Origin of the sequence: Paenibacillus paridis, from assembly GCF_006345825.1 — a bacterium.
Classification (GTDB): domain Bacteria; phylum Bacillota; class Bacilli; order Paenibacillales; family Paenibacillaceae; genus Pristimantibacillus; species Pristimantibacillus paridis.
Genome location: NZ_VCIX01000092.1, coordinates 1 through 57,671 on the forward strand (window position 1 = coordinate 1; position 57,671 = coordinate 57,671).

General features: G+C 48.8%; 51 protein-coding genes. 40 read left to right on the forward strand and 11 right to left on the reverse strand.

The window, feature by feature from the left end; all coding sequences use genetic code 11:
- The coding region (locus FJQ58_RS33030) for a hypothetical protein (RefSeq protein WP_238404263.1) at positions 1–290 on the forward strand (290 nt) is incomplete at its 5' end.
- Between the two features lie 5 nt (positions 291–295).
- Here the strand turns inward: FJQ58_RS33030 and FJQ58_RS22330 are convergent.
- Together FJQ58_RS22330 and ytvI are read right to left on the reverse strand one after the other, a co-directional pair.
- Positions 296–616 carry an antibiotic biosynthesis monooxygenase family protein gene (locus FJQ58_RS22330; RefSeq protein WP_139997038.1) on the reverse strand — a complete coding sequence of 107 codons (321 nt, stop codon included), beginning with the start codon at positions 614–616 and terminating at the stop codon, positions 296–298.
- 103 nt (positions 617–719) lie between these two features.
- Positions 720–1,883 (reverse strand): sporulation integral membrane protein YtvI, encoded by a 1,164-nt coding sequence (gene ytvI, locus FJQ58_RS22335; RefSeq protein ID WP_139997039.1) that lies wholly within the window; start codon positions 1,881–1,883, stop codon positions 720–722.
- Between the two features lie 166 nt (positions 1,884–2,049).
- Between ytvI and FJQ58_RS22340 the strand changes: the two genes are divergently transcribed.
- The 3 genes from FJQ58_RS22340 (at position 2,050) to FJQ58_RS22350 (ending at position 5,070) form a co-directional block, all read left to right on the forward strand.
- A complete protein-coding gene (locus FJQ58_RS22340) occupies positions 2,050–3,453 on the forward strand; it encodes a polysaccharide deacetylase family protein (protein WP_139997040.1) in 1,404 nt (467 codons plus the stop codon).
- Between the two features lie 157 nt (positions 3,454–3,610).
- Entirely contained in the window at positions 3,611–4,189 is a 579-nt protein-coding gene (locus FJQ58_RS22345; protein ID WP_139997041.1) for an RNA polymerase sigma factor, read from the forward strand.
- Positions 4,186–5,070, forward strand: coding sequence for an anti-sigma factor domain-containing protein (locus FJQ58_RS22350; RefSeq protein WP_162341913.1), 885 nt, complete (start codon positions 4,186–4,188; stop codon positions 5,068–5,070). Before FJQ58_RS22345 ends, FJQ58_RS22350 begins: the two co-directional genes overlap by 4 nt.
- Positions 5,071–5,161: 91 nt before the next feature.
- On the opposite strand, the gene ilvD is transcribed toward FJQ58_RS22350, so the two are convergent.
- Positions 5,162–6,847, reverse strand: coding sequence for a dihydroxy-acid dehydratase (gene ilvD / locus FJQ58_RS22355; RefSeq protein WP_139997043.1), 1,686 nt, complete (start codon positions 6,845–6,847; stop codon positions 5,162–5,164).
- A 241-nt stretch (positions 6,848–7,088) separates the two neighbouring features.
- Between ilvD and FJQ58_RS22360 the strand changes: the two genes are divergently transcribed.
- The 18 genes from FJQ58_RS22360 to melA all read left to right on the forward strand — a co-directional run bounded on the left by FJQ58_RS22360 (position 7,089) and on the right by melA (position 24,540).
- A complete protein-coding gene (locus FJQ58_RS22360; protein WP_139997044.1) occupies positions 7,089–7,793 on the forward strand; it encodes a response regulator transcription factor in 705 nt (234 codons plus the stop codon).
- Positions 7,783–8,877: a sensor histidine kinase gene (locus FJQ58_RS22365; RefSeq protein WP_238404268.1), complete on the forward strand. Its 1,095-nt coding sequence runs from the start codon at positions 7,783–7,785 to the stop codon at positions 8,875–8,877. Before FJQ58_RS22360 ends, FJQ58_RS22365 begins: the two co-directional genes overlap by 11 nt.
- A 95-nt stretch (positions 8,878–8,972) precedes the next feature.
- A complete protein-coding gene (locus FJQ58_RS22370) occupies positions 8,973–9,941 on the forward strand; it encodes a D-alanyl-D-alanine carboxypeptidase family protein (RefSeq protein WP_139997045.1) in 969 nt (322 codons plus the stop codon).
- Between the two features lie 314 nt (positions 9,942–10,255).
- On the forward strand, positions 10,256–10,561 hold the full coding sequence (locus FJQ58_RS22375; RefSeq protein ID WP_139997046.1) for an urease subunit gamma: 306 nt from the start codon (positions 10,256–10,258) through the stop codon (positions 10,559–10,561).
- A gap of 69 nt (positions 10,562–10,630) precedes the next feature.
- Positions 10,631–10,999 carry an urease subunit beta gene (locus FJQ58_RS22380; protein ID WP_139997047.1) on the forward strand — a complete coding sequence of 123 codons (369 nt, stop codon included), beginning with the start codon at positions 10,631–10,633 and terminating at the stop codon, positions 10,997–10,999.
- Entirely contained in the window at positions 10,996–12,711 is a 1,716-nt protein-coding gene (gene ureC, locus FJQ58_RS22385) for an urease subunit alpha (protein WP_139997048.1), read from the forward strand. The genes FJQ58_RS22380 and ureC overlap by 4 nt, the downstream gene beginning before the upstream one ends.
- A 38-nt stretch (positions 12,712–12,749) precedes the next feature.
- Positions 12,750–13,442: an urease accessory protein UreF gene (locus FJQ58_RS22390; protein ID WP_238404269.1), complete on the forward strand. Its 693-nt coding sequence runs from the start codon at positions 12,750–12,752 to the stop codon at positions 13,440–13,442.
- A 33-nt stretch (positions 13,443–13,475) separates the two neighbouring features.
- Complete coding sequence (ureG, locus tag FJQ58_RS22395) at positions 13,476–14,204, forward strand: urease accessory protein UreG (protein ID WP_139997049.1); 729 nt, start codon at positions 13,476–13,478, stop codon at positions 14,202–14,204.
- A gap of 20 nt (positions 14,205–14,224) precedes the next feature.
- Positions 14,225–15,085 (forward strand): urease accessory protein UreD, encoded by an 861-nt coding sequence (locus FJQ58_RS22400; protein ID WP_238404270.1) that lies wholly within the window; start codon positions 14,225–14,227, stop codon positions 15,083–15,085.
- Between the two features lie 178 nt (positions 15,086–15,263).
- Positions 15,264–15,722 carry a MarR family winged helix-turn-helix transcriptional regulator gene (locus FJQ58_RS22405; RefSeq protein ID WP_238404271.1) on the forward strand — a complete coding sequence of 153 codons (459 nt, stop codon included), beginning with the start codon at positions 15,264–15,266 and terminating at the stop codon, positions 15,720–15,722.
- 145 nt (positions 15,723–15,867) lie between these two features.
- A complete protein-coding gene (locus FJQ58_RS22410; RefSeq protein ID WP_139997050.1) occupies positions 15,868–16,920 on the forward strand; it encodes a BMP family lipoprotein in 1,053 nt (350 codons plus the stop codon).
- 118 nt (positions 16,921–17,038) lie between these two features.
- On the forward strand, positions 17,039–18,538 hold the full coding sequence (locus FJQ58_RS22415; protein ID WP_139997051.1) for an ABC transporter ATP-binding protein: 1,500 nt from the start codon (positions 17,039–17,041) through the stop codon (positions 18,536–18,538).
- Positions 18,531–19,580: an ABC transporter permease gene (locus FJQ58_RS22420; protein ID WP_139997052.1), complete on the forward strand. Its 1,050-nt coding sequence runs from the start codon at positions 18,531–18,533 to the stop codon at positions 19,578–19,580. The genes FJQ58_RS22415 and FJQ58_RS22420 overlap by 8 nt, the downstream gene beginning before the upstream one ends.
- A 1-nt stretch (position 19,581) precedes the next feature.
- Positions 19,582–20,505: an ABC transporter permease gene (locus tag FJQ58_RS22425; RefSeq protein WP_139997053.1), complete on the forward strand. Its 924-nt coding sequence runs from the start codon at positions 19,582–19,584 to the stop codon at positions 20,503–20,505.
- 57 nt (positions 20,506–20,562) lie between these two features.
- Positions 20,563–21,237: a sulfite oxidase-like oxidoreductase gene (locus FJQ58_RS22430; protein WP_139997054.1), complete on the forward strand. Its 675-nt coding sequence runs from the start codon at positions 20,563–20,565 to the stop codon at positions 21,235–21,237.
- A gap of 4 nt (positions 21,238–21,241) precedes the next feature.
- Positions 21,242–21,964 carry a nucleoside phosphorylase gene (locus FJQ58_RS22435; RefSeq protein ID WP_139997055.1) on the forward strand — a complete coding sequence of 241 codons (723 nt, stop codon included), beginning with the start codon at positions 21,242–21,244 and terminating at the stop codon, positions 21,962–21,964.
- A gap of 35 nt (positions 21,965–21,999) precedes the next feature.
- Positions 22,000–22,914, forward strand: a complete 915-nt coding sequence (locus tag FJQ58_RS22440; protein WP_139997056.1) for an AraC family transcriptional regulator — start codon at positions 22,000–22,002, stop codon at positions 22,912–22,914.
- A 129-nt stretch (positions 22,915–23,043) separates the two neighbouring features.
- A complete protein-coding gene (gene melA / locus FJQ58_RS22445; RefSeq protein ID WP_139997057.1) occupies positions 23,044–24,540 on the forward strand; it encodes an alpha-glucosidase/alpha-galactosidase in 1,497 nt (498 codons plus the stop codon).
- Here the strand turns inward: melA and FJQ58_RS22450 are convergent.
- Positions 24,537–25,151 carry a 3'-5' exonuclease gene (locus FJQ58_RS22450; RefSeq protein WP_139997058.1) on the reverse strand — a complete coding sequence of 205 codons (615 nt, stop codon included), beginning with the start codon at positions 25,149–25,151 and terminating at the stop codon, positions 24,537–24,539. The genes melA and FJQ58_RS22450 overlap by 4 nt on opposite strands.
- A 389-nt stretch (positions 25,152–25,540) precedes the next feature.
- Between FJQ58_RS22450 and FJQ58_RS22455 the strand changes: the two genes are divergently transcribed.
- Positions 25,541–26,794 carry an MFS transporter gene (locus FJQ58_RS22455; protein WP_238404272.1) on the forward strand — a complete coding sequence of 418 codons (1,254 nt, stop codon included), beginning with the start codon at positions 25,541–25,543 and terminating at the stop codon, positions 26,792–26,794.
- 63 nt (positions 26,795–26,857) lie between these two features.
- On the opposite strand, the gene FJQ58_RS22460 is transcribed toward FJQ58_RS22455, so the two are convergent.
- Positions 26,858–27,115, reverse strand: coding sequence for a hypothetical protein (locus FJQ58_RS22460; RefSeq protein ID WP_139997059.1), 258 nt, complete (start codon positions 27,113–27,115; stop codon positions 26,858–26,860).
- A 267-nt stretch (positions 27,116–27,382) separates the two neighbouring features.
- Between FJQ58_RS22460 and FJQ58_RS22465 the strand changes: the two genes are divergently transcribed.
- Both FJQ58_RS22465 and FJQ58_RS22470 read left to right on the forward strand, forming a co-directional pair.
- Positions 27,383–28,198, forward strand: coding sequence for an ABC transporter ATP-binding protein (locus FJQ58_RS22465; protein WP_139997060.1), 816 nt, complete (start codon positions 27,383–27,385; stop codon positions 28,196–28,198).
- Positions 28,199–28,213: 15 nt separating this feature from the next.
- Positions 28,214–30,031 (forward strand): FtsX-like permease family protein, encoded by a 1,818-nt coding sequence (locus FJQ58_RS22470; RefSeq protein WP_139997061.1) that lies wholly within the window; start codon positions 28,214–28,216, stop codon positions 30,029–30,031.
- A 533-nt stretch (positions 30,032–30,564) separates the two neighbouring features.
- On the opposite strand, the gene FJQ58_RS22475 is transcribed toward FJQ58_RS22470, so the two are convergent.
- Positions 30,565–31,809: a serpin family protein gene (locus FJQ58_RS22475; protein ID WP_162341687.1), complete on the reverse strand. Its 1,245-nt coding sequence runs from the start codon at positions 31,807–31,809 to the stop codon at positions 30,565–30,567.
- A gap of 350 nt (positions 31,810–32,159) precedes the next feature.
- Here FJQ58_RS22475 and FJQ58_RS22480 point away from each other — a divergent pair, with 350 nt between their 5' ends.
- The 6 genes from FJQ58_RS22480 to FJQ58_RS22505 all read left to right on the forward strand — a co-directional run bounded on the left by FJQ58_RS22480 (position 32,160) and on the right by FJQ58_RS22505 (position 41,043).
- Positions 32,160–33,113: an ABC transporter permease gene (locus FJQ58_RS22480; RefSeq protein ID WP_139997063.1), complete on the forward strand. Its 954-nt coding sequence runs from the start codon at positions 32,160–32,162 to the stop codon at positions 33,111–33,113.
- Positions 33,114–33,131: 18 nt separating this feature from the next.
- Positions 33,132–34,037, forward strand: a complete 906-nt coding sequence (locus FJQ58_RS22485; protein WP_139997064.1) for a carbohydrate ABC transporter permease — start codon at positions 33,132–33,134, stop codon at positions 34,035–34,037.
- A 154-nt stretch (positions 34,038–34,191) separates the two neighbouring features.
- Positions 34,192–35,985 (forward strand): type 2 periplasmic-binding domain-containing protein, encoded by a 1,794-nt coding sequence (locus tag FJQ58_RS22490; protein WP_139997065.1) that lies wholly within the window; start codon positions 34,192–34,194, stop codon positions 35,983–35,985.
- 172 nt (positions 35,986–36,157) lie between these two features.
- Positions 36,158–37,909, forward strand: a complete 1,752-nt coding sequence (locus tag FJQ58_RS22495; protein ID WP_139997066.1) for a sensor histidine kinase — start codon at positions 36,158–36,160, stop codon at positions 37,907–37,909.
- Positions 37,902–39,317: a response regulator transcription factor gene (locus FJQ58_RS22500; RefSeq protein WP_139997067.1), complete on the forward strand. Its 1,416-nt coding sequence runs from the start codon at positions 37,902–37,904 to the stop codon at positions 39,315–39,317. Before FJQ58_RS22495 ends, FJQ58_RS22500 begins: the two co-directional genes overlap by 8 nt.
- Positions 39,318–39,351: 34 nt before the next feature.
- Entirely contained in the window at positions 39,352–41,043 is a 1,692-nt protein-coding gene (locus FJQ58_RS22505) for an extracellular solute-binding protein (RefSeq protein ID WP_139997068.1), read from the forward strand.
- A 407-nt stretch (positions 41,044–41,450) separates the two neighbouring features.
- Here FJQ58_RS22505 and FJQ58_RS33245 read toward each other — a convergent pair whose 3' ends face one another.
- From FJQ58_RS33245 to FJQ58_RS22520, 3 genes are read right to left on the reverse strand one after another with little or no spacing between them, the layout of a single operon-like run.
- Positions 41,451–43,490, reverse strand: a complete 2,040-nt coding sequence (locus FJQ58_RS33245) for a CotH kinase family protein (protein ID WP_139997069.1) — start codon at positions 43,488–43,490, stop codon at positions 41,451–41,453.
- A gap of 18 nt (positions 43,491–43,508) precedes the next feature.
- Positions 43,509–44,225: a DUF4956 domain-containing protein gene (locus FJQ58_RS22515; RefSeq protein WP_139997070.1), complete on the reverse strand. Its 717-nt coding sequence runs from the start codon at positions 44,223–44,225 to the stop codon at positions 43,509–43,511.
- A gap of 2 nt (positions 44,226–44,227) precedes the next feature.
- Positions 44,228–44,941 (reverse strand): polyphosphate polymerase domain-containing protein, encoded by a 714-nt coding sequence (locus tag FJQ58_RS22520; protein WP_139997071.1) that lies wholly within the window; start codon positions 44,939–44,941, stop codon positions 44,228–44,230.
- A gap of 150 nt (positions 44,942–45,091) precedes the next feature.
- On the opposite strand from FJQ58_RS22520, the gene FJQ58_RS22525 reads away from it, so the two are divergent.
- The 9 genes from FJQ58_RS22525 to FJQ58_RS22565 all read left to right on the forward strand — a co-directional run bounded on the left by FJQ58_RS22525 (position 45,092) and on the right by FJQ58_RS22565 (position 55,207).
- Positions 45,092–46,366 carry a purple acid phosphatase family protein gene (locus FJQ58_RS22525; RefSeq protein ID WP_420799858.1) on the forward strand — a complete coding sequence of 425 codons (1,275 nt, stop codon included), beginning with the start codon at positions 45,092–45,094 and terminating at the stop codon, positions 46,364–46,366.
- 135 nt (positions 46,367–46,501) lie between these two features.
- Positions 46,502–46,930, forward strand: a complete 429-nt coding sequence (locus FJQ58_RS22530) for a MarR family winged helix-turn-helix transcriptional regulator (protein ID WP_139997072.1) — start codon at positions 46,502–46,504, stop codon at positions 46,928–46,930.
- Positions 46,931–47,005: 75 nt separating this feature from the next.
- Complete coding sequence (locus FJQ58_RS22535; RefSeq protein ID WP_238404277.1) at positions 47,006–48,091, forward strand: YhgE/Pip domain-containing protein; 1,086 nt, start codon at positions 47,006–47,008, stop codon at positions 48,089–48,091.
- Between the two features lie 139 nt (positions 48,092–48,230).
- On the forward strand, positions 48,231–50,000 hold the full coding sequence (locus tag FJQ58_RS22540; RefSeq protein WP_162341689.1) for a cache domain-containing sensor histidine kinase: 1,770 nt from the start codon (positions 48,231–48,233) through the stop codon (positions 49,998–50,000).
- A complete protein-coding gene (locus FJQ58_RS22545; RefSeq protein WP_162341691.1) occupies positions 49,969–50,739 on the forward strand; it encodes a response regulator in 771 nt (256 codons plus the stop codon). Before FJQ58_RS22540 ends, FJQ58_RS22545 begins: the two co-directional genes overlap by 32 nt.
- Positions 50,660–51,979 (forward strand): ABC transporter substrate-binding protein, encoded by a 1,320-nt coding sequence (locus FJQ58_RS22550; protein WP_162341693.1) that lies wholly within the window; start codon positions 50,660–50,662, stop codon positions 51,977–51,979. Before FJQ58_RS22545 ends, FJQ58_RS22550 begins: the two co-directional genes overlap by 80 nt.
- A gap of 18 nt (positions 51,980–51,997) precedes the next feature.
- The gene (locus tag FJQ58_RS22555) at positions 51,998–53,344 is read left to right on the forward strand and encodes an ABC transporter substrate-binding protein (protein WP_139997076.1); all 1,347 of its coding nucleotides are present in this window, start codon (positions 51,998–52,000) and stop codon (positions 53,342–53,344) included.
- Between the two features lie 97 nt (positions 53,345–53,441).
- Positions 53,442–54,362 carry a carbohydrate ABC transporter permease gene (locus FJQ58_RS22560; protein WP_238404278.1) on the forward strand — a complete coding sequence of 307 codons (921 nt, stop codon included), beginning with the start codon at positions 53,442–53,444 and terminating at the stop codon, positions 54,360–54,362.
- Positions 54,359–55,207, forward strand: coding sequence for a carbohydrate ABC transporter permease (locus FJQ58_RS22565; protein WP_139997077.1), 849 nt, complete (start codon positions 54,359–54,361; stop codon positions 55,205–55,207). Before FJQ58_RS22560 ends, FJQ58_RS22565 begins: the two co-directional genes overlap by 4 nt.
- Before the next feature lie 71 nt (positions 55,208–55,278).
- Here FJQ58_RS22565 and FJQ58_RS22570 read toward each other — a convergent pair whose 3' ends face one another.
- Both FJQ58_RS22570 and FJQ58_RS22575 read right to left on the reverse strand, forming a co-directional pair.
- Positions 55,279–56,832, reverse strand: coding sequence for a sensor histidine kinase (locus FJQ58_RS22570; RefSeq protein WP_139997078.1), 1,554 nt, complete (start codon positions 56,830–56,832; stop codon positions 55,279–55,281).
- A complete protein-coding gene (locus FJQ58_RS22575; protein ID WP_139997079.1) occupies positions 56,829–57,515 on the reverse strand; it encodes a response regulator transcription factor in 687 nt (228 codons plus the stop codon). The genes FJQ58_RS22570 and FJQ58_RS22575 overlap by 4 nt, the downstream gene beginning before the upstream one ends.
- Between the last annotated feature and the right edge of the window lie 156 nt (positions 57,516–57,671).

A 57,671-nucleotide genomic window follows, 5' to 3' on the forward strand; every position in this document is an offset into this window, starting at 1 on the left:
AATATTGCTTTTCATACGCTTCATTCCCCCTCATCAATATTGTACCTTATTGCATATTGATGACTCCAATCCAATTAGGGGGCTTAAGAGAAACAGAGAAAATAGGTCTAGAAAATAGATCTATTCTAGCTTTGATGCTCCAAATGGGCTGGATATGGTTCAGTTTTAGAGAAATAGATATGGCATCCTTCTTTCAGAATCTCATTGAGCCTAAACAATGCTTTGCTCCATTAGCGATCAAAACACTGGATTCCACCTTAACGTTTTCATTTTCAATAGCCCCTAAATAACCGCCTTAGAAAAAATAATCCCGCTCGACCTTGCTAATTCTTAGGGCAAAGCTCTCGTACCATTCCGATTTGCCGCGCTCTTGCGCAACTTGATGAGCGGCATTTTCTTTCCAGTTTTTTATGGCTTCGAGGGAAGCCCAATAGGAAACGGTAATGCCTAATTGCTCGTCGCGGGCAGATTCAATGCCAAGGTAGCCCGCCTGACGGGACGCCAGCTCGACCATTTTGTCGGCCATTTGACCATAGCCTCGGTCTCCCTCGGTACGTTGTGAAGCAAAAATAACCGCATAGTAGGGGGGCTTGGGAGTATTTGCAATTCCGCTCATGCTGTATAGCGCCTCCAATGATTAAGATAATTTCATCAAACAATCGGGGCAAGCTTCAGCTGGAATACATTGCTGCTAGCTCGCCCCGATTGTTTGTTTATTATTATACCTTCTTATCCTCGCGAATCTCTTCATCCAGAGGAGGAATGTTTGCTGACGAGCCTCCGCCTGACGGAGTGTCGAACTCTCCCAGCGGGGCATGAATCCAGCGATGGAAATAGCCTTGATCGTACAGCGCCTTGATTAGGATCATGAGAATAGGCGAGAGAATGACGCCGGCCACGCCGAACAACGATAGCGAGACAATCATGAAGGCGAGCATCGTAAAGGCGGATACGCCAAGCGAATCGCCCGTGATTTTGGGTTCAAGTATTTGACGCGTCAGCACAACGACCAGAAATAACACGGAGAGCCAGATGGCGAGCGATACCTTGCCAACAATGATCAAATAAATAATCCAAGGAATGAAGATGGTGCCTACGCCAAGCAGCGGCAAAATATCAAAAATGGCGGATGCCACCGCGATGACGAAGGCATTCTCTACCTGAAGCAGCAGCAAAGAGATCAAGATAACGACGAAGGTGATACTGATCATTTTGGCCTGCGCCTTAATGTAGAGAGCAATGCCCTTGAACACGTTGTTGCGCAGGAAGAAGAACGCGGCTTTGAACGTATTCGGCGTTTTGTCCTCCGCCGTTTTCTTCCAGGTCGTAATTTCTATACTTAAGAAATAAGCTAATATAATCCCGACGACAAAGTTAAAGATAAAGGTTGAGAATGAAGAGACATAACCTACGATATTGTGCAGCACGGTTTGTCCAAACTTGACGAGCGTAGAGGAGGCTCCTTCAATGAGATCCTTAGACCGTTGAACGAGATCCAAATCAGCTGGCGTCGTTCCGAAGCGCTGTTGAACTTCTTCCGTGATATTGGCAATCTGCAAGGCAAGTAATTTCTGATATTTTGGGAAATTATTATAAAGCTCTGTCCCTTGTTTCGTTAGCAGGTAAGCAGCGCCGGAGAAGGCGGCAAGAATGAGCAGCGTGAACAAAAGAACAGATATGCCGGATGCGATCGATTTTTTCATTCCAAGCTTGTTCAACCGTTTTGCGAGCGGCTCGATGCACAAGAAAATAAGAAAGGAAAAAAATATAGGCGTTGCAATTCGGTACAAATAGCTGAAGGAAAACATAATTAAATAGACAGTTAATGCGATGAGGGCGATGTCAAAAGCAGTTCGCCAGTACTTTTTATAAAACGGCAGCATAGTCTTTCCCCTTCTTTTTCCATAATCATAATTCCATAAAGATTGTACTATAGTTTTTAAAAAGATGCCTATTTTTTATTGCGTTATGCTACAATTAAAGCTACTGTTGTTGTTTTGTACCGCTATCCATTCGTCGACTAAATCATATAACGGTGGGGAAAACAAAATGGAGAATTTACTCTTATGGGGATTATACGTGGCATCCTTCTATGCGTTTCTTCCAGGTCTCATCAGCCGTACATTTGGGTTTCGGGTATTTAAGAAGGGGCGCGTGGAGAAGGAGATCTCCCTTACCTTCGATGATGGTCCCGATCCTGTCTATACGCCCAAGCTGCTTGACCTGCTGGCCCGCTACAATGCGAAGGCAACGTTTTTTATCGTTGGCTCGCACGCAGAGGGTCAGGAAGAATTGCTGCGGAGGATGAAGGATGAAGGCCATAATCTTGGCATTCATAATTACGTTCATAAATCGAATTGGCTGATGCGCCCTCGAACGGTGAAACGTCAAATCGAGCGTACAGTTGCTATTATTGAACAAGCGACAGGCATACGGTCGACTTATTATCGGCCTCCCTGGGGAATCATAAACGTTTTTGATTACGGAAACCTAGGTTATTTGCAAATTGTATTATGGTCTGCGATGTTCGGAGATTGGCGAATTCGATTGGGCTCGGAACGCTTGAAGAAGCGGATGCTTAAGAAGCTCAGACCAGGTGAAGTCATGCTGCTGCATGATTGCGGAATGACCTTCGGGGCAGACAAGGATGCGCCGCAAAATATGCTGATTGCACTCGAAGCATATCTGGAAGAAGGAACGAAACGAGGTTTCCGGTTTGTCGGCATTGAGGAGATGATGAAGCTGACCGAAGCCGCCCGTGCCGCGCATTCCCCTTATTGGAAGAAAGCAATGGTAACGCTTTGGCTGCTATGGGAAAAAGCCTTTCACGCCATGTTCCGTTTGAAAACGGTAGGTGATGTCAAGGATGCCGCATTCCATTATCGCGTAACAACCTACAACGGAGAAAATGTTGAATTCGCAAAGGGCGGACGAGTGGAAAAAGGCGACCGCGTTGCGGAGCTGCATTTTGACAACAAAAAATTGTCTTCGATTGCAGCCACTTCCAAATCCCCAGTTGCTACTGGCATACGCATGCTTCGTGAAGTAGAACAGGCGCTTCCGCTGCTTGCGAACCAGCTTGCTGCAGATCATGAAGCAAATGATATAAAAGCGGTATACGGCGTCACGATGATTCATCGCGGTGCTGATCGGCTGGGCTTTGAAATTTTTCAATTGCCTGAAGGATGGTTTGCTAGATCCACGCGTATTTATTTGCGCATTTTAATTCGAGTGCTGACGAACACGAAGCAGAATGCTAAGGGAAAGAAAAAAAGAGATACGATCTCGCCTCGTATGCTGCTCATGCCCGTCAATACGATTAGGCAATATGCGACGGTTCAGCTGAGCAAGGTGCAAGAGGAAGCAGAAAGATTAACCGATGCTGTAGAACGAACAATAAGCGCAGCAGCCGACGAAGCTGCGCAGCTAGGTACGAAAACAACAGCCATATGATGAGGTTTGATTTAACAGCTGTTCAAGACCAGTTCTTGAATAGCTGTTTTGTTTTGATTAGAGTAACGGAACCTGAGTAGTTGCGATGAAAAGGTTTTCCTTTTTGGCGTGAAAAAGTTATGATGATGACACCATGCTTGCGAGGAGGAAACTCATAATGGGAGAGCCAGCAACAGACGAGCTGCTCATCCGGAAAATTGCAAACCGCGATTCCGCTGCCTTAGAGCAGCTATATGACCGCTATGAGCGCCAAATTTACTCCTTTGTCTATCGGATCGTGAAGGACGCCATGGCGGCCGAAGAGGTCGTGCAGGAATTGTTCATTCGGGTATGGAATTCGGCAGAGCGCCTGGATACAGGCGAAGCAGCCGGGAAAATCAGCAGCTGGATGTTTACGATTGCGCGCAATTTATCTGTCGATTGGATAAGAAAACAAGGAAGAAAGCCTTTGGAAGCTTCTGAGGATGGTGTGCTGGAGAGAGTGGCCGCATCCAAGTCCACAGAGCAAGAGGTTGAACATAAAATGCTCGGCGAGCAAATGCAGGAAGCGCTTTGCGAGCTGAACGAGGAGCAGAAGCAGGTCGTTGACCTGATTTATTTTAAGGGATACACGCAGCAGGAAGTAAGCTTAAATCAGGACATACCGCTAGGAACCGTCAAGAGCAGGGTGCGGCTTGCTTTAAAACAGCTCCGAAAGCGATTTGAAACGACAAGGAAGGAGGGGGTATGGCCATGAGTCATTCGCGTAAAGGGATTTGTGAAGATGTTGAAATCTATATGCTGGGCGGCTTGGACCAAGAGGACAAGCTGGAATTTGAAGCGCATTTGCCAGAATGCGAAGAGTGCAGGCACATGCTGGAGGAGCTGTCCTCCGTGATCAATGTGCTGCCGTTAACGGTTGAGCCGGTACAGCCCCCTTCGGGAATGAAAGCAAGAATTCTTGCAGCAGTCGCGGAAGCCGACCGGGAGAAGCGTTCGGAGCAAAATGCTCGAAAAGTGAGTGCTTTGCCAGCTGACGGCTCAAAGGAAACTCCGCTTGAGCGTAAGCCAGCCGAGTTTGATTATTCCGACAGCCGATCCGGCAAACGAACGGATAACAAGCCGCAAGGGAAAAGATGGATAACGCCGACGATTGCCGCAGCGGCAGCCGTTCTGCTTCTCGTCTCTGGCGGATTGTATCAGAGGGTGAATCATTTGAATGGGGAAGCGGATACGCTGGCAGCGCAAGTGCAGGAGCTTCAGAGCCAGCTTGCTGCTATCGATCAGCCTCCTACGGGGACACAAGTCAATCATGTTGTAGCCTTATCTCCGACCATACCCGATATTGTCGCTCAAGGACTTGCAACCATCGTCATTGATGATAAAGGGATGCATTTGATCGTACAGGCAGAAAACCTGCCAAAGTTAACAAACGATGAGGCTTTTCAGGTGTGGCTGCTGAAGGAAGGAAAGCCGGTGAATGCCGGAACATTCCTGACGCAAGAGGGAACAGGTGCGCTGTATTATACGTTCGCGCCAGATGAATATGATCAAATTGCGATTACCCATGAGCCGGATGCTAAGGGGTTACAGCCACGTGGGGAGATCGTGCTTGCGGGCAGCTTGCTGCCCGCGTAGTTCAGTTTTAAGCTTTCAATTTCTGCAAAAAAAAAACGGCTTGCCCCCTCATACAGAGGAAGGCAAGCCGTTTTTGTTGCATACATACAAATTACATTTTCATAACGCCGCCAGTGCTGGCGGAAGTTACAAGATGTGCATAACGCGCGAGGTAGCCGCGTTTGATTTTAAGCTCGAAGCCTTTCCATTCGGAACGGCGTTTTGCGAACTCTTCCTCGCTGATCAGTAGATCCATCGTCCGGTTGTTCATGTCAATCTCAACGATATCGCCATCTTGTACGAACGCAATTGGTCCGCCTTCAGCTGCTTCTGGAGAAGCATGGCCGATGCTGATGCCGCGGGATGCGCCCGAGAAGCGTCCGTCGGTAACAAGTGCAACCTTGGCGCCAAGACCCATACCAACGATTTGAGAAGTTGGAGCGAGCATTTCCGGCATACCCGGGCCACCGCGTGGTCCTTCGTAACGGATGATGACAACATGGCCTTCTTTGATCTTGCCGTTCGCGATGCCGTGAAGCGCTTCGTCCTGGGAATCAAAGCAGATCGCTGGGCCTTTGTGATAGCCGCCAACTGACTTGTCTACTGCACCAGTCTTGATGATGGCGCCGTTAGGAGCAAGATTGCCGAACAATACAGCCAGACCGCCGCGCGCGGTGTGCGGATTGTCGATCGTGCGAATGATATCGGTATCTTGAATTTCGCAGCCTACCACATTTTCGCGAAGCGTTTTGCCGGTAACCGTAATGCAATCGCCGTGCAAAGCGCCTTCCTTCTTGAACAGCTCGTTCAGAACAGCGCTAACGCCGCCTGCATTGTGGACATCCTCGATATGGTAATCAGATGCAGGAGCGATTTTCGCAAGATGCGGTACGCGCTCAGCCACTTCGTTGATACGCTCAATTGGGTACTCGATGCCAGCTTCATGCGCGATTGCAAGCGTATGAAGAACCGTATTGGTAGAACCGCCCATCGCCATATCAAGCGCAAACGCGTTATCGATCGTATCTTTGGTTACGATATCGCGCGGTTTAATGCCAAGGTCGATGATTTTCATAAGCTGACGCGCTGCGTCTTTAACGAACTCTTTGCGTTCCGGAGATACGGCAAGGATTGTACCGTTACCAGGCATAGCTAGACCCATGCCTTCAGCCAAGCAGTTCATGGAGTTAGCCGTAAACATACCCGAACAAGATCCGCATGTCGGACAACCGAATTGTTCAAGCTCCATCAGTTGATCGTCATTAATTTTGCCGGCTTGGTGAGCGCCTACGCCTTCAAATACGCTGGAAAGCGAGATGGAACGGCCGTCAGATGTTTTGCCGGCCTTCATTGGGCCGCCGCTGACAAGCATGGTTGGGATGTTGACGCGAAGTGCGCCCATAATCATGCCCGGTGTAATTTTGTCGCAGTTTGGAATACAAACCATACCGTCGAACCAGTGTGCATTCACGACAGTCTCAATGGAATCCGCGATAATCTCGCGGCTTGCCAGTGAGTAGCGCATGCCGATATGTCCCATTGCGATCCCATCGTCAACGCCGATGGTATTGAATTCAAACGGCACGCCGCCTGCTTCGCGAATCGCTTCCTTAACGAGCTTGCCGAACTCCTGGAGATGAACGTGACCAGGTATAATATCAATATAAGAGTTACAAACCGCGATAAACGGCTTGTCGAAATCTTCCTCTTTCACGCCTGCGGCACGCAGCAAGCTGCGATGCGGTGCGCGGTCGAATCCTTTTTTGATCATGTCTGAACGCATTCTTTTGGCCGCCATGTAAGTGCCCCCTATGTGCATAATAAAATATAATACTCTCGATTTTAGCACAACGGACAAGCGTTGGCTATAACGTGAGGCCGTGGGACTTGTTCCAGCAATGGTTAAAAAAACATTAAGAATTACTTAAACATTATGATTTTACATGAAACGGCAGGACATGCCCTTGGATATTCATGTATAGTATGCTCAACGGACACAATGAAAAGAGCTGGTTAGGGACCAAGGAGGCCGATTTTTAATGGAAAGACGGGTATTAATTGTAGATGACGAGCGGGAGATCGCAGATCTGATTGAAATATATTTGAAAAACGAGGGGTTCATTACCGAAAAAGCTTATGACGGTATGGAAGCACTGCAGGCCTATGAGAAAAATCCTTTTGATTTGGTCATATTGGATATTATGATGCCGAACATGGACGGGCTAGAAGTGACGAGGCGGCTGAGAAAGGATCAATCCGTTCCGATCTTGATGCTTAGCGCCAAGGCGGAGGATATGGACAAAATTATGGGGCTGATGACCGGCGCTGACGATTACATGATCAAGCCGTTCAATCCGCTGGAGCTTATTGCCCGAATTCGTTCCTTGCTGCGCCGTTCTTATCAATACAGTGCGCAAGCAGAAAGCGGCGGCACCGCTAGGTCGGATAAAGAGCTGCGCCTTGGACCGCTGCGGATCGATAAGCTCAGCCATACGGCGGAGGTTGATGGCAAACCGCTGCATCTGACTTCGACGGAATTCGGTATTCTCCATTTGCTGGCTGGACAGCCGGGACGAGTCTTCAGCGCAGAAGATATTTTCCAGCAAGTATGGAAAGAAAAATATTTTGATTCCAATAATACGGTCATGGTCCATATTAGCAAGCTCAGGGACAAGCTGGAGAAGGAGCTCGGCGATAAAATGATCGTGACCGTGTGGGGGGTTGGCTATAAAATTGAAGGATAATTTGACGCGAAAGCTTGTTGTTCGATCGCTTGTTTATTTTTTTCTTAGCATCGTGCTTGCCATTGCTTCGTCGAGCGTGCTGCTGACGGCTGCTTTGTGGATCGTTAACCAGGTTGGAATGCTGAGAAACATCGTATATTCTGTTTTCTCCGGATATCATCAGGAAGCTGCCGTCGGATTTGGCATTATGCTGTTTATGGTTTATTTTACCGTGTTTCAGTGGAGCATCTTTCATTCCTTTGGAAAAATTAATACGACCATTGGCCAAATTGCCAATGGATCCTTGGCATTAAACCATAAAATCATCATGCGCAGCAGCAACCCGCTCAGCTCGATGGCTGCGAATGTCAATAATCTGGCTGGCCGTCTCGATGCTGCACTCGAAGAGGAGCGGAAGGCAGAGCAAACCAAAAACGAGCTGATTACGAATGTATCGCATGACCTGCGAACGCCGCTTACCTCCGTGCTTGGTTATTTGGGCCTGATCGAACAGGACCGTTACCGCGATGAGGTGGAGCTGCGGCATTATGTTCAGATTGCTTACGATAAATCACAGCGCTTGAATGTGCTGATTAACGATCTTTTTGAATACACCAGAATGCGCCACGATACGGCTGCTTTAAAGGTAACGAGCTTTAATCTTGTTGAAATGCTGGGCCAACTGCTCGTACAGTTTCGGCTGCCGCTGGAAGAAGCGGGCATGCACAGCAAGATGGTAACAAAGGAAACGTCTATTATGGTCAAGGCCGATTCAGCGAAGCTGGTTCGCGTATTTGAGAACCTTATCGCCAATGCGATGAATTATGGCAAGGACGGCAAACAGGTGATTGTAACCGTACAGCGCGAGCCAAATGCGGCTATTGTAGAGGTCATCAACTTCGGTGAGCCCATTCCAAGCACCGATTTGCCTTACATCTTTGACCGGTTTTATCGGGTGGACAAATCTCGTACACAGTGGTCGGGCGGGTCGGGCCTAGGACTTGCTATTGCAAAAAGCATGATTGAGAAGCATGGCGGCACGATTTCGGTATCGAGCGATATGGATCAAACGTCATTTCGGGTTTCTGTACCTATTATTCAGTAATAATTAAGACTTTCTTATGGTTTGGTTACGGTCTCCTTAAACTGCTGCTTCTATACTTGGTTGTATAGAAGAGAAGTGAGAGGGGACCGTTTCTTATGATGGAGAAAACATATGCGAGAAAAGCACCGCAGGCCTTGAAGTTTTTGTTGATTGCGGCAGGAGCCATAGCGGTTATCTTTTATCTGATTTCATTAAAAGGCAAGCCTGCGGTAACGGAATTGCAGCTGGATTCAAGCTCGGCTATTCTGATCGATTTGGAAACGGGCAGCGTGCTCTATGAGAAAAATGCGAACGAAGCGCTGCCGCCTGCAAGCATGTCGAAGCTGATGACAGAGCTGATTATTTTAGATATGGAAAGCTCTGGTCAAATTAACTGGAGAGATCCGGTGGTGACAAGCGCTTACGCCGCTGATGTACCGGGCTCGCAGATTGGATTTATGAAGGGTGAGACCTTTAGCGTCAAAGAACTATTCGAAGCAATGGCCGTACATTCCGCCAATGATGCCGCAGTGGCGCTCGCTGAGTATGTTGGCGGGAGTGAGGAGGATTTCGTCGTTATGATGAATCAGCGGGCGCAGAAGCTCGGTTTGACTGGCCAGACGATATTTGGCAATGCTACGGGGCTCAGCAAATCCGATTTGCAGCCGTTTGAATCTGCGGCAGCGGAGCGGGATACAATGATGACGGCCAAGGATACGGCTTCTTTAGCCGCCTATCTACTGAAGAAATATCCGGAAGTTCTTGATGTTTCCCGTCGCAGCAGCGTAAAGCTGGCTAACAGGCCTGAGAGGCTTCCTTCCACAAATCTGATGCTTAGCGGTATGCCATTTGCGTTTCCGGGCAATGATGGCTTGAAGACGGGCTATACGACGCAAGCGGGATATTGCTTTACCGGGACGGCTAAGCAGGAGGGACGGAGGCTGGTTACCGTTGTTATGGGAGCCGATACGCCGGAGAAGCGTTTTACGGAGACGGATAAATTGTTCCAGTATGGCTTCCAAACGGATGGTTTGCAAAGCTTTATCGGACATATTCAAAGCAAGCTAGGAATTCAAGTCGGATAGCATTTGGAAAAATAGGACAAAATAATTAGAGTGACGTCGAATTATGTCGATTAAACCCACCTATTTAATAGTGTTAGAAATATGTGAAATCTAGCATGATCCTCAAAAGATTATGCTAGATTTTTTGTTTTAAAATATAAGAATTAGCCAGGTTGTTAGCTTATAAAGGCTTATATTTCAACGTAAAAGCTACATCAACGTCTAAAGGACGCCGAGGCGTTTATAATTGATGTCATAAAATATAACGCGAACCGATTTACTTACGATAATTAGCTGTCTATAATGAAGATATGACAGATCAATGAGGTGAAGACATGCAGTTAACTGAACGTGAAAAAGAAAAGCTGCTGATTACGATCGCCGCAGATTTAGCTAGGCGGCGAATGAATCGCGGTGTGAAGCTCAATTATCCGGAAAGCGTTGCGCTGATTACCTCTGAAATTATGGAAGGCGCGCGAGATGGAATGACCGTAGCGCAGCTGATGGAATTCGGGACCCAAATTTTAAAGGCGGGACAGGTCATGCCTGGCATCCCTCAAATGATTCACGAGGTTCAAGTGGAAGCCACTTTTCCGGATGGGACGAAGCTGGTTACGATTCACGATCCGATTACAAGCTGACAAAAGGCAGCAAGACATAGACTAGCTTTAGCAGACAGGTCCTTACATAAGAGAGGAGCGCCATTTCGAATGATTCCAGGCGAATATCGAACAGTTGAAGGAGAGATTGAGTTAAACGCCGGACGCCAGACGCAGCAGCTTATCGTCGTTAATACTGGCGACCGTCCTGTGCAGGTAGGCTCTCATTTTCATTTTTTTGAAGTAAATCGGGCATTGAAATTCGATCGCGAGGCCGCTTATGGCATGCGGTTGCATATTGCAGCCGGAACGGCTGTCCGTTTTGAGCCGGGCGAGGAGAAGCCGGTGACGCTTGTTGAGCTTGGCGGAGCGAAGCTCTCCTATGGCTTGAACAATCTTAGCCAAGGAAAGGCAATAGCCGGGGCGATGCCGGAAGAGGTGAGAGCGCGCCTTAAAGCATGGGAGGGAGGCACGCAATGACGAGGATGGACAGGCGGAGTTATGCTGCGATGTTCGGCCCAACCACCGGCGATGCGGTTCGGCTGGCGGATACGGAGCTTTGGGCTCAGATCGAGCATGATTATACCGTATATGGCGATGAGTGCAAGTTTGGCGGGGGCAAAGTCATACGCGACGGAATGGGGCAATCAAGCGGTGCCCTTCGGGATGAGGGCGTGCTGGACACGCTCATTACGAATGCGGTCATCATTGACCACTCCGGTATTGTTAAGGCTGACATCGGCATTAAGGATGGGTTTATTGTCGGCATTGGCAAAGCGGGCAACCCGGACATCATGGACGGCGTTCATCCGAATATGATTGTAGGCGCAAGTACCGAGGTTATTGCGGGAGAAGGCAAAATCGTAACTGCAGGGGCGATCGACTCACATATTCATTTTATTTGTCCCCAGCAGATCGAGACGGCATTGTCTTCCGGCGTAACGACCATGATCGGCGGCGGTACGGGACCGGCTACGGGGACCAATGCAACGACAGTTACGCCAGGCGCATGGCATATGCGGCGGATGCTGGAGGCGGCAGAGCATTTTCCGATGAACATTGGTTATACGGGCAAGGGCAACGCTTCTTTCACTGCTCCGCTTATTGAGCAGATTGAAGCGGGGGCAATCGGGCTGAAGCTTCATGAGGATTGGGGAACGACGCCGGCTGCCATCGACGCGTGCTTGCAGGCGGCGGACCAATACGATGTTCAGGTAGCGATCCACAGCGATACGTTAAATGAAGCGGGCTTTGTGGAGGACACGCTTGCAGCCATTGGCGGACGCACGATTCATACGTATCACACGGAAGGGGCGGGCGGCGGCCACGCGCCTGATATTATTGTTGCTGCAGGCGAGCTGAACGTACTGCCGTCATCGACGAATCCTACGCGGCCATTCACGATTAATACGATAGAGGAGCATCTCGATATGCTGATGGTCTGCCATCATTTGGACAGCAGCATACCAGAGGATGTCGCCTTCGCTGATTCTCGAATCAGGCCGGAGACGATCGCTGCCGAAGATATTTTGCATGATATGGGCGTATTCAGCATGATCAGCTCGGATTCGCAGGCGATGGGCCGGGTGGGCGAGGTCATTATCCGGACCTGGCAGACCGCTGACAAAATGAAGAAGCAGCGTGGTCCGCTGCAGCCTGACAACGAGGAGAATGACAATTTCCGCATTAAGCGCTACATCGCGAAATACACAATTAATCCGGCAATAACCCATGGCGTATCGCATTTGGTAGGGTCGCTGGAGCCTGGCAAGTTTGCAGATCTCGTCATTTGGAGCCCGATGTTCTTTGGCGTGAAGCCGGACTTGGTCTTAAAGGGCGGCAGTATTGCCTTTGCGCAAATGGGTGACCCGAATGCATCGATTCCTACGCCGCAGCCGGTATTTGGCAGGCCCATGTTCGCTTCCTTCGGGAAACTGGTATTCAACAGCTCCATTACGTTCGTGTCCCAGGCGGCTTACGATCGAGGAATTGCGAAGGAGCTTGGGCTTCAGAAGCGAATTGAACCGGTCAAAGGCTGCCGGACCGTTACGAAAAAAGACATGATTCATAACGATGCAACGCCAAAGCTTGAGGTCGACGCAGAAACCTACCATGTGCTGGTGGACGGCGAGCATGTAACGTGCGAGCCTGCGGAGGTGCTGCCGATGGCGCAGCGTTATTTCTTGTTTTGACAACAGATCCTGCCTAAGCAGACAGGAGGTCACAGAGGATGAAGGAACAAATGAGATGGCTGGCGATGCAGCAGCTGCTTGATTCTGCTCTGCCGATCGGCGGCTTCTCCCACTCGTTCGGTTTGGAGACGCTGGTGCAGGACGGCAGGATGAACCGCTCCAGCCAGCTATATGCTTATGTGTCTGCCATGCTTCTGCAAAGCTGGGCAAGCTCGGATGCGATGGTCATCAAGGCCGTTTACCGAGATGCGCCCGCAGAAGACTGGGAGAGGCTATGGGCTGTCGAGCGATTGGTGCACGTACAGCGTACCGCTTCGGAAACGAGGAGCGGCGTGGAGAAGATGGGTAAGCGCCTGCTGCAGCTGGCATCTGCGATTCATCCCCAGTTGGACTGGGTGCCGCTTACGGAAGCGCATCGCAGCGGGAAATGCTTCGCCTCCCATCCGCTCGCCCATGGTTATGCTTGCTGGCAGCTCGGCGTATCGGAAGAACAGGCGATTCAGGGGTATTTTTACACTTGCATCGTGACCTGCATCAACAGCGCGCTGCGCCTGATGTCGATGGGACAGACAGAGGGGCAGTCGTTAATTGCGAGGCTGACCCCCCTAACGGAACAGGCGCTAGCGGTAGCAGCGGAGCTTGAGCCTGAGGAGGCCTATGCCAACATGCCGATGGCGGAGCTTGCCATGATGCGGCACGAGCGATTGTACTCGCGTTTATTTATGTCTTAACGATATAAAAACAATTAAATGGAGGAATGACAAATGTGCCAAGGACAAGGACATACGCATCAAGAATGGGAAAGCCCGGCAATCGATAGCTCAAGGCCAATTCGAATCGGGATTGGCGGACCGGTCGGTTCTGGAAAAACAGCGCTTGTCGAAAGATTGACGCGCGAGCTTCATGAGAAATTCAGCGTTGCGGTTATTACAAATGATATTTATACGAAGGAAGATGCGCGGATTTTGTTCAATACAGGCGTGCTGCCGGAAGAGCGCATTATTGGCGTAGAGACTGGCGGCTGCCCGCATACCGCGATTCGTGAGGATGCATCGATGAATTTCGAGGCGATAGAAGAGCTTGAGAGCCGTTTTGACCACTTGGACTTGATCTTCATCGAGAGTGGCGGCGATAATTTGGCTGCTGCATTTAGCCCGGAGCTGGTTGACCGGTTTATCTATATCATTGATGTTGCCCAAGGCGAGAAAATACCGCGAAAAGGCGGTCCTGGCATTATGCGCTCGGATTTGCTCGTTATAAACAAAATCGATCTTGCTCCGTATGTAGGCGCGAGCCTGGAGGTTATGGAGGCTGATACGTTGAAAATGCGCGGCGACCGGCCGTTTGTCTTTTCTAATTTGTTCGGCGGCGAAGGCGTAGATAAGATCGTAAGCTGGCTGACGCATGAAGTTGCGCATGCCCGGGGTACGGAGCACTCTCACGTGGTCCAGTTCACGAGTGTCACAGCTGATAACCGTCACACCGCTTCTTAATGGAACGCGTGCAGGCAGCAGTGAAGGCAGGCGCGGAGTACGGAGATAGGCGAAGCAGAAGTTCCGTGCTTCGTGCTTCCTTCGCGAGCCAGCAAGGACAGACCTTCGTCAGCCATAAATTTCATACCGCGCCTATCAAGATCGCCAAGGCTTTTCCGCTGAGCGGCCAGCTTGGCATTATCGTTATGGACGTGTCGCCAGGCTTGCTTGATGGAGATCGTTACGAGCTGGACTGGGTAGCGGAGCCATCATCTCATGTGATGATTACGAATCAGTCGTATACGAAGGTTCACCCGAGTACACCTGGCAGAGGTTCTTCCATGCGACAGACCTTTATTCTTGAAGAAGCTGCCGTAATCGAGCATATGCCTGAACCAATCATGTTATATAAGGACGCCGCGCTGCATAATGACACCTTAGTTCGCTTGCAGGCAGGCTCTGTGTGGCTGCAAGCCGATGTGTTGTGTCCCGGCAGGACTTTGCGAGGAGAGCGGTTCGATTACCGCTGCTATCGCAATTCACTCTCCGTGCATTATGGCGAAGAACTGATCTTCTCGCAGAGGCAGCGGATTGAGCCGGCCAAGCAAGCGCTGGCCGCGCCTGGCTGCTGGGACGAGATGACACATTGGGCCACCTTCTATATCTTCTCAGACCTTGTGAACAGCAATCACCTAGAGCAGCTTCAGAAGAAGCTGGATAGCTTTGCAGCGCCGGATGGTCATGCCGTTATTGCCGGAGCGTCGATGACTCAACGGTTCGGTATCGCGGTATCGGCAGCCTCCACGGCGGCTTGGCCGCTTCAGCAGCTAATGAAGGAGCTGTGGGCAGAGGCGCGGGCCGGGCTGCTGGGCAAACCGCCGCTTCGTTTTTTGCAAGGCTAAAGCAGGATATCCGAAGGCTATTACGGAGGGTCAACTAACAGCGGTTGGTTGGCCTATTCGTGTTTCATATGGCTGGGGCTGAAGGATTACTTATATAATATTAGTTAATCTTATAAATGAACGCTATAATAAGAAAAGACAAGATAGCAGAATGATAAGATAGGTTGGTGATCATCGATTGGAAGCTTCAAGTGCGGAAAGGCAGGATTTAATGAGGCGCCTGGACGAAGCCTTTCGTCAGGTTCGAAGACAAATCAATTCTGAATGGAACACCTATAACGTGCATGGACTAGGAATGACGCATGGAAGAATGCTCATTATATTGGCGCAGTCAGGCCCCCAGAAGGCTTCCGCGCTGGCCGAGCAGCTTCTAATTACTAGTGGAGGCGTTACGGGTATTGCTGACCGTTTAATTGAGCTGGGGTATGTGAAGCGGGAGCGTGGAGAGAAGGATCGGCGCGTGGTGATGCTTGAAATTACGGAAGAAGGGCTCAAAAACGTAAACCTCATAGAAACGGTGAAGTCCAAATTAATGCACAGGCTGTTTAGGGGCATGTCGATTGAGGATATGGAGCACGGCGTCCAGCTCTTTGAGCATATGAACAAAAATATGGAATCGGATGTTACAAATTCGTGACTATTTTCATATTTCATTATTATTGCATGTCTTTTTAGTGTAGAATAAACTAGAAATTTGTCGAATCGAAATAGGTTGACAAATTCCGATAAAACAACTAGGATTAAGAGGAATTAATACATTTAATTGTTTAGGGGAGATTACGATGAAGAAGGCAATTGCTTTGGCGGTATCGTTATTTCTGATGGTTGCGATTGTCGCGGCTTGCGGATCTAACAAAAATGATGCAGGAAACGCAGTGAATAACGGCGCTGCGACGAATAATACAGGCGATAAGGCGGAAAAGAAAAAAATCGCACTCGTGCTGCCTGAAAAAATCGGCGTAAACAAATTTTTCGTATTGATGGATGAAGGCTTCAAAAAAGCAGGCGCGGAATTTGGCGCTGAAGTGAAAACAATCGAATCAACAGATCCTGCCGGATTTGAACAAAATCTTCGTGCAACGGTTGCTGAAGATTATGACCTAATTATTACGGCAACGTTCCAGGCTGAGGATGCTCTTAAAAAAGTAGCTACTGAAAACCCGGACAAGCCATTCGCTATTATCGATACAGTCGTTGACCTGCCGAACGTACGCAGCGTTAACTTCCGCGAGCATGAAGCATCCTACCTAATGGGAGCACTCGCAGGCTTGGCGACAAAAACAAACATCGTTGGCGCTGTTGTTGCCATGGATGCTCCACTTCTTAGCAAATATACTTCTGGCTTCGAACAAGGCTTGAAGAGCACAAACCCGGACGCGCAGTTCCTTATCAACTATGTAGGCAGCTTCACGGATCCCGTTAAAGGCAAAGAGCTTGCCCTGCTTCAGCAAACTAAAGGAGCAGACTTTATTGCAGGCATGGCGGCAGTTGGCGACAACGGAGTATTCGAAGCAGCCAAAGAAAAAGGCTTCTATACTTCCGGCCAAGATACAGACCGTACAGATGAAGATCCGGAACACATCGTGCTTTCGCAATTGAAAGGTACGGATGCCGTAGCTTATGAAACAGTAAAAAGCTTTGTTGAAGGCACGTTCGCTTACGGCGTAGCAGATTACGGCTTGAAAGAGGATGGCGTTGGCTTGACTTTCGTTACTAGAGACAGCACATCTACGCTTAGCCCGTTCATCGGCCAAGAAAACGTGGATAAAGTTAAAGCTATCGCTGAAGATATCAAATCTGGTAAGATCGTAGTAGTAAACCCGTTAGCTCAATAGAATGACCTGCCGGCTGCTACTTTGCAGCCGGTTTGCTTGTTGCTTGGAAGCTTCCTCCTGTCTCGGGGGGAAGTGGTTTTTTTTGTTTTAAAGGCGATGAAAGGAGAGGAGCGTTGGTATGTTGCTGCAAATGGAGAGCATTACGAAGTCCTATGGGAGCGTAACCGCAAACAACCAGGTTCATTTTTCGCTGAAACGCGGCGAAATTCATGCGTTGGTAGGCGAAAACGGAGCTGGAAAAACGACATTAATGCGCATTTTATACGGCATGGAAAGCCCGACAAGCGGGGAAATTTTATTAGACGGCAAACCGGTTGCGTTTGCGAGCCCAGCGGATGCGATCAAGCATAAAATCGGGATGGTCCACCAGCATTTCATGCTGTTCCCAACCTTTACGATTGCAGAGAATATTGTAATCGGGCGCGAGCCCTCCAAAGGAGTGGGCTTTGACCGCAAGGCCGCGGCTGCGGAAACCGAGCGTCTCGGCAAGCTATACGGGATGCCGGTAGATCCTTGGAAGAAGGTTGCGGATTGCTCGATGGGCATGCAGCAGCGGGTTGAAATTTTGAAGGTGCTGTATCAGGGAGCGGAAGTCATTATTTTGGACGAGCCAACGGGTGTCTTGACGCCACTCGAGGTAAAAGAACTGCTGGTTGCCATTAAAGGGCTTGCTGCGCAAGGAAAAAGCTTTATCTTAATCAGTCACAAGCTTCAGGAAATTATGGAGGTTGCCGACCGTGTGACCGTCCTGCGCGATGGCAAATTGACAGGAACCGTCGAAGCGAAAGACACGAATGCAGAACATTTATCACGGCTTATGGTGGGCCGGGATTTGGTACATATATCACGCGATCAGATTAGCCGCGGCAAGCCGGTGCTTGAGGTTTCCAACGTGACGATCAGAGGCGTGAAAACAAAGCCGCTGCTCTCGGATGTCAGCTTGCATGTGAATGAAGGTGAGATTGTTGGCATTGCTGGGATATCCGGCAACGGGCAATCGGAGCTGATCCAAGCCATCTCAGGTTTAATGAAGCCGGAGGCCGGGACAGTCAAGCTGCTTGGAGAGAATATGACTGGGGCGTCGGTGGGCGCGATTCGCTCGCGCGGGCTTGCTCATATTCCTGAGGACCGCTATCAATGGGGCGTTGCGAAGGATGCGACGGTTACGGAGAACGGTCTAATGGGACATGCGGATAAGCATCAGAAATATGGCGTTTTAAACGGAAAAGGCATACGGCAAATGGTTGGAGAATGGGTGACGAGATTCGGGATCAAGACAGGCTCCTTATCGACTAGAGCCCAATATCTATCGGGCGGGAATTTGCAGAAGCTGATCGTAGCCCGCGAGCTTGCGCAAAAGACGCCGTTCATCATTGCGGCTGAACCGACGCGAGGCGTGGACGTTGGAGCAATGGAGATCATTCATGGCGAGCTCCTCAAAAAACGGGAAGAGCGCGGCGCCATTTTGCTCGTCTCCTCTGAGCTTACCGAAATATTGAAGTTGTCAGATCGGATTTTGGTCATGTACGAGGGGAAAATCGTAGGCGAGCTTGAAGCGGAATCGGCTACAGAGGAACAAATCAGTTTGTTAATGGCAGGAGGAAGAGCGGTTGGATAAGCTGGTACAATTCGGACGCGCGCTGCTGCAGCCGCTTTTGGCTATTATCGTAGGCCTTGCTGCCGGTGCAATTGCCATCTCCATTGTCGGCGGCTCCATCGTGGAGACTTACGGGGAGATGTGGAAGGGAGCTTTTGGCAGCTTTTATTTTTTCACGAATACGTTAAGCCGGGCAACGCCTATCATTTTGATCGGTCTCGGCGTGGCGCTTGCTTTCCGGGCCGGATTTTTTAATATGGGCTCAGAGGGCCAGATGGTGCTGGGCGCACTTAGCGCTGCCGTAACGGCTATTTATCTTCCAGGCCCAGCTTGGTTTAAGCTGATTGCTGCTATTATTGCCGGAATTATCTCCGGTGGGATATGGTCAGCCTTTGCAGGCTGGCTGGATGCCAGATTCCGCATGAATTTGCTTATCACGACTTTGCTTCTCAATTATATTGCGACCCTATTCGCAGGCTACATCGTATCGTATCCCCTTAAGGACAAGACCGGTTCTGCCGCAATGGCCCAAACGGTCATGCTTGACCAGAGCGTCTGGCTGCCAAAACTATTCAAGGGCATGAGCGTTCACGGAGGCTTTATTATTGCCGCGGTATGCGCAATCTTGCTGTTTCTATTTATGCGATATACAGTTAAAGGCTATGAAATCCGCATGTTAGGCGGCAATCCATTGTTCGCAAGCTATGGCGGCGTACAGCGCGGGAAAATGATGCTGATCAGCATGTTCGTCAGCGGAGGCTTCGCGGGCCTTGCCGGTACCGTCGAGGTGCTAGGCACACAATACCGCTTTATTGACGGGGCTTTGACGACGCCAGGTTATGCCTGGTCGGGCATCATGGCGACGCTGCTTGCAGGCTCCCATCCGCTCGGTACAGCCGTTGCTGCTATTTTAATTGCAGCTCTTCAGACCGGCGGCATGGGCATGGAGCGAAATACGGATGTGCCTCTGGAAGTATCCAGTATCATCCAAGCCGTACTGATTCTATTCGTATCGGCGAAGTTCACCTATTCGTTTATTAAACGCAAGAAGGCGGGGTCATAAGATGGACATTTTTCTGGATGCCTCGCTGTTTGCGACGACGCTCCGCATGGTCACGCCTATATTGCTCGCTGCGCTTGGCGGGGCGATCTGCGCGAGGGTTGGCTTGTTTAACGTAGGTTTGGAAGGCTTAGTCTTGATCGGAGCGTTCTCCGCGATCGTAGGGAACCACTTTACCGGCAATGTTTTTGCCGCGGTGATGTTCGCCATTGTATGCTCCCTCGTCTTTTCAATATTATTCGGTTTTATGAGCATTCAGCTTAAAGCGAACGTCATCGTTGTCGGGATTGCGCTCAACTTTCTGGCGCTCGGCTTAACGACCTTCTCGCTTCGTGCGATCTTTGATGTAAAAGGCGCATACTACAATAAGGATATGGTGGGCCTTCCAAAGTGGGATATTCCGGTGATAAAGGATATTCCATGGGTAGGCGATGTGCTGTCCGGCCATTCGCCGCTCGTCTATTTGTCTATTGTGCTCGTTATTTTACTTCAGCTATTCCTGTTTAAGACGGTGACAGGCTTCCGTTTGCTGGCTTCAGGCGAGAATCCGACCGCAGCCAAAAGCCTTGGCATCAAGGTCTCGCGTATCCAATACGGTGCAGTACTGATGTGCGGCGTATTATGCGGGCTTGCTGGCGCGCAGCTGTCGCTTGGCAATGTAACGATGTTCACAGAAGGCATGACCTCAGGACGCGGCTTTATTGCCCTCGTCGCTACGATGCTCGGACAATCGAATCCGCTCGGCGTTGCGGCTTCAAGCTTGCTGTTCGGCTTTATGGATGCGCTGAGTATCCGCCTTCAAGGCTTCGCGCTGCCTACGCATTTTACGATGATGCTTCCTTATATCGTAACGATTGCCGCAATGCTGTTCTTCAAGGATAAAGGCTACATGCAGGAAGCGCGCAAGTCGAATGAAAGCTCGCGTTAATAGGAATTGGATGAAGTAAAGGTAGAAGGTAAAGCAAAGCTGGAGGAGGCTGACATGATGCACAAAAAAGCAGATCGCCTAAAAAAGGTTACGTCGATCAAACAGGCGGCAATTTCACCAGAGCTAGCCCACCGGGTACCGCCCGGCCAGACGCTGACGGAACGGTTTCCGATTTTGCACGAGGGTGATGTTCCTCGGTATGATCTAAATAGCTGGTCGCTTCGCGTATTTGGCGAGGTAAATGAGGAGCGCACGTTCAGCTTCGAAGAGCTGCTTGCGCTTCCGCAAACGAAAACTCAATGCGACATTCACTGCGTCACCCGCTGGTCCAAGCTGGATACGGATTGGGAAGGCATCAAATTCAAAGATTTGCTGCCCTTGCTAGGCGTAAAGCCGGACGCGAAATACGTCATGATCCACGCGGACGAGGACTATGATACGAATGTTCCGCTGGAGGACCTGCTGCATGATAACGTCTTGCTAGCGCATCGCTATGATGGCGAGCCGTTGACCGACAAGCATGGCTGGCCGATGCGCCTGCTCGTACCGCATTTGTATTTTTGGAAAAGCGCAAAGTGGATTACGGGTATTGAATTTATGAAAGAGGACCGCGAAGGCTTCTGGGAGCGCAATGGCTTCCATAACTATGCCGATCCGTTTCTAGAACAACGCTTCAGCAGCGAGGATAACATGATGCCTGAAGATGAATGGATAACGAAGGAGTTTGATTAAACAAATGCTACCTATATTACAAGTGAATCCAGAAGATTTGCCGGCTTATGCCGTTGTGTGTGGTGACCCGCGCCGTGCAGAGATGATCGCCCAGAAGCTAACGGACATGAAGGAGCTTGCCTTTGCCCGCGAGTACCGGACATTCGTAGGAGAATATGAAGGAGTCAGGCTTGCGGTTGTCAGTCATGGCGTTGGCTCGCCAGGTGCTGCGGTATGCTTTGAGGAGCTCATCCGCGGCGGAGTGAAAACGCTGATTCGCGTAGGGACAGCAGGCTCGTATTCCGCGGATCACCCTGCTGGAAGCTTGGTTGTAAGCACAGCTGCGGTTCGTGCGGAGGGCCTAACGCATCAACTGGTGCCTGCGGGTTTCCCGGCGGTTGCGGACAGCGAGGTAACAGAAGCTCTGTATGCGGCAGCTCTTGAGAGCGAGGGCATTGTTAAGAAAGGAATTACCGTTACGCTTGACGTTTTCTTCTCAGGCGTTGTCGATATTCCTCATCGCCAATACAAGCAGGCGGGAGCCATTGCCGTAGAGATGGAGATTGCAGCTTTGTACGTGATCGCTACGCTTCGCGGAGCTCGTGCTGGTGCTATCTTAGCACTCGATGGTTATGCAGACGCGGACTTGGCCGGCGAGTACGACCCGCATACGGATGTTGTAGCCAAAGCGGTAGAACGAGAGATTGAGACGGCGCTGCGCGCTGTTGCAAGACTTGCATCGGTATAATCAAGTAAACCTGCTGGCAAGGGAGGAACATACCCGTGAACCGCACATTGTTTAAGCAAGAGTGGCTGAAGGGTGATTTGTACCCGCATGTTTTCGCTTATTATTTTAAGCAATGGTCCGATTATACGATGGCTTTCCATTCCCATGATACGATTGAGATTATGTATGTAATCACGGGGTCATGCGTCATTGAGCTTGAAACGACGGCCAAGGCCGCTGCTTGTGAACTGATACTCAAGAAAGGCGATTTTGTCATTCTTGATGCCACTGTTCCGCATCGGCTTACCGTTGATGAGCGCGGTCCGTGCCGCATGCTAAATGTTGAATTTGATTTCAAGGGGCGCCAGACGGCGTTTCCTTCCATACGTCAGCTTGCATTGGAGGACGAATTTGTGGCCAGATTGATCACAGAGCCGTCCTCTTATTTGCTTTTGCGTGATCCGAGCGAGGTCTATCAGGTGCTGAAAAGCTTGGTGCTTGAGCTGGACAATTGCGGAAAGCACATCAACATGAAAGCGGAGCTGTTGTTTGCGCAGTTGATTCTTGCCGTAGCGAGGCTTCATCACGAGACGGGAACGCAAGGCATTCATCCGGCTGAGCTTTATGTGAAGCAGGCAATCGAATATATCCACCACAACTATGACCGTGATATTCAGGTGAAGGACGTTGCGTCAGCGGTCAGTTTGCATCCAGGCTATTTGCACCGGGTATTTCGGGCGCAGCTTGGAAAAACGTTAACCGGTTATTTGACGGAGCTGAGGATGGAAAAAGCAAAAATGCTGCTGCGGGAGACCGATGTGGCGATTGCAGATATTTGTGATTATGTCGGCGTCGGGAGCCGGCAATACTTTCATGCGATGTTCAAAAAATATACGAATCAGACACCGATTGCTTACAGGAATGCTGTTGACTCTCCATCTTTGGGCAGTCGCGGCCTGAAACTCGAATAACAAAAGTGACGATTTCTGACAGTAGATCAGTCAGTTGGTCACAATTTTGATAACGCTTCCGATTGATCGTTGCTACAATGTAGAGGAGATGAAACGACTCTATAAAACGACAATCGGAGGCTGATTGGCATGTCTGCTTTTAAAATTGCATTTATCGGTGCGGGCTCCATCGGGTTTACGCGCGGCTTGCTTCGCGACCTGCTTGCAGTGCCTGAATTTCAAAACATTGAGGTTGCATTTACGGATATTAACGCCCATAACCTAGAGATGGTAACAGCGCTTTGCCAACGCGATATTCAGGAGAATGGCTTGTCGATTACTATCCAGTCGACAACGGATCGCCGCGAGGCATTGAAGAATGCCAAGTACGTAATCTGTACAATTCGCGTCGGCGGGCTTGAGGCTTTTGCAACGGATGTTGATATTCCCCTCAAATACGGCGTAGACCAATGCGTAGGCGATACGCTAAGCGCGGGCGGCATCATGTACGGCCAGCGCGGCATCGCTGAAATGATGAATATTTGCCGCGATATTCGCGAGGTTGCTGCTTCGGATGTGACCCTGCTCAACTACGCAAACCCAATGGCCATGATGACTTGGGCCTGCAATAAATATGGCGGCGTAAGAACAATCGGCTTGTGCCATGGCGTGCAGGGCGGCCATTGGCAAATCGCCGAGGCCTTTGGGCTGAAGCAAGAGGAAGTTGACATTATTTGCGCGGGTATTAACCATCAGACCTGGTATATTCAAATTAAGCATAACGGCGAGGATTTGACGGGCAAGCTGCTGGAGGCTTTCGAGAAGCACCCCGACTTTAGCCGCACGGAGAAAGTTCGTATTGATATGCTCCGCCGTTTTGGCTATTACAGTACGGAATCAAACGGTCATCTTAGCGAATACGTGCCATGGTACCGCAAACGTCCGGAGGAGATTAACGATTGGATTGATTTGAGCTCATGGATCAATGGAGAAACGGGCGGCTATTTGCGCGTATGTACAGAAGGCCGAAACTGGTTCGAGACTGATTTCCCTAACTGGATGAAGGACCCGGCTAATGAATTCAAGAGCGAACTTCGCAGCCATGAGCATGGCTCGTATATCATTGAAGGCTTGGAGACCGGCCGCGTTTACCGTGGGCATTTTAACGTCGAAAATAATGGCATTATTGCAAACCTGCCGAATGACGCTATTATTGAAGCGCCGGGCTATGTCGATCGCAACGGCATTTCGATGCCGACGGTAGGCGATCTGCCGCTTGGCGCGGCTGCCGTATGCAACGTAAGCATCTCGGTCCAGCGCCTTGCGGTAGAAGCAGCCATTCATGGCGATGACAAGCTGCTGCGCCAAGCCTTTATGATGGATCCTCTGGTAGGGGCAGTTTGCAATCCGAAGGAAATTTGGCAGATGGTAGATGAAATGCTAGTGGCGCAGGCGCAGTGGCTGCCGCAATATACGGATTCGATCGCAGCAGCCAAGAAACGTCTGACGGAAGGTCCTTTGCTTCCTACGCGTGATTATGAAGGAGCTGCTCGCCTCAAGGTAAAGACCGTTGAGGAGATGCAGAAGGACCGGGAAGCCGCGAACAAAAACGCGGGAGAATCGGATAAGGGCAAGGAGCGCGTTTAGCGCGGCGCGTATTTAAGTTCAATAGCTTCGAGCTGAGTTCCAGGCGGACTCCAAGCCGGCGGGCCGAATTTCTTCAGGTAGCCCAGCGTGTTCACATAGCCTTGCGCGGATTGCTCCTCATCCATCTTGCGGAAGATTTCCCAGCAGGCAATGACGTCGTTGAGCGCACGGTGGCCGCCGATCAACGGAATGCCATAGCGGTCAGACATATCCTTTAATGTATGAGGATATACATGCCGCGCGCGGCTTATGGTCAGCGTATCGATAAAGCTGTTCGAGAAGGAACGTCCCGCGATGCGTAGCAGGGAATGATGAAGGAAGCCAAGGTCGAAGGCTGCATTGTGGGCGATGAGAATGTTGTCACCGAGCAACCGGTTCAAAATCCGGAACGCTGTGTCTTCGTCCATGCCTGTTGCCGTCATTTCATCTGTAATGCCGGTCAGCTCCGTTATTTTAGCAGACAGCTTGCCGTCATAGCGGACGAGCGTACTGAATTCGCTTGCGATCTCGCCGTTAACGCAGCGGATGGCAGCCATCTCTATGACGCGGTCCTTCTTCGGATCAAGGCCGCTTGTTTCGAAATCGATGACAGTATAAGAATGAGAAGCCATTGATGATTCACCACTTTTTCTTGTAATAAGTTAAAATCTAATTTAAGTTTGATTCTAATATGATTCGACAAAAAAGGTCAAACCCCTTTAATCAGGTAATGGAAACGCTCGATGTACTGCTTATTTCAAAGCGGTTATCGGGCGTTTTTTTATATGGTATATATAGGGTTAGATAGCTATGCACCGTTTTCAAGTCGGGACTATGACCTTAATCAAGCGAACAAAGGATAAAAACAGCGAATAGGATTTGTTTGCTGCTTTAAATGCAAGCATAGCGGTTAATTTGAAGGAGAGAGCGCTTTCTTGCCGCGGGGATATCGGGATTTCCTATGATAGAATAAACACAGAGAGAAGATAACCCAGATGCTGGGCAACGGGAGAGTCAGTAAATGAGGATGAGGTCGGAATTTTGGAACAGATTTAATCTTTTCAAAAACAATGCGCTTCCTCTTGAGAGCAGACTGAGCAAGGTAGCTGTCACTGCTCTTATCATTCATTGCTGCTTTCAGTTTGGCGCTTCGATGTCAGGTTTGTTTTTGAATTTGTATTTATGGCGGTTGACGCAGGATTTAATGGTGAACGGCGTTTATAACATTATTGTGTTCATCCTGACACCGCCGGCATTTGCCCTTGGGGGATGGATTGCCAAGCGAAAGGACCGTATGGTCACCTACCGGCTTGGCATCGTGATGATCGCTATTTTCTATTTGATGGTTGTTATTGCCCAGGAGCATGTTGCCGAATATTACATATGGTTTGCAATATTTAACGGTATTGCTGCAGGTTTCTATTGGACCGGATATTTGGTCATTCAGTATGATGTATCGACGGAGGCGAACCGAATACGGTTTCTCGCGATCAATATGATCGCGTTTAATGCTTCCGGATTAGCGGGTCCTGCACTAGCGGGATTCATTATCCAGCGCAGCAACGGTCTGCAAGGCTATATTATTATTTTTACGCTGGCCTTTATTATGTTCCTGATCGCAGCGTTCGTAAGCTTCCGTATACCGATGATCGAATCCCATCACAAAGCATATCACTTGAAGCTAATGGGATTGGTTATGAACAAAAATCGGCGCTGGATGAAAGCATTATACAGCTTCTTTGTATTGGGACTATTCCAAGGAATTATGCTGTTCCTGCCCAACATCATGTTGTATCAGACCGTTGGGCGAGAGGACTGGGTAGGCTACTTAGGCGTGTTTTTCTCCTCCCTTACAGTCGCGACTGGTTATGTCATATCCCGGAAGGCGCAGAAGGAGCAGGTCCGCAAATATGTGCTGCTCTCGACGACGGGAGTCGTGATCGGCTCTGCGCTGCTGCTTTTCCAAGTGGAATTTTGGTCGGTCGCCGTGTTTATGATTTTGTTCTCGATTTGCAATCCGCTGGCGGTTAATACGCTGACGTCTTATTACTACCGGTTAATCGGCACGCTGCCCCTTAAAGGACAACTGCGCGTGGAATCGGTTGTGATGCGGGAGCTGTTTCTGAACGTTGGGAGGGTGCTCTCGATCAGCTTGCTTATTTTTCTAGCAAAGGATCTGGAATCGCTATGGATGCCGGTGGTACTCTTCGCTATGGCTGTGCTTCAATATGTATCCGTAGCGCTTATTAAAGAAAAACAGAACGTAGAGTCATAAAGTCAAAATGATGATGATAGACGCAAAAAACCTCAATCCCATTAGGATTGAGGTTTTTTGCTGCTACTTTTTATCTGTACTGTTGTCGTTGCTCTCGTGCTCTTCGGCCTCGCCTGCGAGCGGTTTGCTTCCATCCTGGTTTATGCGGGACTGGCGCATGTACGCTCCTTCCCTAATTTTAACAACTTCCCCTTGTATATCCGCTTGTTTATCATCCGTTCTTTCATTTCTTTGCGTGGTAAATTCAAATAAATTTTTTGATTTAATGGCTTTCGTCCGTTTGACGAAGTTCGAGTAGTGATTTCCGGAATCGTTGCTCATATCTTCACATCCTTATTTTGTTAGGCATTTGATTTCATATTGGAACGGTAGATTCAAATCTGTTGCAGTGGGTAGCTGCGGGGTCTAACGATCTACATCTCTAACTTTACACTAAACGAAGCGGAATGGCGATTCTGATCGCTGAATATTAAGGAAAACTTTAAGAAATCTTTATTGTTACCTTATGTATGCCCTAGGCTTTCTCTTTATAGTAAGAAGCATGGACGGCGTTCGGATAACGCTAAGACAGAAGGGGATGCAAAATATATGACGACAACACCTGTTATTGAAATCAAAAACCTATCCAAAATATACGGGGACAAAAGCACAAACCAGGTTTATGCCTTGAACAACATGACGTTTAAGATGCAGCAAGGAGAATTCATCGGCATCATGGGGGCGTCCGGCTCGGGGAAAACCACGCTGCTTAATGTGATTTCTACCCTGGATACGCCTTCGGAGGGGCATATTTCGCTCGCGGGTACGGATATTGCCCAAATGAACGCAAATGAGCTTTCGGATTTCCGTGCGCAGCGTTTGGGTTTTATTTTTCAAGATTTTAATTTGCTTGAACATTTGACCATCTATGAGAATATTGCTTTGCCGCTATCGCTGCAGGATATGCCGGCGGATGAGATCGAAACCAAAGTGAAGCAGGTTATGGAAAAGCTTAATATTACCGCGCTTGCCGAGCAATATCCAGCGACGGTCTCCGGAGGCCAGCGGCAGCGTACGGCAGCGGCGCGAGCGATTGTCCATAAGCCTGCGCTGCTGCTCGGTGACGAGCCTACAGGTTCGCTGGATTTGAAAAATGCGGTCAGTCTGCTGGAGACGATGAAGCGTTTGAATGAAGGGGACCGGATCTCCATTCTGATGGTGACCCATGATGCATTCAGCGCAAGCTACTGCAGCCGCATTCTGTTTATCCAAGACGGGGAGCTGGTCAAGGAGCTTCACCGAGCCAGCAGCAGAGAGTTGTTTTATAAGCAAATTTTGGATGTGCTTGGCGATTACGGCTCGGCCGCAGCGGCAGCAGGCGCTGCGAATGAAACCGGCCAAAGGCATGATTCGGAGAGGCAATGAGGTGAGGGGGATCCTATGCTAATTAAACTTGCGATTACGGGCATGAAGAGCAAAGTTAGGGACTATATTGTGCTGCTCGCAGGGCTTGTCATGTCCATATCGATTTTTTATATGTTTCAGACGATGGCTTGGAACCGCAGCTTTACGGAGGAAAACGCCGTTATTAATTCCATCCAGCTTGTATATGTAGTGGGATCGTTTCTTCTCTCGGCGATTACGCTATTTTACATTTTATATGCCAATGGTTTTTTGCTTTCGCTTCGCCAGCGTGAATTTGGGTTGTACATGGTCCTTGGCGCGCGCAAAAGCAAAATACGCTCGCTGATGTTCATCGAAACGGTTGTAGTTGGACTCCTTTCGCTGGCTGCGGGATTAGCGCTCGGTTTTGGGTTGTCTGCCCTTGTTGGGCGGCTGATGGCGGGACAGCTTGGTGTGAGCCTGACCGGTTACCAGGCGGTCTATGGACCGGCGATTCTATTTACGGTTTTGTTTTTTGTTATTCTTTTTGGTTTGTCTGCGCTCTGGAACCAACTAAAGCTGGCCCGGTTGCAGGTGCTTCAACTTATTCATGGACAATCGCAGGCAGAACGGCCATGGAAAAGCAGCGGTTGGAAGCGGGGGGGAGGCATCGCCGGGCTAATCGCTTTAGGATTAGGTTACTTTTCCTTGACCTTTATGGAGCAGCTGAGGGAAATCGGGTTGTTCACGGCAACAATCATGACGCCGCTGGGCACGTACTTTCTGTTTATGGCCATGCTGCCGCCATTTGTAGCCATGCTCAAAAAGAGAAACCGCTTGCGCGGCATAAAAGCCTTCACTTTTGGCCAATTGAGCTTTCGCATCAATGGTTTAACGAAGCTTCTGGCAACCGTAGCGATGCTGGTTGCTTTGGGAGCGGGCGCAATTGCGGGAGGGATGGCCTTCGTTAATGACGCAAAGATCAAAAGCCAGGGCTACAGCGTCTATGACACGATTGTAACTGACCCGTCTCCGGCAGAAGAGGAAGTGCTTGCTTCCATCCCATTTGCCGAGAAGTTTACTTACCGTTATAAAGTAGAGGGAGATAAGCTTTATTATGCCAGCGAAGATCTGGAGAAGCAGCGCCCGCTTATCGAAGCGAGTGATGACCGGGGAAAAGGAGGGCAGTTCATTCGAATGACCGAACCGCTGCCGCCTAGAACCGAAGAAGACGGATCTTCATTCAGCTCGGAATGGCAAAGCTTTATTTGGAAGATAACGCCTGATCCGCTGCTCGAATACCAGATTGTCGAAGAAGCAGCGTTCATAGCGATCCCTGTTAGAGAGCAAGCTGTAACGATTGGCAAAACAGATGATTTTCTTGCTCATCGCTCGGCGTGGGCAGAGCTTGACGAGCTGAAGTCAGGCAAAAATAAAGACGAATATATGACTTGGAGCAAATATCAATACTATCAGCATACGCTAGGCAGAGCGAGCGGAACCTTTTTTATGGGTTTTTTCCTCGGTATCGCGTTCTTGGCTATGATGGCAAGCTGCCTAATGTTTAAAGTGCTCTCCGGCGCGTCCAAGGATGTTCAGCGTTATCGCATGCTGAACAAAATCGGCGTTAGGAGAGAGAAGCTATCGCGCTCCATTTACCATGAGCTTTTCCTTGTGTTTTTGTTCCCGGGAATTGTAGGGCTCTTGCATGTGCTGGTCGGAATGAGGCTATTTGCATTTATTCTGGTTGAGCCGTATTACAAGCTTTGGATTCCGCTTGCCTTATTTGTTGCTATTTATTCCGCGTATTATCTTTTGACGGTGAAGCTCTATCAACAATTGGTGCTGCCAAGCCGCAAGTCTACTGTTGTATAAGCCATAAATGAAAAAAAAAGGTTCAGACTTAGGTCTGGACCTTATTTGTTGAATGCTTGCAGAGGCGGCTTATTAGGCGTATCAAACAGATATAGGTATCTCATTGCGAAACTAGGCTATGCCCCGATTGGAACGTGATAGCCTCCTTGAATTTTCTGAATTCTTGCAGGCAAGAATCAAATGGTAGGATGAATGATTTGTCATTTGAATTAACAGGAATGAATCCCGCTATTTTAAGGGATTTTAAGTTTTTTAGTCGTTTAGCTGGAATTTATCCTGTTAATTCCAGGTTATGTGGGTTAAATGTCGTGAAGCGGTTAGATTAACGGGACAAATTCCAGTTATTTCAGTTTCAAAGCCAATAAGACAATTTTAGCGGGAGAAATTCCATGTAATCATAACTATTTCGTTACTATTTAAAGCTCGATGTCTGTCATTTTACTAAATACTCGGTGTTGGGGTATTGCAGGATTCGATCAAGCACTGCCTCCCTGAGGGCATAAACTTTAAGCGCTGCCAATGGAATCCTTTAGCTACAGCATTTCTACTGAGCCGACAAATAGGAGCGCCCCCGATTGCAAATCCTGTATAGCAAAAAGGAAGGGGCGATTGACAGCCATTTCGAAGCTTTGGGTGGGCTCGGCGCTTCCTGCCTCCATGCCGATTTGGGTGACGGCTGCGGCTTCTGTCCCTTGCTCTGATACATCTATAACCGTCTTGTGGACAACTTGGCTAATAAAAAGCTTTTCGCCATCGCTCGTTTCGGCGAGTTCGCTGAAATCTGCTTGCTGCGAGTCAAAGGGTAAAGCCATGCCCATAGCGCTCATGGTGTCAGCCAAATTATAATGGCTTTCCAGCTTGAATTTGGGCAATGCAATCATGCCGGCCATTTGATCCATTCGCTTGGTCCAGAAATCAGGCTGCGCGAGCAGCTCCTTGGCTAGAATGGCTTTGTCTGTTTCTGGCTGCGGCAGGATAAGGAGCATGCCCATTTGGCCCTTGCCGTAAGGCAAACGGATAGCCTGATAGGTATCGGTTTCCTGATACTCATAATTGCCGCCTTGATGCATGAACGGCACTTGAGCGAGGCTGCCGTCTGCATTCGTAAAATCGTCTTTTTTGGTGTTTTCAGGCTTAAACGGCGTCTTCCAAGTCCCATCAAAGTAGAGGGCATTGATTAGCATGAGCTTCGTCAGCTTCGAAACCTGCTCATCTAGAATGGTAGGGATAAGCCCTTCTGTCTGCTGCTTAACCCAATCGTTAATTTCCTTGCGTACGGCGGGAGCAGCCAGTTCCCGTTCATGAAGCTGTGCAGCGTAGGCTTCCGATACACGGTCTAGATAAGGCTTGCGGAAGGGCCAGCCTTTCTGCAGCCAGAGGGAGTTGGCCATCGTTAGTTTTATGTCCGGTCCCGGCTGCAGAAGCAGTTCTCGCAGCTGCTTCTGCCCGCTATTAAGCGCCTCTTCGGACAAGCCTCCGATGTGCAGCGCTTTCGACATCTGTTCACGCGTCGCGCCTGCTGCTCCATTCACGGTCATGGCAAGTGCTTGCATGATGCTTACTGGAGAGAGAGTAACATTTTTTCCAGTGTCCTTTGCTATGAGTTCACTGGCGAGCTCAAGTCCGAATCTATTCGCTGCCTCCACAATATTCGGATTTGATTGCTCGGCGAGTTTGGCGCGTTCCTGTATGGTTATGGCCTTGTTCTCAGGCTGCCCGCATGAGGTTAATAACAGTATTGTAGTTAGGGCAAAAAGTAGTGATTTGCTGTGTTTCATATCGCTATCCCCCATTTTATGGAATCATTATCTATTCAAACGGTTTGCCGTCCGGAAAGGTTGCGGAGGGAAAGCAGCAGTAGAGCGTCATGCAGCTGTCTTTCATTTGAACAATGAATAGGGTGAATCTCAAAGTAAGAAAATGGTTCACTAAGGTATGAAATCCGTCCGCTAGCTCATGACGATATTCCCTCATTCGAGGACCGCTGTCCCTCCCGGCTAAGCGGCATATCCACGTACACTAAAGGGAGAAAGCACAGCCGCGGCAAGCCTAGCGTTAACAGCAGTAAGCGCTTACTGCGAAAGGCTGCGGCATATGCGGGGCAACCATTTCAAGCAGGGGGGATCACATGAAGACGGTCATCCGTCCACAAAGCTCATTGTCGCGCAGCAGCGGCAGCTACATTCCGGACCGTTATCGGCTGTTTCTATTCGCGCTTCCTTTTCTCGCACTCATTTTGGTGTTCAGCTATTTTCCGTTATACGGCTGGCTCTACGCCTTCTACAACTATCGTCCTGGTTTTTCATTATTCGATACGCAGTTCGTCGGCTTGCAATGGTTCCGCTCGATCGTATCCAATCCGACTCAAACACAGGAAGTGCTGCGGGTCATGCGAAATACGCTCGCCATTAGCGGACTCGGAATAATAACGTCGGTATGTCCCGTCATTTTCGCCATATTGCTAACGGAAATCAAAACGACCTGGTACAAAAAAACGGTACAAATTTTCACGACGCTCCCAAACTTCATCAGCTGGGTGCTCGTCTATGCAATTGCTTTCATGATGTTCTCCGTTGACAACGGCGTGGTGAACAAGGTAATGATTGGACTCGGTTTTCAGGACGGCGGAGTTAATTACCTAGCGTCCAGCGAGTTTATTTGGATCAAAATGACGCTTTGGGCGCTCTGGAAAGGGCTCGGCTGGGGAGCCATCATGTATATTGCGGCAATCGCCTCGATCGATCAGGAGCTGTACGATGCGGCCAAGGTCGATGGAGCAAACCGGTTTCGCATGATCTGGCATATTACCGTCCCGGGCATTCTGCCAACCTATTTCGTGCTGCTTCTGCTTTCCATTGCGAACCTTATCAATAACGGAATGGAGCAATACTTTGTCTTCCAAAATGCGCTGAACCGCGACACGATAGAGGTTCTCGATCTCTACGTCTATAATACCGGCTTGCTTGGCTTCAACTTCTCGTTCGCAACGGCCGTTAGTATGCTGAAGTCGATCATTAGCATTATTTTATTGTTTTTCGCCAACCGCTTGTCCAAGCTTGTCCGCGGCGAATCGATCATTTAATCGAAGGAGAGGAAGCGCATGCGCACGCTTAGGCAACAGCGGTACGGCGATTTGTTGTTCAATGCTCTGAATTATACGTTTTTTGCAATCTTTATGGTTCTCTGCCTGTTCCCGTTCTATTACTTATTCATCAATACGATCAGCAGCAATGATCTCAGCTCAAGAGGGCTCGTCACTTTTTATCCGAAGGTGATTCATTTTACGAACTATATTGAAGTGCTGCAAGTGAAAGGGCTCTCGCAGGCAGCCCTGATTTCGGTAGGAAGAACGGTCATCGGCACGCTACTTACCGTTGTAGCCTCGGCTTTTCTCGGTTTCCTATTTACGAAACAGAAGATGTGGGCCAGACGGTTTTGGTACCGCTTCGTCATTATTACGATGTATTTTAACGCCGGCATTATCCCTTGGTACATCATTATGATGAATCTGAATTTAACGAACAATTTCCTTGCTTATATTTTGCCGTTTATCGTCTCGCCTTTCTATGTCATTTTGGTTAAAACGTTTGTGGAATCGATTCCAGAGGTGCTTCAGGAGTCAGCGGAGATGGACGGAGCAGGGTATTTGACGGTTTTCTCTCGCATTATCTTCCCGCTTATTACGCCGATTGCAGCGACGATTGCGATTTTTGCAGCGGTTAGCCAGTGGAATTCGTTCGTGGATACCTTGTTTCTGATGACCGACAGCAAATATTACACGCTTCAGTTCGTGCTCTACAAATATTTGAACGAATCGACCTCTCTGGCCGCCATTATAAGAAATTCGCAGGGCTCGGGCGGTACGATCGATTTGACCAATATGCAGACGGCGACTTCTGTGCGAACGACGGTATCGATGATTGTTGTCCTTCCCATTTTATTCGTTTATCCGTTTTTCCAGCGTTATTTTGTGAAGGGCATTATGATTGGCGCGGTTAAAGGGTAAGCCGTCATGCCAAAGAGACGATCTCTGCTTGGAGCATGAAGGGAGGTGAGCGGAGGAAACGTCTGGAGGTAGGCAATTGTTCCAAAAAGGTATAACTGATTCAAAGCGAGTACGATTGAATGTGCATTTTTCTAAAAAAAGGGAGGCCACCGCATTGCTATCCATCCGTAAATCCTTGGTTGTCTTGTTGGCGCTCGTGCTAGTCGTAAGTACGGCAGCCTGTACGTCGAGCAGCAACAATAATAAGACGAAAAATCCTGATAGCGGTACCGTGACTAGCAAGCCTACGGAAGGTACGAAAGATCCGGAGCCCGAAGCGAAGGAAGAAATCACCCTAGACGTTTTCTCCATGCTCTCCAACTTCTCTGGCGAGCAGACCGGCTGGTTTGCAAAAGTAATCAAGGATAAATTCAACATTAAGCTGAACATTATCGCTTCAAATCTGGAGGGTGGCGGTGATACGAAATTTGCCACAATGATGGCTTCAGGCGATCTTGGCGACCTTGTCGTGTTCGGCGATGACGGAGAGAAATATTTGACTGCGATCGAAGCGGGCATGCTCGTCGATTGGACGAAGGACGGCTTGCTTGATGACAAAGGGAAAAATATTCTCAAATACGCGCCGAAAGCCATTGAAAAGAATAAAGCTAACTTTGGCAAAGGCTCCAGCGTATACGGCATCGGCTTCGATGTCGGCGACGATAAGCCAGGCCCATCGGAAGCAAAGGATTTGACGTATCACCCGAATCTGCGCTGGGATTTGTATGAGAAGCTGGGGCGTCCGGCGATCAAGACGATGGAGGACTATCTCCCCGTGCTGAAGCAAATGCAGGAGCTGGAGCCAAAAAGCGCAACCGGCCGTCCAACCTACGCCTTCTCGATGTGGGCGGATTGGGATGGCAATATGATGGTCGCTGCCAAGGCTTGGGCCGGTTTGCACGGTTTCGATGAAGGCGACGGATTTAACCCTGGCGGCTTCTCGCTCGTATCCGGCGACAAGGAAGAAATTCAAGGAGTGCTCGACGAGGACGGCTATTATCTTCGCGGCCTCAAGCTTTATTACGATGCGAATCAAATGGGGCTGGTCGACCCGGATTCGATCACGCAAAAATTCGATGACGTTGTAAATAAAATGAAAGACGGCCAGCTGCTCTTTACCTGGTTCCCTTGGCTTGATGATACCTACAACACAGCCGAGCATTTGGCGGAAGGCAAAGGCTTCGCACTCGTGCCATTCGAGGAGGAACGGACGTTCTCTTACGGTTACGATCCATATGGCGGCCAACGCGTCTGGGCGATTGGTTCCAAGGCAAAGCATCCTGACCGCGTGCTGGAATTGATCGATTGGCTTTACAGCCCAGAGGGCATGATGGTTTCCACGAATGGACCGGAAGGCTTAACCTGGGAATTGAAGGATGGCAAGCCGGTGCTAACCGATTTCGGCGTCCAAGCGCTTCCAGCCAATGATTCCCCTGTAGCGGCGGAATTTGGTGGCGGTTCGTATAAGGATGGCATGAATCAGCTGAATAATACTTCCTTTAAAAATACGAACATCAATCCAGATAACGGCGATCCGTACGATTACAACCTTTGGAAATCCGTGCTGGAGAAATCGCCATCCAAGCTGGAGCAAAGCTGGCGCGATGCGATGGGCGGAGCTTTGACGGCAAAGGAATATTTGGAGAAAAACAACCAGCTGTCGGTACTCAAAATGATTTTCACCGGTACGCCGCCTGAAATCAGAAGCCCGGAGCTGGAACAAAAGCGCGGGCAGGTCGCGGATGTAATCAAGCAATATTCCTGGAAAATGGTATTCGCCAAAAATGAAGCGGAGTTTACGAAGCTTCGTGGCGAAATGATCGATAAGGCGAAGGGGCTGGGCTACGATGAAGTGCTTGCCTTCGGTATCGAGCAAAATAAAAAGGTATTCGAATACCGGAAAAAGTAATTGGCCTGCCGCTGGATAACAGCAGGAGACGACCCGCCTATGTGCGGGTCTTTCTTTCTCCCGCTTGGTTTTCTCGTTGCACAATAGGAAAGCAAATTGTAAGATTAGGAAAATAGAAAGTTTTTTCCAATCGCTAAAGGACAGAGCATCGGCAAGGGAGCAGGTGGGCAGCATGGCTTTACAATCGGTCTCGCAAATGGGACATCGCACAAAATCGCTTAGGCGGACGCTTATCCTCTATCTCATGATCGGCTGCTTGCTGCCGCTGATGCTGGTCGGCGTTCTTACCTATTTCTCGATCTATTCCATTTTGGCGAACAAAATTCAAAGCGGAATCAGCGCAAGCCAGCTTCAAGAGGCCGTCAGTCTTGAAAACGCTATCAATAATCTTGATTTTGCATCCAAGCAGTTTGCGCTTGACGGCCAGATTGTCGAGGAGGTATCTACTTTTATTTTGGAGAAGCAGGTATCGGCAAAATCGCAAATGATGAGCTCCATTAATGAAAAAATCAATTTAGTCAATTTTACTAACCCTTATTTAGGGCTTACTGCTTATCTCATGCCAGAAGAGGAAGACCCGGTGCTGTTCTCCAATCTTAGCATGAATCCCGCTATGGACATCGATACGCTTCCGGCGTTTATTACTTACAATGGCGCTAACTATTCCGGCCCCCATAAGACGTTATACAGTACTAGCGAAAATATCGTGTTCTCGGAGCGCCGAATCGTACGCGTTCAAGGCGATAAGCAGGTCTATATTTATTTGGAAACGAACTATAATTTATTTCGGGATTTATTGAAACAGCAGTCTTATGGGATGAAGGTCGCCCATTTGCTCGTAAACGAGCAAGGGCGCGTGACGTACATGGAGGAGACGGCTTTGCCGGAATTTATCCATCAGGCAGCGGAAAGCGGCTCATCGCTTCCTTATGAGGAGCTTGAAGGCTATCATTTGTTCCGCTATACCAGCAAACAAGGCTGGACGCTAATCACGACGGTTAACAAGAGGGTGTACAACAGCGAGATCTATTCTTGGTTCAAAAAAATGATCATATTAGCGTTGTCTACGCTTTTGTTCGCAATATTGTTAGCCTGGATGATATGGAAGCGGGTGTACGGCCCGCTGCGCAAGGTTAATGTGGAAATTGTTCGGCTCGCTGAGAACCGAACAAGTCCGGTTACGTTTACTCATGTTGAGGAATTTGATTTTTTGCTAACCAACTTTCAAGAAATGAAGGATAAAATTAACGGGCTCATTACGGCCGTTACGGAAAACGAAAAACAAAAAAGCCAATTCGAAATTGAGAAGCTGCTCAGTCAAATTAATCCTCATTTTCTGCATAACACCCTAAACACGGTTCAGTGGCTGGCAAGGATGAACGGACAGAAGGAGATAGATAAGCTCGTCACCTTGTTAGTCAAGGTGCTTCATTATAATTTAGGCAAGCAAAGCCTGATTGTCACAGTCAACGAGGAGATTGAGGCCATGACCAATTATATGGAGCTGCAGCGCATTCGATACGATTATGAATTTGATTTTCAATTGGATGTGGATGAAACGATGCTTAGGGTTGCTGTACCCCGTTTTTTGCTACAGCCGCTCGTCGAGAATGCGATCTACCATGGCATGGGTGACCGAGCAGGGAAAATTGTGATACGGATTGCACCATTCAGCGCAGGCCAAATGCTGCTTTGCGTTGAGGATAATGGCTCGGGCATGGCGCCAGAGAGGATCAAGCAGCTGTTGTCGGGGGAGGGCGAGGCGAAGCGCACGGGCCTTGGAATAGGGCTCTCTTATGTAAACCGCATGCTGAAGCGTTTCTATTGCGATCAAATGGAGTTTCGTATCGATAGCGAGTTGGAGGAGGGTACACGGGTGTCAATCCTTATTCCGCAAAAATCAAAGGAGGACTTTGATGATTAAAGCGATCGTTGTAGATGACGAGCGGCTGGTGCGCAAGGGCTTTATTTCATTATTTGATTGGTCTTCTTTCGGTATCGCTATCGTCGGCGAGGCAGCGGATGGGCGTCATGCGCTGGAGCTGCTGAAGCAGACAGAGGCTGAGCTTGTGTTTACCGATATTACGATGCCGGGCATGTCCGGCTTCGAGCTGATTCAGCTCATTAGGCAATGTCATCCGCGCGTTCGTTCCGTCGTGCTCACCTGTCACCATGAATTCGACTATGTGCAAGAAGCGCTTCGTCTTGGGGCGATTGACTATATCGTCAAAACGTTGCTGGAGCCGGATAACGCAAACGACGTGATGCGCCGCATTGTGGATCGACTAGGCTGGGATCAGCATACGCAAAGGGACAATGCAAGGGGAGTGGAGAAGGAACGGATACCGGCAGATGCAGGCTTGCTATTGTATGCTTATTTGCCGGATGCGGACAGCAACGAGCTGTTTCGATTGTCGATCATTAAGCGCAATCCTTTGCTGGAGCTGACAGGCATGTGGTTGATTCCCTTGATCCATGCTGTTTCTGAGCAGGAGCTTCGGCGCGAGCTAGCCCTTACTCTGGGGAGAAGCTGGCGCTCGGTCAAGCTTACCGGTCTGCTGGATCAGCCTTTGGATGAGATCAAGCAAAAGCTCGAGCAGAGCATGCCTTTATATGTATTTTACAATTACAATTCAGCTTCGGCAGAAGGCGGAGCTTGTGTGGGATACGCGCAATTGGTTCAGCTCGCCCAGCTAAAGGCCAAGCAACCCTCGCTGGTGCCTTCGGATGGCTTGGAGTTGAAATGGACGTTATATTCAGCGGATTGGGAGCTTTTCCTGCGGCAGGTAGCGGAGCACTATGTTTTGCCGGATAAGCTTGCACAGTTCGGAGCAGAGCTCTGCACGGATTGGGGCAGGCTGCTGATGACCGAGAAGGATGTCACATATTTGCAAGGGGAAATAGACGGGCTGTTAAGCTGGGAGGATTGGAAAGTATGGCTCAGACGCTTCTCTGACACGGTGCAGCGCCGGATGCTGGAGCTCGGCTTCTCCAAAGAGGTCATGTATTGTTTGATTCGTGCGATCCTATTTATGAAGGCGGAGGCTAGCGTCAAGCTGAATCAGACGGATGTAGCCGATCATGTGAAGATGAGCCGCGGATATTTCAGCCGCTGCTTTGCAAAATTTGCGGGAGAACCTTTCGGTGCTATGCTAAGGCGAATGAGAATAGAACGGGCGAAGCAGCTGCTTATTGAATCGGAGCTTCCTGTTTATGAGATTTCCTATTTGGTAGGTTTCGAGGACGATAAATATTTCAGCAAGCTATTTCGGGAAAATGTCGGTCAGCTGCCCACGGAGTACCGCACGGCTGCGGCCAGGTCCACTCGCTGAGTTTTGAATCCATGAGGAGAAGGAGGGTCATTCATTGAAAAGATTAGGAGCCCTGCTGGCAAGCCTATTGCTCCTGTTGAGCGGATGCACCGGGAATGGCGATGCTCCTTCATCCTCAAAGGATAAAGAGCAGAGAAACAAGGCGGTGACGTCTGCAAAGGAGAACCATCCGCAGTCGGATGCTTACGGGAAATATGAGAAACCGGTAACGGTGAAAATAGGCTTTAAGGTGCCCGAATCTACACTGTCCGGAGGAAACACAAACGATAACAATCCGATCTCTCGTTATTTTGAAAGCATGACCAATATTAAAGTAGAGCATTCTTGGGAGGCAAAGGGCGAAGAAGCCTTTAAGCAAAAAGTGAATCTCGCTATTGCGAGCGGTGATTTGCCTGATGCGATGGTGGTGGACCGCGATCAGCTGAAGAAGCTGATGGCAAACGATATGATCGAGGATTTAAGTCAGGTGTTTCCGCAGTACGGCTCGGAGCTGGTCCAGGCGATATACGAATCGACAAATGGGCAAGCGCTTCAAGAAGCAACGTTTGATGGAAAGCTGTACGGACTATCGAACATAGCGATAAAAGCGGATTCGACCTCCTTGCTCTGGTATCGCCAGGATTGGCTGGATAAGCTAGGATTGTCCCCTCCAACAACGATTTCGGAGATCGAGAAGGTGGCGCTGGCATTCGTCCAACAGGACCCGGATGGAGACGGCAAAGCAAATACGGTTGGGCTCGCGGGAGATAAAACGATTCTTTATGGCCAGAAACCAAATATGAACGGATTTGAAGCGATTTTTCATTCCTTTTATTCTTTTCCTAAAAATTGGGTAAAGGGCACTGGCGGCGCGGTCATCTACGGGTCAATCATGCCGGAGACAAAGCAGGCGTTATCCCTTTTGGCGGATTGGTATAAGCGCGGAGTCATAGATCCCCAGTTCGTTCTCTATAAGGAGACGCAGGAACCGATTACGTCTAACAGAGCAGGCTTGTTTTTTGGCCCATGGTGGATGCCTTATTGGCCTTTATCTGATTCTGTTGCCCGGGATACGAAGGCGGAATGGCGCGCCATTGCGTCTCCTATTGGCGTGAATGGCCGTTTTGTGACGCATGCTGCTCCGGTAACGGACCGTTATTTGGTCGTGCGCAAAGGTTTTGAGCATCCGGAAGCGATCATAAAGCTGCTTAATATGTTTACGCGGCTGGAACGAAGACAAGATCCGAATGAGGAGCAGATCAAGATGATGGATGATTTTGCTGCTGAATCCGGCGTTCAATTGCGTCATTATTATCCGTTTGATTTGCTGCTCGATTATTCCAATGCAATTGAAACCCGCTATATGGATTTGCAAAAGGTGATGAGCGGTGAGATGAGTTCGGCAAGCCTCGATCCAGACACGCTGCAGCTTTATGAAATGACGGTATTTGAAAATGATAACCCAAAGAAGAACATGGATGCGTGGAAAGCGTCAAACGCTTATAAGTACGGAGCCAAAGCGCTTCGTTTGTCAGAGGCAGAGGAGGTGCACAGCGTCTTCTTTGGTTCGACGGCGACAATGGACGTAAAGTGGGCAGAGCTTGAAAAGCTTGAGAATGAAGTGTTTCTTCAAATCATTGTAGGCGATCAGCCCATTTCGGCCTTTGATGGTTTCGTCCAGCGATGGAAGGAGCTTGGGGGGGAGCAAATTACGAAGGAGGTAGCGGCTAGCGTAGCGAGGGAGTAGGGCGGAGCGAGTATGAATGGGGTTACGCGAAAATTTGGAAGTGAAAAGTAAAAAGTGGAAATCGTGATTTTAATGGAAATTTTCCCGCTAATTCAATGAAAATCAGGATTTCATGGCATATAGTTGGAATTTCTCCCGCTAATTCCAAAGAAATTGCTGAAAAAAGCGAAAATCGGATAAATTACCGGGACAAATTCCTGCTATTTCAGTTTCCAAGAGAATTACAATAATTTAGCGGGACAAATTCCTTTTATTTCAGCGAACATTATAAAAGTTTAAAAGATATCTCCTAAACCAAATAAAGGACAACTTCATTGATTTGTATTTTCAATATTAAAATAAACAAGGAAGCGGCAGCTAGGGCGAATGTAAGCCCGGACTGCCGCTTCCTTGTTTGCTTTTGCTTGTTAAAGCCGTTTGCGTTTGTAATAGACGACGAATGCGCAGGAGAGAAGCAGGATCGCGATGGCAATCCCGGCAGTTGCGGCTTCCTTTGGACTGCCTTGAGGCTGAGCGTTTGCAGTGCCTGGCCCGCCGAAGCCGCCGCCACCCATGCCGCCCATACCGCCGCCGAAGCCGCCTTGCCCATCCGGCGGTTGACCGCCGCCAAAACCACCCTGCATGCCGCCCCCTTGTTGGTTAGGCATTTGACCATCCGGTGGAGCCATGCCTCCGCCCTGTTGGTCAGGCATTTGCCCATCCGGCGGGGTGATGCCTCCATCTTCTTGTGGGGCTTGCCCATTAGGGACAGCAGTTCCAGCGGCCCCTTGCCCGCTCTCTGCCGTATTGCCATTTGGTGCAGAGCCAGCCGCTGGAGGCGTACCTTGACTGTCATTAACATCAGTGTCAACAGCGGTTTCGATGGCAGATGTATTTACGTTGCCGTTGAAATCAGCCTGCTTAGCCGTGGGAGATATGCCGCTGTTTGCTTTAGCTCCCGCGGAGGCTTGATCCGCTTGCTCGTCAACTGCCGCCGCAGCTGCTTGCGTGTTATCTGTCTTGGCAGCTGGCGCAGCGTTCGGAGCCGCTCCGTCGGTTGGTTGTGTATTTTGCCCGTTATTCGGTTGAGCGTTTTGTTGAGGATTTTGACGGTTGCCGCCGAAGCCGCCACCGCCCATACCGCCGCCACCTCTGCCGCCACCGCCGAAGCCGCTGCTTCCGCTGCCGGATCCGTCGCCGGAGGAAGGAATAGTGCCGGCAAGCTGCTGCGCAATCGAGCTGGTTTGCGTGGCGTTAAATGAAATGACCTGCGTCACGCCTTGCTCATACTGTTCATACGTGTAGAAGGATGACGGGTCTGCTTTCACGTAGGGGGAGATCAATTCCTTAATTTCCGCAATACGGGCTTGGAATGTCTCGTCAGCCAAATAACCCTCCAGCATATCGGTCACGATCTCATGGTATTTTTCTTTGTAGGCATCGACCTTGAGCAGCTTGTCGATGAGCGGACGGTCAGCTAACGTTCCTGTCGTTGGCTCATCGATTAACACCCCTGAGCCGCCAAAGCCGCCGAAGGACATATTATAATCCCATGGCAAAATATTAAATAAGCCGTCGTTCTCATACAAATAATAATTATGCTTTTTCTCAGACAGATAGCTGTCAAAATTACCGGCTACGGCGTTTAGCGCGATAAACTTTAATGCCTCATCCACGTCCAGCACACTTTCGTAATCGGTGCCGTTGTTAAGCTCATCGACCATATCGAGCAAAATATCATCATTGGATTTGTCTGATTTCAAATCAAGGCCAGTGTAGGCGTCGATCGTCTCAAGCCAGTTCAACTCACTGCCATTGCCGCCATTTGCTTTGTACAGCGCGCCATAGGCATTGCCAAAGTTTCGTTCGAGATAGGCGTCTCCTATTTGCTCAATGGCCAAATAAAATCCCCATAGCTCATCGTTGACATAGACGTTGACATACGAAAATTTTGGCGTAGGCAGGCCCATTTGCTCCGCCAGCTCATACGAGAGAAATTCGCGCATGTAGGAAGCATCGCTATAATTGTTGTTCAGATTGATTTTGCTGATGCCTTGAAGCGTTTGATTGACATATTCATCGAAGGAGATTTTAAAGCTGTATCGATCGGAATCCGTCATATTCACGACGCTGTTTAGGCTAAGATTGCCTTTTGTGCGAATGGCGACGTTGTCAAAGGTTTGGCCGTTGTATTCGACGGAGGCTTGCTTGTATTCCTCCGCGCTTGCATTGTCAAGCATATTTTGGAAATCGTCCTTGTCAATTGTAATTTTGACATCGACGACTTTATCCTTTGGAAACACTGTTTCATCAAGCTTCTGCTCATCTGCTGATTTCTCGCCTGCGCTCGCCGTTGTACCCGTGCTGGCGAGACCGAAGGAAGTACCGCCAATGGTACATCCCGTCAGTCCGAATATCAAGAGGATGGAGCAAAAGCAAAGCAATACAACTTGAGCTTTCGCTTTCATTAGAGCACCTCCTGAGTGTTAGGACACATAATCCCCGCTGTAGCTGATCAGCACAGCATTGCGAACGCCCGCCAGCTCGGTTAATTGATTGACAAACCGGCCGGTCTCGTCGCGAAGTCGAATTTCAAGCGTCATTTCAATGTTGCCTTGCGTTACTGTTTTTTGCTTCACGTTGTAGCGTTTCACGAGTGTGCCGATTTGCTTGTGAACGAGCTGTTCGGTTGCATCGCTATCGCAATTGACCACGAGCAGATATGGGGTTTCAACGGAACCGCCTTTGACGAAGAAGAAGAGGATCAGTCCAACAACGATTGAGCCGATAACTGCCAATGTATAAAATCCAGCGCCTGTTACGATGCCTGCAACCGCCGCCCAGAACAGGAAGATCAGATCGGTCGGGTCTTTGATTGGCGTTCTGAAACGGACGATGGACAAAGCGCCAACCATACCGAGCGAGAGCACGAGATTGGAGTTGATCGCGATAATAACCATCGCTGTAATCATGGTCATGCCAATCAGCGATACGTTGAAGCTCTTAGAATAAAGCACGCCGCTGAAAATTCGTTTATAAAGCAAGTAGATGAAGAAGCCTAGCAGGAATGCGACGCCTAACGTGACCAATATTTTGGAGATGCTGATGCTCGACGTAAAGTTATCCAGCACCGAGTTTTTTAATAGGTCGGCGAAGCTTGACGATGTTTCGGTCGCTGCGGCAGCTGTAGTTGTGGTTTCCATTTTTAATAATCCTCCCAAGGGTTAAATTTCAAATGTTTCCGGCAAATGACGTATTTCGAAGCGGATTGGCGATTTAAGCCTTCCAGCTGCAAGGCGATTTTGATATAAGCGGGAATATAGGCATCGTATTTGACCTCAAGAATGATCAGGTCGTTATCGAGCGCACGGATCGGCTCCAGGCTTTTGTCAAAAATATCGACGGCGTGCAATCCCGTTCGGAGTTCCTTGTCAAAGGTGATCCGCACATTGCCGTTTTCGCAAACATAGGGTTCACGGACATAGTCGACAATGACCTTCGGACGCAGCAGCTTATCTTTCATCTCATCATATATCTCATCGAGAAGCGGCTTTTTTTGCTCCTTCAGCACTTCATAATCGCCGGCCATGAGCCTGTCGAACATAGCTCTGGTAAGCGGTTCCTTCACCTTAGCAATGTAATCACGAAACTTAATTTTTTTCTCAAAATGAATGATATTATCCTGGCCGTTATAGATTCGGATCCGATATTTGCTGCGGTCACGAATGCCGCCCAGTTTCTCATGCAGCGCCTTGTTGTTGATATCATCAAAATACAAGCTTCGAATATGGTACTCGCCCGTAGGTCCCACATGCTTGTCCTGCTCCATCAGATCTTTGAGCCTCTGGCGTATAATGAAATATTGATGATAATTAACGAAAAATTTCAATTCATTTCGGTAGGTTAGATTTGTATTCATTTCACACCTCTTTTCTAGTTCAACGCCCCTTGTTGCTTACAGATGTTATTCTACTGGCCTTTACTTATTCTTAACTTAAGGCTGGCTGAAAGATTGCTGAATGCGCCAGCTGGGCGTTATTTGTTAAGATAGCATGAAGAGGAAGGGAGAGTGGCAGACTTGAAAATACGAAAAGACATGCTCGCCTTGCTAGTATGCTGCGCTTTATTAATTGTAGGAGCAGTAGGAATGGAATGGCTGAAAGCGGAAAAGGAGAAGAAGCCGATCGCCATCGTAACGACATTCAAAGATGACCCCAAGACCAGCCGTGCTTTCACATGGCATACTCAAAATGGGCAGGCAGCGGCTATCGTGCAGATTGTAGAAGGCGAGAACGCAGCAGACTGGGAGTCGGCTAAGGTCATGACCTTTACAGGGACGACAGAGGCGCTTGATTCGGAAGCAAATGTTGTGCAAGCTGCGCATAAAGCAGAAGCCACCGGGCTTGAGCCGGGAACGACCTACACCTACCGCGTAGGCAGCGGAAAGGAAAAAGAGTGGAGCGACAAGGCAACGTTTAAGACGGAGGCAGCCCAAGAGGAGGCTTTTACATTTATTAATGTGACGGATTCGCAGGGCATCACTGAGCAGGATTTTGAGCTCTGGGGAAATACAATGGATCAGGCGTTTGCGACGTTTCCTGACTCGGCATTCATTGTCCATAACGGTGATTTGACGGAGGAGCCGGCGGATGAGCAGGCATGGACGCATCTGTTCGCCAAAGCGAGCAAATGGGTGACGCGCATTCCGTTCATGCCTGTAACGGGCAATCATGACGAGGTAGACGGGGAGGCAGGCCACTTCGTTTCGCATTTCAATTTACCCGTGAACGGGGAAGAGGATTCGATTGAAGGCACCAATTATTCATTTGACTACGCTAACGTTCATTTTGTATTTTTGAATACGGAATCGAACATCAAGAAGCAGACGAAGTGGCTCAGAAGCGACCTTGAAAATTCGTCGCAGCCGTGGACAGTCGTCGCTGTTCACCAAGGCCCTTACGGCGGAAACACGAACAAAAAAGTGAAGGATTGGACGGAGCTGTTCGATGAGTTCAAGGTGGACCTTGTGCTTCAAGGGCATAACCATGAATATTCGCGTTCGTATCCGATTCGGGACGGCAAGGTTGTCGGCGACGGGGAGTCAGCCGTTAACAATCGGGAAGGCACAGTTTATGTGGTGACGAATGCGTCCGGCCAAAAGTTTAACGAGAAGAAGGAAGACCAATTTTATCATAAGGTCCATTTTCAAAATGAAAAGCAAATGTTTGCCGGCATTACCGTTGACGGAACGACGTTGACCTACCAGGCTTATGATGTGGATGGATTAATGCTGGATGAGTTTGTCCTGCAGCATGGATTGGAGTTGAAGCATAAGGTAGGGTAACCAGTATGCCGGAAGGGGATTTTTTTCATGGAACATTCGGATCGAACAAGCCTTGCTTTTTTGGGGGGCAATGGCCTATAATGGCGAAGGGAGATAATAGCATGTGCATGTATTTTTAAGAAGGAGGAGTTTATCATGGGTTTTGACATTGATCAGCGTTCGATTGGCTTTCTGCTTACAAGAACCAGCATTGCCAATAAGAAAGTGTTAAGCCGGGCACTCCTACCCTATGATATTACTCCAGAGCAATATGGCGTTCTTAGCCGTTTATTCCGAAAAGACGGGATATCACAGAAGCAGCTGTCGGAGCTGATTGTTCGCGATCAGACAAGCATTGGCAAGGTGCTGGACAAGCTGGAGCGGAAGGAGCTTATTGTTCGTCAGGATGATCCAACGGATCGTAGAGCTTTTTTACTTTATTTGACGACTAAGGGAAGAGAGCTGGCCGAACTGCTCGTTTCCCATGTTGAGGCCATTCACGCGAAGGCATCGGAAGGGATTGCGGAGGAAGACATTGATGTATTTGTGAAAGTCATCAATCAATTATATCGTAATCTGTCTTAATCTTTTTTTCGGCAAATAGGTGCATATGCATATATGTCATATGATACTATATAAATGATGTTGGAGGTTGGAGAAGTGAAGGTATTTCAACGTTTTTTAAAGGCGCCGACAACGCCGGTAGGTTTGGTGTTTGGTTTGGTTGTGCCACTCTTGTTTGTGATCTTTTGGATGACTGGATACAATGGGGCGACCGACCGGATAGACCAATTGCATGTTGCTCTTGTTGCGGAAGCGAGTACGCAAGGCGCGGATATTGCGGATCGCATCGCATCGACTGCTCCTTTTTATGCGGAAAGGTTCTCCTCGCTGGAGGAGGCGCAAGCGAAAATGAACGAAGGCGCACTTCATATGGTCATTAGCGTTCCAGCAGAACTGGCGCAGGATGTGCGAGAAGCTGGAAATGGTAAGCTGGTCTATTATGTAAACCAAGCGAATTCCGATGTAGCCAAAAGCATGATGGAAACCGTTGCCGAGCAGATTACCCGCGAAGTGAGCGGAAATCTGACCGGCGTAACCGAGCTTCCGGTGCAAGCTGAGATCATTAAGACGAATCCGGTCAGCAACTTCTCCACGTCAATGCTGCCGATGATTCTTGGATTTATCACCTACATTGCGGTAATGACCATGAACATTCAGCTGAATTTATCTTCTCTGAAGCTGCAAAGTGAATTCGGCAAGTGGGAAATTTTCTTCGCAAGGCAAAAGCTTTATGCACTCGCAGCTGTTTTGTTCCCGCTGATCATTACCGGAGCGGCGATGCTGTTTGTCGATGTCCATAGCTCTTTTCTTGCGATGTGGGCATTTCACATGCTTGTGTACCTGACTTGCATTTGCGTCACACAAATGGGATTCGCCCTCTTCGGACAAGCAGGGCCCTTATTTAACGTAGGTCTCGTTCCGCTGCAGCTGTTGACAGCCGGCAATATTATACCGGCGATTATGCTTACGGGTTTCTATCGCCAACTCGGACATTTTCTGCCAGCGCCTAATGCGATCCAAGGATACACGAAATTGATTTATGGCAGCGGCGGTTCCATTTCCATCTATGTGATCAACATGCTGCTCATTTCGGCAGTATGCTGGGGAATAACGGTGCTGGTGCTAGCATTGAAAGAGCGGCCTGCCAAGGTGGAGCTGTCGCAAACCACACCCCTTATCTAATCAGTTCCATACAAAAGAAAGGTAAAGCAAGAAATCGGCAGCTGCTGATTTCTTGCTTTTTTTTGGTGTTTTTTAAATAGTGCTATTAAACCATTAATCACGTATGTATACTTGGGATTATGGAAGTGACGGTGATGAAATGAAAAAACTAAAAATCAAACATAAGCTTTTTGTTTTTATTTTTCTCGGTGCGACGGTAACGAGCTTGCTTGGGTTATTGTTTGTCCATAAATCACAGATGCTGTATGAGCAGCTTATTTATAAGGAAACCTCAGATAAATTTTTCTTATTTTCACAGCGAATCGAAGAGAAGCTGAAAGCAATCGATAAACTGTCATTGACGATTATGACGAACCCTGATGTACAGCAGCATCTTAAAACGATAAAAGAAAGTAACGGCGGCTTTGAATCGTTTGAGGCGGCGAGCAAGCTAAAGCAAATGTTGTTGAAGTATCAGCAGACGGATACCTCAGCGGCTTCGATTCTGATTGTTGACGCTAACGGAGGCAAAAACAGCGTTGGCGTATTTCCTTCCCAAATCAATGATTTGCAACTGCAAGAGCTCGTGCAACAGGCTGCCCGCCATGAAGGAGCAAGCTCATGGGTCGGCGGCAGTTCGCAAGCGAACATTTTTATGGCTAACCGGGAGATTAGAGAGATTAATCAGCTTAGCTTGCAGCCGATCGGTACGCTTATCATTACCATTCCAGCAAGCGAGGCCGTTTATGCCACGCCTGCCGAAAAGTTGAAATATGGATCGTCGCTGTTGATCCAGACGGGGGAAGGCATTATTTATCAGGAGCTGAGCCCATCCGATCTACCTGCGCTTCCGACTGATCGAAGCGAGGAATATAGTGTGATCAGCTTGAAGGGGGTAAAGTACCTGGCGGCATACTTCAAGCTCGATTATACAGGTTGGACGTTCATCCATCTTATTCCGTATGGAGCGATATTCAAAAATGTCACGGTAATGAAAAGTATCTTAATCCTGCTGTACGTGCTGGTTTTATTTCAATTGCTTTGGCTCGGCTGGATTTTCTCCCGCACCATTACAAAATCGATTGAACAGCTTTCCCGTAAAATGCTTAGCGTGGAAAAGGGGGATTTCGGGATTTCAGCGAGCGGAGCAGAGCTTCAGCAGGATGAAATCGGGCTGCTCAACCGCAATTTTGATAGGATGACGGATCGGCTGAACACTCTAATCAATGAAAATTATATTAAGCAAATCAAGCTCAATGAAGCGAAGTACGATATGTTGAAAGCAAAGCTGAACCCTCATTTTTTGTACAATACGCTGGATTCAATTAACTGGATGGCTCGCATGAATGGGCAAATGGCGATCTCGGGCATGGTGAAGGCGCTCGGCAATATGCTTCGCATTACCGTTAATACGAAAGAAATGGTTACATTGGGAGAAGAGCTCGGCCATTTGCAAAACTACATAGCGATACAGCAGTTCCGTTTTGAGGAGCGATTGGTTTACGAAGTGAACTTGCCGCCTGATCTGCAGCATCTATTCATGCCGAGCATGCTGCTTCAGCCGATTGTAGAAAACTGCGTGAAATATGGGACAGATGCCGAGACGGGACATTGCAATATCTCGATTCGAGCGGAATTGAAAGATCGGAGGCTTGAAATATCTGTGCGTGACCAAGGACCAGGCTTTCCAATCGATAATCATTGGCAATCAGGAACAAAGGAGAAGCTGGCCGAGAGCACGGGGATAGGGCTGCGGAGCATAGACGAAAGGCTGAAGCTGCTTTACGGCGATAGCTTCGGTATCGTGCTGGAGGCAGCAGAAGGCAGAGGAATGATGGTGAGGCTTGCCATTCCCGTCATAAATCAGGAATATGCCAATCAAGGAGGAGAGACAGAGGATGAACGAATTCAGCGTATATTTGGCCGATGATGAGCGAATGATCCGTGAAGGCATTAAGCATTTGGTGCCGTGGGATATGCTCAACCTCCACTTTCTCGGAGCAGGCTCAGACGGAAGGGAAGCTTACAGCCAAATTACGGAGCTTAAGCCTGACATTGTGATCACGGATATCAAAATGCCGGGTATGGACGGCATTGAGCTGATTAGAAAAATCAAAGAGGAGCTCGGCGAGATCCATTTTATCGTGCTTTCCGGTTATGGGGAATTTGAGCTGGCTACACAAGCGATGAAGCATGGCGTAAAGCATTATTTGCTTAAACCTTGTGACGAAACCGAAATTATTGCAGTGCTTAAGCAAGTAGTACACGATTTGCAAGAAGACAAGAGCAAGCGCGAGCGTATTGAGGCAACGGACAAAATTCGTATTTTGAACATGCGTTCACTTGAGGAAATTCATCAATATCTTCAATACGAAGCTTTAGAGAATCCTGCGCAGCATGAAGCTGCATTCGGGAATGCGGGCAGGCTGCTCATCGACCGTATGCAGCAGATGGTACAGGAAAACCTTGGGAACGAGGAGCTCTCTTTGTTATGGCTTGCTCAAAACCATTTTTTTATGAATGCCGAATATTTGGGAAAGGTATTCCGCAAGCAAAGCAATAAGTCTATTGAAAAAAGGATGGAGACCGATGCGGAGTATGAAGATGATTGGCTTTTCGGCGGGAATGCTGCTCATTTTCGTACTATCCTCTTATGCATATTCACTTGATTTAAAGGACCAGAGCAAGCCGCTTAATGGCCTAGCTAACGAGCAAATCGTTACGTTAAGAATGACCTACTGGGCTGGCTCACAACTTACGATCGATAAAAACACTGCTGTCATCGAGCGTTTCGAGAAGGCTTATCCGTCGATAAAAGTTCAAGCCAGCTATTATTCAGGTGACGCTTATGACGAGCAATTGATGGTCATGGCAGCAGCGAATAACCTGCCTGATGTCGTGCGTATCGATTATGCCAACATGGCCAGGTACGCGAAAAAAAGCTTGTTGCTGCCTCTTGATGATTATATCTCTCGTCAAGTCATCGATCTCGAAGGTGTTCATCCGGTGCATAATGCAGGAGCCATGCTAAATGGCAAGCAGTATGGCCTTAACATCGGCAACAATGCGCTAGTTTTGTTTTATGACAAGGAACTGCTGAACCAAGCGGGAGTAGAGCCTCCTAGTCGCAATTATACATGGGAGCAATACGAGAGTGATCTTCGCGCTATTCGAGATCGTACCGGCCATTACGGGGATACGCATCTGACGCAGCATCATTTTCGGGTATGGCTGCGAGCCAATGCTGCAACCTTTTACAATGAAGACCAGAATGGTCTAGGTTACTGGGATGACCAGCTGTTTATCGATTTTTTTAATAAGCAGCTAAGTTGGCAGAAGGAAGGCTTACTTACGCCGCTAAGCACGGAGCTGGAAACCCGGAATTTGGAGGATGGCCCGTTTCCGAGGGGCCAGACAGCATTCGGAGGCTTTACCTATTGGAGCAACCAAATTGATATTGTGGAGAAGCAATTGGGCAAGCAGGTCGGGCTTGCCGCTTATCCCGGAGCGGGTATCCATGGGATGTACATCAAACCATCCTTTTTCCACTCGATAGCCAAATCTTCAAAGCACCCGGAAGAGGCTGCGTTATTCATCAATTATTATACAAATGATTTGGATGCAGCAACCGCTCTAAACGCTTATTTTGGCGTTCCTTACAACCCTAAGGTGATTGCCGGCTTGAAGGAGACATTCACGGTCACGCAGCAAAATGTGCTGGATTATTTATCGGATGTCGAAAGGTACGGAAGTTTCATTGACCCACCTGATCCCATTGCAGGGCCGGAGGTTAATCAGTTGTTTAAATCCATTAGCAATGAAATTTTGTTCGAGCGGATTACGCCTGAGGCTGGCGCAGCAAAGTTCCGAACGGAAACAAACGCCATTCTAAGCCGAAATTCGTTATGAGAAGGAGAGAGAGTTACGATGCGTTCGATTAAAAAACGGTATTCCGCTATTTTATTGCTCTTAGCTATTGGCTTAACGGCTTGCGGAGGGGGCAATACGAATAATGCCTCTACTAACGAAGCGAACAACACCCCAAAAACGAGTGCTTCCGAAACAAAGGAAGCTTCATCCACTGAGCCAGTAACGATCCGCGTAAGCTACTGGGCGGGAACCCAACTAACGATTGATGCCCATGACAACGTTGTAAAGCTGTTTGAAGCCGCTTATCCTAACATTAAAGTGCAATCCGAATATGCGACGGGTGCCGATTATACGGATAAAATTCTAGTGCAAGCGGCATCGAAGGATTTGGCAGATGTCGTACGCGTCGATTATTCGCAAATTAAAAACTATGTAAGCAAGGGTTTGCTTCAGCCGTTGGATGAGTACGTTGCGGATAAAACCATCGATTTGGAGGGAATTAACCCTCTCCATACTGATGTGGGCAAAGTGGACGACAAGCTATACGGCGTCAATATCGGCAACAACGCGCTCGTCCTATTTTATGATCCGGATAAGCTGAAGGAAGCAGGCGTTGAGGCGCCTGCTGCATCAGGTTATACATGGGAGCAATACGAGCAGGACTTGCAGACAGTTAAAGATAAGCTGGGCATTTACGGCGACACGCATTTTGGTCAATCCCAATATGAAATCTGGCTTCGCCAGCATGACGCTAAGCTTTACAATGACGCGCAGGATGGCCTTGGCTATGAGGACGACGGCTTGTTTACGGAGTTTTTTGAAACGCAGCTGCGGCTGCAAAAGAAAGAACTGCTCACGCCGGTAGCTGTTGAATCGGAGATTAAAGCACTTGAGGACGGTCCGTTCCCGAAAGGCAACTCTGCCTATGGCGGCTGGGGTTACTGGAGCGGCAGCCACAGCGCGGTCGTTGAGAAGCAGTTAAATAAGGTTGTTGGCTTCTCGTTGTTCCCAGGCCCAGGCAAAGGAGCTTACATTAAGCCATCCTTCTTCCACGGCATTTCAAGCAACTCGAAGCATCCTAAGGAAGCGGCTCAGTTTATCGAGTTCTACACAAACAATATTGAGGCAGCAAAATCGTTGGATGGTTATTTCGGCTTTCCCTATAATCCTAAAGTGCTTGCAGGCGTAGAATCAGAGTTTACAGATACGCAGAAGAGAGTACGCGCGTATTTGGATTTGGTTGAATCGCAAGGCAGTCCGATTGATCCGCCTGCTCCTGCAGCCGGAAGCGAAGTGAGCACCTCATTCAAAAACATCGCGTCGGAAATTTTCTATGAGAAACTGACGCCAGCTGAAGGCGCAAAGCGTTTCCGCCAGGAAGCAAATAAAGCATTGAAAAAGTAACTATGCATTCGCTATAGGCGGTGTCAGCGGCCTTCTCATCCATGGGATAGAAGGCCGCATTTATGAAGTATGCAGATGGATGAAAAGGAGTTAACCAGTGAAACGCACCTCTAAACAATGGCTGCGTAATCCCGACATGTATGCCGGATACGCATTTATATTTCCATGGCTGCTTGGCCTATTTGTTTTTTCGTTATTTCCGATTTTTTTCTCGTTGTATTTATCGTTTACGGACTATGATATTTTATCCGCGCCACAATGGATCGGGTTTGAAAATTTCAAGGAAATGTTCACAGATGACCCGCGCTTCGTGAAATCAGTGAAGGTGACGCTGCTTTACGTTGCAGTGGCTGTCCCGCTTCGCCTATGCTTTGCACTGGCTATTGCCGCTTTGCTTAATATGAAAATAAAAGGGGCTCGAGCTCTTCGTTCTCTGTATTATTTGCCAACGCTGATGGGCGGGAGCGTAGCTGTTATCGTGATGTGGGGTCAGCTCTTTGGCTTAAATGGAGCGTTCAATTCGTTCATGCGCTCGATTTTTGGAATTGAAATATCGATTTCTTGGATTACCGACCCTTCGACAGCGCTTGGCTCCCTGATTGTTTTGTCCGTATGGCAATTCGGATCGGCGATGCTGATCTTTCTTGCGGGCCTAAAGCAAATTCCAGCGAGTTTGCTGGAGGCTGCCTTGGTAGACGGAGCGTCAGCGGCCTATAGATTCCGCCGAATTACATTGCCGTTGCTTAGTCCGGTAATCTTCTTCAACCTAGTGATGGGAATCATCGGGGGTTTTAAAGTTTTCTCGGAGGGCATGATCTTAACCGGCGGCGGACCGCATGACCAGACGCTATTCTATGTCATTTATTTATATGAAAACTCATTCCGATTTCTGCATATGGGCTACGGCTCTGCTATGGCATGGGTGTTGTTGCTTGCAGTCAGCATACTGACGGCGCTCGTCTTCCGCTCTTCTTCACTGTGGGTGCATTACGAATCGAAAGGAGAGAGAGAGGCATGAATGCGACATCACAAAAGCGAGGGGGCAACCTCTGGCTAAGCGCGGCTGTGTGGGGATTTGCCATCGTTATGATTTATCCGCTGCTTTGGCTGCTATCGAGCTCGCTAAAGCATACGACAGAGGTGTACTCGCAGGCGCATAAGCTTATCCCTGCTCATTTTTACTGGGAAAACTATGTATCGGGTTTTAAAGGTTTTGCAGGTCATTCTTTTTTCTTGTTTTTTCAGAATTCACTATATGTAACTATATTTTCAGTGGTTGGCACCGTTATTGCTTCCACCATGGCGGCTTATGCTTTTGCTAGAATACGCTTTCCAGGTTCTGCTTTCTGGTTCGCGTGCATGATGCTGACATTGATGCTGCCAAGCGAGGTGCTTATTATTCCCCAGTATATGCTGTTTAACAAACTGAATTGGATTAACACGTTTTGGCCTTTGATTGTTCCATCTTTTGCAGGCGGAGCATTCTTTATCTTTTTGCTCGTGCAGTTCATGCGGGGCATTCCCGTTGAACTTGACGAATCGGCGCGAATCGATGGGTGCGGCCGTTTCCTGTTTTTTGCTAAAATCATGCTGCCATTAATCGTGCCAGCGATCGTAACAACGGCTGTTTTTAAATTTATATGGACATGGGATGATTATTTTGCTCCTCTTCTGTATCTTAACTCAGCGGAAATGGCCACCGTATCGCTAGCCATTAAAAGCATGGCTGATCCGACGATGGAGACAAATTGGGGGGCGCTGTTCGCGATGTCCGTATTGTCGCTGGTTCCGGTCGTGGCAGTGTTTATCGCCTTTCAGAGATATATTGTTGAAGGGATAAGTACGACAGGACTGAAGGGATAGCCTTAAAATGCCCAGTACGAAGTGCTACCGGGCATACATAGGCACAATGGTTATGCTGCGTAATATTTATTTTAATGCGGCGGGTTGTCCTCATTGTCCCTAGCGGGATGAATAGGAAGCAAAATGCGAAAGCTCGTTCCGATACCAGGCTCGCTGCTAACGGCAATGGTTCCTTCGTGTGCATCTACGATTGATTTCGTAATCGCAAGACCTAGCCCTGCGCCTCCGTTCTTGCGTGTTCGGGAGGACTCGCTCCGATAAAATCTTTCGAACAAATGCGGCAAATGTGCCGCGTCAATGCCAGCGCCGTTATCGGTGACGGCCAGCTCTGCAAACTTGTGCTCTTTAGCTAATGTAATCGTGATGGTACCGGCTTCAGAGTCGGTATGCTGCACGGCGTTAAGAAACAGATTAAGCAGCACCTGCTTCAGCTTGTCGGCATGGAAGAGGCCGGTAACCGGAGACGCAATGGTTATCTCCACTTTTCGGCGCCCCGCAAGCAGCTGCAGCTGCGGCTCCATTTCAAGGAGCAGTTCGTCCAGACGCGTATCAGTCAGCTGCAGCCGAGGGTCTTGATCTAGCTTAGCCAGCGACAATAAATCCTCGACGAGCTTATTGATGCGCCTCGATTCCAGCTGCATGCTGTTTAATGCCCGATTGAGCTGCTCGGGGCTCGCAGCTGCGCCGCGCAGCAAAACCTCCAGAAAACCATGGATGGAAGTGAGCGGCGTTCGTAGCTCATGAGAGGCATCGGCAACGAATCGGCGCATTTTCTCGGTCGTTTTGCGCTCGCTTTCGAAGGATACATCGAGTCGCTCAAGCATGCCGTTAAAAGCATCTGACAAGCGATCGATTTCCTCTTGGCCTTGACTCGCCGGGATTCGTTTAGTCAGATTCCCAGCATCGGTCTGCTGTGCGGCTAGCACGACGCGGGACAAGGGCCTTAACGTCCGGCGGAGCAGCGGCAAATAAAGGGCAAGGCCGGCAGCGAGCGCCAATACGGATAACCCGGCAAATATAGCTAGCTGTGTCAGAAGAAGCTGTTTTAGTGAATACGTTTCGGTACTCGCTTGGATGATGCCTTGCGAACTGCCTGGCGGGCCGGCGAGCCGAAAAACAACAAGCTGCTCGATTCCTTGCGTATTATTGATGATTTTGTAATCGGTTTTCTTATGTCCGCGAAGCTGGGCTTGAAGCTGCTTATATTCCTCCGTAGTGAGGATCGGAGCATTGGTCCCGTTATCCTTCGTCACCTCGGATAGGGTTCCGCTTGAATCAATGTAGAGGACCGATAATCCTGGCTGATAAAAGATAGGAGAATCACGTCTTCCTTTTTGCGGCCAATCCGAAGGTGCAGATTCGTCGGAATCCATAGCGTTATTATGTTTTGCCGGCGGCTCCGGGTTTTCTCCATTCGAAAACCAGTCCATCGGCATGGACATGATTTGCGCATTTAACGCCTCTGCTTTATTTTGATAGACAAAATCTTTCATGATGATATATTGCAGTACGCCAATGAGCAAGAATAATGCGGCTAAAATCAGTAAGGAGCGATTCAGCAGCTGGTACCGCAGCGATCGAGGGGCAAAAAGTCGGGCGAATGAATCTTTTCTCCATCTGCTCATGGAAAATCCATCCGATAACCCGATCCGCGAAGTGTGCGAATCAGCCGATGCTCCTTGTCATTTAATTTATCTCTAAGAGAACGGATGTACACCTCCACGATGTTTTCTTCCCCGCCAAAGTTATATCCCCAAACCTTGTCCAAAATAAGCGATTTGCTGAGTACGATACCATTGTTCATAATAATGAACCTCAGCAGCTCGTATTCGGTTGGCGACAATTCAAGCGCTTGATCTAAATAGAGAAGCTCCTTGCGGCGGTCATCCAGCCGGAACGGTCCATAGCTCGCCTCGCCAAGCAAATGGGGGAACTGGTTGCGAAGCCTTGCTCCAATGCGTGCAAGAAGCTCGCTGAAGCTAAAGGGCTTGACCAAATAGTCGTCAGCGCCAAGCGTCAGGCCTTTGACGCGGTCTTCAATCTCATCCTTGGCTGTCAGCATGATGACGGCGATGTTGTTTCCCGTCGCTCTCAAAGCTGCGCATACCTCAAATCCGTTTAATCCCGGCATCATGACGTCTAATATGACAACTTGAGGCTCGAAGGAGGCTGCTTCAACGAGTGCAGCTTCTCCGTCGTAAGCGACTCGGATATCAAAGCCTTCATTGATAAGCCCTAGTTCAAGAAACTGCACAATATTCGGTTCATCATCAACAAGCAATATTTTAATCCCTTTAAAGGATGCCATTTTCGTTCCTCCTTCATGTCTTTCATTCTATTATCGGCCTTTTGAACAAAAGATGCACCTTGTAACATGAGAATTCAGCTAACATTCAGCCTGGACTTGAATGGCTTATGGGAGATAGGCTATCCGTTTTTTTTGTTGTTTTTTTGGAATGAATTT

What these genes read in the sequence shown, in the direction of transcription:
- FJQ58_RS22575 (WP_139997079.1), bottom strand. Translation starts at nt 57,515, where the DNA reads ATGGCATCCTTTAAAGGGATTAAAATATTGCTTGTTGATGATGAACCG.
- FJQ58_RS22455 (WP_238404272.1), top strand. Translation starts at nt 25,541, where the DNA reads ATGAGGATGAGGTCGGAATTTTGGAACAGATTTAATCTTTTCAAAAAC.
- FJQ58_RS33245 (WP_139997069.1), bottom strand. Translation starts at nt 43,490, where the DNA reads ATGAAAGCGAAAGCTCAAGTTGTATTGCTTTGCTTTTGCTCCATCCTC.
- FJQ58_RS22485 (WP_139997064.1), top strand. Translation starts at nt 33,132, where the DNA reads ATGCGCACGCTTAGGCAACAGCGGTACGGCGATTTGTTGTTCAATGCT.
- FJQ58_RS22410 (WP_139997050.1), top strand. Translation starts at nt 15,868, where the DNA reads ATGAAGAAGGCAATTGCTTTGGCGGTATCGTTATTTCTGATGGTTGCG.
- FJQ58_RS22530 (WP_139997072.1), top strand. Translation starts at nt 46,502, where the DNA reads ATGGGTTTTGACATTGATCAGCGTTCGATTGGCTTTCTGCTTACAAGA.
- FJQ58_RS22520 (WP_139997071.1), bottom strand. Translation starts at nt 44,941, where the DNA reads ATGAATACAAATCTAACCTACCGAAATGAATTGAAATTTTTCGTTAAT.
- FJQ58_RS22360 (WP_139997044.1), top strand. Translation starts at nt 7,089, where the DNA reads ATGGAAAGACGGGTATTAATTGTAGATGACGAGCGGGAGATCGCAGAT.
- FJQ58_RS22495 (WP_139997066.1), top strand. Translation starts at nt 36,158, where the DNA reads ATGGCTTTACAATCGGTCTCGCAAATGGGACATCGCACAAAATCGCTT.
- FJQ58_RS22470 (WP_139997061.1), top strand. Translation starts at nt 28,214, where the DNA reads ATGCTAATTAAACTTGCGATTACGGGCATGAAGAGCAAAGTTAGGGAC.
- FJQ58_RS22465 (WP_139997060.1), top strand. Translation starts at nt 27,383, where the DNA reads ATGACGACAACACCTGTTATTGAAATCAAAAACCTATCCAAAATATAC.
- FJQ58_RS22425 (WP_139997053.1), top strand. Translation starts at nt 19,582, where the DNA reads ATGGACATTTTTCTGGATGCCTCGCTGTTTGCGACGACGCTCCGCATG.
- FJQ58_RS22330 (WP_139997038.1), bottom strand. Translation starts at nt 616, where the DNA reads ATGAGCGGAATTGCAAATACTCCCAAGCCCCCCTACTATGCGGTTATT.
- FJQ58_RS22380 (WP_139997047.1), top strand. Translation starts at nt 10,631, where the DNA reads ATGATTCCAGGCGAATATCGAACAGTTGAAGGAGAGATTGAGTTAAAC.
- ytvI (WP_139997039.1), bottom strand. Translation starts at nt 1,883, where the DNA reads ATGCTGCCGTTTTATAAAAAGTACTGGCGAACTGCTTTTGACATCGCC.
- FJQ58_RS22435 (WP_139997055.1), top strand. Translation starts at nt 21,242, where the DNA reads ATGCTACCTATATTACAAGTGAATCCAGAAGATTTGCCGGCTTATGCC.
- ureG (WP_139997049.1), top strand. Translation starts at nt 13,476, where the DNA reads ATGTGCCAAGGACAAGGACATACGCATCAAGAATGGGAAAGCCCGGCA.
- FJQ58_RS22550 (WP_162341693.1), top strand. Translation starts at nt 50,660, where the DNA reads ATGCGGAGTATGAAGATGATTGGCTTTTCGGCGGGAATGCTGCTCATT.
- FJQ58_RS22500 (WP_139997067.1), top strand. Translation starts at nt 37,902, where the DNA reads ATGATTAAAGCGATCGTTGTAGATGACGAGCGGCTGGTGCGCAAGGGC.
- ureC (WP_139997048.1), top strand. Translation starts at nt 10,996, where the DNA reads ATGACGAGGATGGACAGGCGGAGTTATGCTGCGATGTTCGGCCCAACC.
- FJQ58_RS22570 (WP_139997078.1), bottom strand. Translation starts at nt 56,832, where the DNA reads ATGAGCAGATGGAGAAAAGATTCATTCGCCCGACTTTTTGCCCCTCGA.
- FJQ58_RS22370 (WP_139997045.1), top strand. Translation starts at nt 8,973, where the DNA reads ATGATGGAGAAAACATATGCGAGAAAAGCACCGCAGGCCTTGAAGTTT.
- FJQ58_RS22430 (WP_139997054.1), top strand. Translation starts at nt 20,563, where the DNA reads ATGCACAAAAAAGCAGATCGCCTAAAAAAGGTTACGTCGATCAAACAG.
- FJQ58_RS22350 (WP_162341913.1), top strand. Translation starts at nt 4,186, where the DNA reads ATGAGTCATTCGCGTAAAGGGATTTGTGAAGATGTTGAAATCTATATG.
- ilvD (WP_139997043.1), bottom strand. Translation starts at nt 6,847, where the DNA reads ATGGCGGCCAAAAGAATGCGTTCAGACATGATCAAAAAAGGATTCGAC.
- FJQ58_RS22475 (WP_162341687.1), bottom strand. Translation starts at nt 31,809, where the DNA reads ATGAAACACAGCAAATCACTACTTTTTGCCCTAACTACAATACTGTTA.
- FJQ58_RS22345 (WP_139997041.1), top strand. Translation starts at nt 3,611, where the DNA reads ATGGGAGAGCCAGCAACAGACGAGCTGCTCATCCGGAAAATTGCAAAC.
- FJQ58_RS22450 (WP_139997058.1), bottom strand. Translation starts at nt 25,151, where the DNA reads ATGGCTTCTCATTCTTATACTGTCATCGATTTCGAAACAAGCGGCCTT.
- FJQ58_RS22375 (WP_139997046.1), top strand. Translation starts at nt 10,256, where the DNA reads ATGCAGTTAACTGAACGTGAAAAAGAAAAGCTGCTGATTACGATCGCC.
- melA (WP_139997057.1), top strand. Translation starts at nt 23,044, where the DNA reads ATGTCTGCTTTTAAAATTGCATTTATCGGTGCGGGCTCCATCGGGTTT.
- FJQ58_RS22515 (WP_139997070.1), bottom strand. Translation starts at nt 44,225, where the DNA reads ATGGAAACCACAACTACAGCTGCCGCAGCGACCGAAACATCGTCAAGC.
- FJQ58_RS22415 (WP_139997051.1), top strand. Translation starts at nt 17,039, where the DNA reads ATGTTGCTGCAAATGGAGAGCATTACGAAGTCCTATGGGAGCGTAACC.
- FJQ58_RS22340 (WP_139997040.1), top strand. Translation starts at nt 2,050, where the DNA reads ATGGAGAATTTACTCTTATGGGGATTATACGTGGCATCCTTCTATGCG.
- FJQ58_RS22565 (WP_139997077.1), top strand. Translation starts at nt 54,359, where the DNA reads ATGAATGCGACATCACAAAAGCGAGGGGGCAACCTCTGGCTAAGCGCG.
- FJQ58_RS22555 (WP_139997076.1), top strand. Translation starts at nt 51,998, where the DNA reads ATGCGTTCGATTAAAAAACGGTATTCCGCTATTTTATTGCTCTTAGCT.
- FJQ58_RS22540 (WP_162341689.1), top strand. Translation starts at nt 48,231, where the DNA reads ATGAAAAAACTAAAAATCAAACATAAGCTTTTTGTTTTTATTTTTCTC.
- FJQ58_RS22480 (WP_139997063.1), top strand. Translation starts at nt 32,160, where the DNA reads ATGAAGACGGTCATCCGTCCACAAAGCTCATTGTCGCGCAGCAGCGGC.
- FJQ58_RS22545 (WP_162341691.1), top strand. Translation starts at nt 49,969, where the DNA reads ATGAACGAATTCAGCGTATATTTGGCCGATGATGAGCGAATGATCCGT.
- FJQ58_RS22390 (WP_238404269.1), top strand. Translation starts at nt 12,750, where the DNA reads ATGAAGGAACAAATGAGATGGCTGGCGATGCAGCAGCTGCTTGATTCT.
- FJQ58_RS22460 (WP_139997059.1), bottom strand. Translation starts at nt 27,115, where the DNA reads ATGAGCAACGATTCCGGAAATCACTACTCGAACTTCGTCAAACGGACG.